At 68.0% G+C, this 41,424-nt stretch carries 46 protein-coding genes; 9 read left to right on the top strand and 37 right to left on the bottom strand.

The genetic code is table 11. The features are described 5' to 3' along the window. Window positions 1-335: citrate/2-methylcitrate synthase (locus QZX62_RS05875; RefSeq protein ID WP_294172889.1), on the top strand; the 335-nt coding region annotated here is incomplete at its 5' end. A 4-nt stretch (window positions 336-339) separates the two neighbouring features. On the opposite strand, the gene QZX62_RS05870 is transcribed toward QZX62_RS05875, so the two are convergent. From QZX62_RS05870 to QZX62_RS05860, 3 genes are all read right to left on the bottom strand, one after another. Next, the gene (locus tag QZX62_RS05870; protein ID WP_294172888.1) at window positions 340-1,638 is read right to left on the bottom strand and encodes a HAMP domain-containing sensor histidine kinase; all 1,299 of its coding nucleotides are present in this window, start codon (window positions 1,636-1,638) and stop codon (window positions 340-342) included. After that, a complete protein-coding gene (locus QZX62_RS05865) occupies window positions 1,631-2,611 on the bottom strand; it encodes a DUF2336 domain-containing protein (protein ID WP_294172887.1) in 981 nt (326 codons plus the stop codon). Before QZX62_RS05865 ends, QZX62_RS05870 begins: the two co-directional genes overlap by 8 nt. Before the next feature lie 100 nt (window positions 2,612-2,711). After that, the gene (locus tag QZX62_RS05860; protein ID WP_294172886.1) at window positions 2,712-3,896 is read right to left on the bottom strand and encodes a hypothetical protein; all 1,185 of its coding nucleotides are present in this window, start codon (window positions 3,894-3,896) and stop codon (window positions 2,712-2,714) included. A 69-nt stretch (window positions 3,897-3,965) separates the two neighbouring features. Here QZX62_RS05860 and QZX62_RS05855 point away from each other — a divergent pair, with 69 nt between their 5' ends. Then, window positions 3,966-6,266: a hypothetical protein gene (locus QZX62_RS05855; RefSeq protein ID WP_294172885.1), complete on the top strand. Its 2,301-nt coding sequence runs from the start codon at window positions 3,966-3,968 to the stop codon at window positions 6,264-6,266. Here the strand turns inward: QZX62_RS05855 and QZX62_RS05850 are convergent. The 26 genes from QZX62_RS05850 to QZX62_RS05725 form a co-directional block, all read right to left on the bottom strand. Beyond that, the gene (locus tag QZX62_RS05850; RefSeq protein ID WP_294172884.1) at window positions 6,263-6,529 is read right to left on the bottom strand and encodes a DUF1467 family protein; all 267 of its coding nucleotides are present in this window, start codon (window positions 6,527-6,529) and stop codon (window positions 6,263-6,265) included. The two genes, QZX62_RS05855 and QZX62_RS05850, sit on opposite strands and share 4 nt — an antisense overlap. Then, window positions 6,526-8,160 (bottom strand): ribonuclease J, encoded by a 1,635-nt coding sequence (locus QZX62_RS05845; protein ID WP_294172883.1) that lies wholly within the window; start codon window positions 8,158-8,160, stop codon window positions 6,526-6,528. The genes QZX62_RS05850 and QZX62_RS05845 overlap by 4 nt, the downstream gene beginning before the upstream one ends. 129 nt (window positions 8,161-8,289) lie before the next feature. Then, window positions 8,290-9,075 (bottom strand): type III pantothenate kinase, encoded by a 786-nt coding sequence (locus QZX62_RS05840; protein WP_294172882.1) that lies wholly within the window; start codon window positions 9,073-9,075, stop codon window positions 8,290-8,292. Beyond that, a complete protein-coding gene (locus QZX62_RS05835) occupies window positions 9,075-9,767 on the bottom strand; it encodes a biotin--[acetyl-CoA-carboxylase] ligase (RefSeq protein WP_294172891.1) in 693 nt (230 codons plus the stop codon). The genes QZX62_RS05840 and QZX62_RS05835 overlap by 1 nt, the downstream gene beginning before the upstream one ends. Before the next feature lie 5 nt (window positions 9,768-9,772). Continuing rightward, window positions 9,773-11,203, bottom strand: a complete 1,431-nt coding sequence (gene nuoN / locus QZX62_RS05830; protein ID WP_294172881.1) for an NADH-quinone oxidoreductase subunit NuoN — start codon at window positions 11,201-11,203, stop codon at window positions 9,773-9,775. Then, window positions 11,203-12,756, bottom strand: a complete 1,554-nt coding sequence (locus QZX62_RS05825; protein ID WP_294172880.1) for an NADH-quinone oxidoreductase subunit M — start codon at window positions 12,754-12,756, stop codon at window positions 11,203-11,205. Before QZX62_RS05825 ends, nuoN begins: the two co-directional genes overlap by 1 nt. After that, on the bottom strand, window positions 12,756-14,807 hold the full coding sequence (gene nuoL, locus QZX62_RS05820) for an NADH-quinone oxidoreductase subunit L (RefSeq protein ID WP_294172878.1): 2,052 nt from the start codon (window positions 14,805-14,807) through the stop codon (window positions 12,756-12,758). Before nuoL ends, QZX62_RS05825 begins: the two co-directional genes overlap by 1 nt. Before the next feature lie 3 nt (window positions 14,808-14,810). Further along, window positions 14,811-15,116 (bottom strand): NADH-quinone oxidoreductase subunit NuoK, encoded by a 306-nt coding sequence (gene nuoK / locus QZX62_RS05815; RefSeq protein ID WP_294172876.1) that lies wholly within the window; start codon window positions 15,114-15,116, stop codon window positions 14,811-14,813. Continuing rightward, window positions 15,113-15,724, bottom strand: a complete 612-nt coding sequence (locus QZX62_RS05810; protein WP_294172875.1) for an NADH-quinone oxidoreductase subunit J — start codon at window positions 15,722-15,724, stop codon at window positions 15,113-15,115. The genes nuoK and QZX62_RS05810 overlap by 4 nt, the downstream gene beginning before the upstream one ends. A 155-nt stretch (window positions 15,725-15,879) precedes the next feature. Further along, window positions 15,880-16,365 carry an NADH-quinone oxidoreductase subunit NuoI gene (gene nuoI, locus QZX62_RS05805; RefSeq protein WP_294172874.1) on the bottom strand — a complete coding sequence of 162 codons (486 nt, stop codon included), beginning with the start codon at window positions 16,363-16,365 and terminating at the stop codon, window positions 15,880-15,882. Between the two features lie 7 nt (window positions 16,366-16,372). Beyond that, the gene (nuoH, locus tag QZX62_RS05800) at window positions 16,373-17,419 is read right to left on the bottom strand and encodes an NADH-quinone oxidoreductase subunit NuoH (RefSeq protein WP_294172873.1); all 1,047 of its coding nucleotides are present in this window, start codon (window positions 17,417-17,419) and stop codon (window positions 16,373-16,375) included. Then, window positions 17,416-19,428, bottom strand: coding sequence for an NADH-quinone oxidoreductase subunit NuoG (gene nuoG / locus QZX62_RS05795; protein WP_294172872.1), 2,013 nt, complete (start codon window positions 19,426-19,428; stop codon window positions 17,416-17,418). Before nuoG ends, nuoH begins: the two co-directional genes overlap by 4 nt. Before the next feature lie 13 nt (window positions 19,429-19,441). Further along, complete coding sequence (locus QZX62_RS05790; protein ID WP_294172870.1) at window positions 19,442-19,792, bottom strand: hypothetical protein; 351 nt, start codon at window positions 19,790-19,792, stop codon at window positions 19,442-19,444. 356 nt (window positions 19,793-20,148) lie between these two features. Next, entirely contained in the window at window positions 20,149-21,459 is a 1,311-nt protein-coding gene (gene nuoF / locus QZX62_RS05785; protein ID WP_294172869.1) for an NADH-quinone oxidoreductase subunit NuoF, read from the bottom strand. Next, window positions 21,459-21,623, bottom strand: a complete 165-nt coding sequence (locus tag QZX62_RS05780) for a hypothetical protein (protein WP_294172868.1) — start codon at window positions 21,621-21,623, stop codon at window positions 21,459-21,461. The genes nuoF and QZX62_RS05780 overlap by 1 nt, the downstream gene beginning before the upstream one ends. After that, window positions 21,623-21,763, bottom strand: coding sequence for a hypothetical protein (locus tag QZX62_RS05775; protein ID WP_294172866.1), 141 nt, complete (start codon window positions 21,761-21,763; stop codon window positions 21,623-21,625). The genes QZX62_RS05780 and QZX62_RS05775 overlap by 1 nt, the downstream gene beginning before the upstream one ends. Then, the gene (locus QZX62_RS05770) at window positions 21,760-22,452 is read right to left on the bottom strand and encodes an NAD(P)H-dependent oxidoreductase subunit E (RefSeq protein WP_294172864.1); all 693 of its coding nucleotides are present in this window, start codon (window positions 22,450-22,452) and stop codon (window positions 21,760-21,762) included. The genes QZX62_RS05775 and QZX62_RS05770 overlap by 4 nt, the downstream gene beginning before the upstream one ends. After that, window positions 22,445-22,612, bottom strand: coding sequence for a hypothetical protein (locus QZX62_RS05765; protein ID WP_294172863.1), 168 nt, complete (start codon window positions 22,610-22,612; stop codon window positions 22,445-22,447). The genes QZX62_RS05770 and QZX62_RS05765 overlap by 8 nt, the downstream gene beginning before the upstream one ends. After that, complete coding sequence (locus QZX62_RS05760; RefSeq protein WP_294172862.1) at window positions 22,609-23,895, bottom strand: NADH-quinone oxidoreductase subunit D; 1,287 nt, start codon at window positions 23,893-23,895, stop codon at window positions 22,609-22,611. The genes QZX62_RS05765 and QZX62_RS05760 overlap by 4 nt, the downstream gene beginning before the upstream one ends. Next, window positions 23,895-24,779 carry an NADH-quinone oxidoreductase subunit C gene (locus tag QZX62_RS05755; protein WP_294172861.1) on the bottom strand — a complete coding sequence of 295 codons (885 nt, stop codon included), beginning with the start codon at window positions 24,777-24,779 and terminating at the stop codon, window positions 23,895-23,897. Before QZX62_RS05755 ends, QZX62_RS05760 begins: the two co-directional genes overlap by 1 nt. A gap of 1 nt (window position 24,780) precedes the next feature. After that, on the bottom strand, window positions 24,781-25,362 hold the full coding sequence (locus QZX62_RS05750; RefSeq protein WP_294172860.1) for an NADH-quinone oxidoreductase subunit B family protein: 582 nt from the start codon (window positions 25,360-25,362) through the stop codon (window positions 24,781-24,783). Next, a complete protein-coding gene (gene ndhC / locus QZX62_RS05745; RefSeq protein WP_294172858.1) occupies window positions 25,353-25,727 on the bottom strand; it encodes an NADH-quinone oxidoreductase subunit A in 375 nt (124 codons plus the stop codon). The genes QZX62_RS05750 and ndhC overlap by 10 nt, the downstream gene beginning before the upstream one ends. A 97-nt stretch (window positions 25,728-25,824) precedes the next feature. Continuing rightward, window positions 25,825-26,640: an inositol monophosphatase family protein gene (locus QZX62_RS05740; RefSeq protein ID WP_294172857.1), complete on the bottom strand. Its 816-nt coding sequence runs from the start codon at window positions 26,638-26,640 to the stop codon at window positions 25,825-25,827. An 82-nt stretch (window positions 26,641-26,722) separates the two neighbouring features. Beyond that, window positions 26,723-27,286: an elongation factor P gene (efp, locus tag QZX62_RS05735; protein WP_294172856.1), complete on the bottom strand. Its 564-nt coding sequence runs from the start codon at window positions 27,284-27,286 to the stop codon at window positions 26,723-26,725. A 131-nt stretch (window positions 27,287-27,417) separates the two neighbouring features. Next, the gene (locus QZX62_RS05730) at window positions 27,418-28,080 is read right to left on the bottom strand and encodes a M23 family metallopeptidase (RefSeq protein ID WP_294172855.1); all 663 of its coding nucleotides are present in this window, start codon (window positions 28,078-28,080) and stop codon (window positions 27,418-27,420) included. Window positions 28,081-28,098: 18 nt separating this feature from the next. Further along, a complete protein-coding gene (locus QZX62_RS05725) occupies window positions 28,099-29,205 on the bottom strand; it encodes a L,D-transpeptidase family protein (protein ID WP_294172854.1) in 1,107 nt (368 codons plus the stop codon). Window positions 29,206-29,243: 38 nt separating this feature from the next. On the opposite strand from QZX62_RS05725, the gene QZX62_RS05720 reads away from it, so the two are divergent. Then, the gene (locus QZX62_RS05720; protein ID WP_294172852.1) at window positions 29,244-30,020 is read left to right on the top strand and encodes a DUF72 domain-containing protein; all 777 of its coding nucleotides are present in this window, start codon (window positions 29,244-29,246) and stop codon (window positions 30,018-30,020) included. A gap of 7 nt (window positions 30,021-30,027) precedes the next feature. Next, window positions 30,028-30,696, top strand: a complete 669-nt coding sequence (locus QZX62_RS05715) for an HAD family hydrolase (RefSeq protein WP_294172850.1) — start codon at window positions 30,028-30,030, stop codon at window positions 30,694-30,696. Here QZX62_RS05715 and QZX62_RS05710 read toward each other — a convergent pair. The 7 genes from QZX62_RS05710 to tkt all read right to left on the bottom strand — a co-directional run bounded on the left by QZX62_RS05710 (window position 30,693) and on the right by tkt (window position 37,537). Then, complete coding sequence (locus QZX62_RS05710) at window positions 30,693-30,992, bottom strand: hypothetical protein (RefSeq protein WP_294172849.1); 300 nt, start codon at window positions 30,990-30,992, stop codon at window positions 30,693-30,695. The two genes, QZX62_RS05715 and QZX62_RS05710, sit on opposite strands and share 4 nt — an antisense overlap. A gap of 58 nt (window positions 30,993-31,050) precedes the next feature. After that, a complete protein-coding gene (thiE, locus tag QZX62_RS05705; RefSeq protein ID WP_294172848.1) occupies window positions 31,051-31,728 on the bottom strand; it encodes a thiamine phosphate synthase in 678 nt (225 codons plus the stop codon). Then, window positions 31,725-32,357, bottom strand: a complete 633-nt coding sequence (locus QZX62_RS05700; protein WP_294172847.1) for a class I SAM-dependent methyltransferase — start codon at window positions 32,355-32,357, stop codon at window positions 31,725-31,727. Before QZX62_RS05700 ends, thiE begins: the two co-directional genes overlap by 4 nt. Beyond that, the gene (locus QZX62_RS05695) at window positions 32,327-33,226 is read right to left on the bottom strand and encodes a fructose bisphosphate aldolase (RefSeq protein WP_294172845.1); all 900 of its coding nucleotides are present in this window, start codon (window positions 33,224-33,226) and stop codon (window positions 32,327-32,329) included. Before QZX62_RS05695 ends, QZX62_RS05700 begins: the two co-directional genes overlap by 31 nt. A gap of 13 nt (window positions 33,227-33,239) precedes the next feature. Then, window positions 33,240-34,445: a phosphoglycerate kinase gene (locus QZX62_RS05690; RefSeq protein ID WP_294172844.1), complete on the bottom strand. Its 1,206-nt coding sequence runs from the start codon at window positions 34,443-34,445 to the stop codon at window positions 33,240-33,242. A gap of 99 nt (window positions 34,446-34,544) precedes the next feature. Further along, entirely contained in the window at window positions 34,545-35,552 is a 1,008-nt protein-coding gene (gene gap, locus QZX62_RS05685) for a type I glyceraldehyde-3-phosphate dehydrogenase (protein ID WP_294172843.1), read from the bottom strand. Then, window positions 35,549-37,537 (bottom strand): transketolase, encoded by a 1,989-nt coding sequence (gene tkt / locus QZX62_RS05680; protein WP_294172842.1) that lies wholly within the window; start codon window positions 37,535-37,537, stop codon window positions 35,549-35,551. The genes gap and tkt overlap by 4 nt, the downstream gene beginning before the upstream one ends. Window positions 37,538-37,662: 125 nt before the next feature. Between tkt and QZX62_RS05675 the strand changes: the two genes are divergently transcribed. The 5 genes from QZX62_RS05675 (at window position 37,663) to QZX62_RS05655 (ending at window position 40,346) form a co-directional block, all read left to right on the top strand. Further along, the gene (locus tag QZX62_RS05675; RefSeq protein WP_294172841.1) at window positions 37,663-37,836 is read left to right on the top strand and encodes a hypothetical protein; all 174 of its coding nucleotides are present in this window, start codon (window positions 37,663-37,665) and stop codon (window positions 37,834-37,836) included. Window positions 37,837-37,838: 2 nt separating this feature from the next. After that, window positions 37,839-38,162: a cell division protein ZapA gene (locus QZX62_RS05670; protein ID WP_294172840.1), complete on the top strand. Its 324-nt coding sequence runs from the start codon at window positions 37,839-37,841 to the stop codon at window positions 38,160-38,162. A 154-nt stretch (window positions 38,163-38,316) separates the two neighbouring features. Then, window positions 38,317-38,904, top strand: coding sequence for a 5-formyltetrahydrofolate cyclo-ligase (locus tag QZX62_RS05665; protein WP_294172838.1), 588 nt, complete (start codon window positions 38,317-38,319; stop codon window positions 38,902-38,904). Continuing rightward, on the top strand, window positions 38,901-39,134 hold the full coding sequence (locus QZX62_RS05660) for a DUF2842 domain-containing protein (RefSeq protein ID WP_294172837.1): 234 nt from the start codon (window positions 38,901-38,903) through the stop codon (window positions 39,132-39,134). Before QZX62_RS05665 ends, QZX62_RS05660 begins: the two co-directional genes overlap by 4 nt. Window positions 39,135-39,170: 36 nt before the next feature. Continuing rightward, window positions 39,171-40,346 carry a cell wall hydrolase gene (locus tag QZX62_RS05655; protein WP_294172835.1) on the top strand — a complete coding sequence of 392 codons (1,176 nt, stop codon included), beginning with the start codon at window positions 39,171-39,173 and terminating at the stop codon, window positions 40,344-40,346. On the opposite strand, the gene QZX62_RS05650 is transcribed toward QZX62_RS05655, so the two are convergent. Beyond that, the gene (locus tag QZX62_RS05650) at window positions 40,262-41,092 is read right to left on the bottom strand and encodes a J domain-containing protein (RefSeq protein WP_294172834.1); all 831 of its coding nucleotides are present in this window, start codon (window positions 41,090-41,092) and stop codon (window positions 40,262-40,264) included. The genes QZX62_RS05655 and QZX62_RS05650 overlap by 85 nt on opposite strands. Window positions 41,093-41,424: the final 332 nt, after the last annotated feature.

Below are 41,424 nucleotides of genomic sequence, written 5' to 3'. Positions count from 1 at the left end.
TGATGAAGCAGACCGCGGACGAGGTGCTGGCCGAGCTCAACATCTCGGACCCGGTGCTCGACACCGCCAAGGAACTGGAGCGGATCGCGCTCAGCGACGACTATTTCATCGAGAAGAAGCTCTACCCCAACGTCGACTTCTATTCAGGAGTGATCCTCAACGCGATTGGCTTCCCGACCGAGATGTTCACCGCCCTGTTCGCCCTGGCCCGAACCGTCGGCTGGGTGGCGCAGTGGAACGAGATGATCTCCGATCCCGAGCAGAAGATCGGGCGGCCGCGGCAGCTCTACGTCGGCGCCACTCAGCGCGACTATGTGCCGGTGGAGCGCCGCTAGGACGTCAGGCTAGCGGCAGTCGGAGGGTGAACCGCGCTCCGGGGACTGGCCCCGGGTCGAGCAGGATGTCCCCACCCATCGACCGCGCCAGCCGGCGTGAGATCGCCAGTCCCAGGCCGGCGCCCCCGACCTTGGACGCAGCCTGCTCGAAGGGCTCGAAGATGCGCTCGCGATCCCGAGGCGCCACGCCCGGGCCCTGGTCGGCGATGCTGATCTCGGCCCCGCCGCCCGTGCCGGCGATGATCCGTACCGTTCCGCCAGGGGGCGAGTGGCGCACCGCATTGCCGATCAGGTTGACCAGGATCTGCGTGACCGCGCGGGCGTCGCCGTGCGCGGCCAGCGCCGTTTCTCCCTCGACCTCCAGCTTCATCCGGGCTTCCGTCGCCTGGGCCTGGACCAGCCCGGCCGCTTCCAAGGCGAGCGCGACCAGGTCGATCCGCTCGGCCCCTTCATCCCCTCCCGGCCGAGCCGCTGCGGTTGTGGAACGCAGCACGTCCAGCAGGTGCCGCGAAGCGGTCATGATGTCGCCGGCATATGTTGCGTAATCGCTGCGGAGCGGACCTTGAGCGCGCTCGGCGATGTGCCGCGCTTCGGCGACGATCCGGTCGAGCGGCAGCTGCAGCAACTCGTTGAGTTCGGGAGCCACGACGGGGGCCGCAACTTGAGTCCGCTCGGCGGCCACGCGCCCGGCGAAGCCGGCGAACTCGCCGGCTGGTCCGAGCCGAACCTCGCCCGACAGGATCAGCGGGGCCCCACCCGCTTTCGGGACCGCGCGCTGACCATCGAAGTCGCTGCGCCCTGCCAAGGCGCCGAGCAGCGGCATGTCGCCGGCCTCGTCCGCTTCGAGCTGGACCAGACGGGTGAGGGGCAGCCCGACCGCCGCTTTCGGCTCGGTGCCGAGCTGCTCCGCAAGATCGGGCGAAAGGCTAAGCAGGCGTAGGTCGGAATCGAGCGAGAAGCGGTAATCGGCGGCGGTCTCTAGGGCCGGCGCGTGTTTGTCCTCGGGCCAGCGCGAACGCTGCGGCGGACGCTCGACCCAGCTTTCGACCGTCAGCCGCACCCCGCCGCCCTCGGGTTCCGCCCGCACCCACAGGTCCAGGTCGGCCTCGGCCGACGCCGCCAGCGCGGGACGGGAGATGGTCACGCCCAGCTTGCGGGCCAGCCGCACGATGAACGCCAGCTGCGGTACGGCGAGCGGCTGCCCGAGCTCCGCGCCGGCCTCCCGCTGCAACTGCAGCAGGCGGGGGTCCGCCGCGGTCAGCCGTCCCTCAGGATCGACGGTTCCGCCGATCGGTTCAGGCACGGCCACGGGCATGTCCCTCCAGTGCCGCGGCGGCTTGCTGATAAGCGGGGGGCAGCCGCAGGCGGTTGCGCGCGGCGCGGGCCTCGGCTTCCCCGATGCGATCGAACCAGTCGAGCTCGGCCACAGGGTCGCCGAGGCCAAGCGGAGCGGCCAGGCGGGCGAGCAGGGCCGCGGCCATGGCGCGGGGCTGTTCGGCCATCCGCAGCAACAGCGCCAGCCGCCCGTCCCGCCCGTCGACGAACAACGTCCAACCACTCTCGCCCGGAATGCCGGCCAGCCTGGCCAGCGCTTCGCACAGCAAGCCAACCTCGCCGGCGCCAGCCATCGCCAACAGCGTCGTCGGGTCGAGCCGCTTGGCTTCCTGCAGGGCGCGCACCAACCGTGCTTCCAAAGCGTCAAGCCGCTGGCCTTCATCGTGGCGGGCGAGCAGGTCCACGGCTGCCGCCACCAGCTCCTCGTCCCGGCCGCCGCAGCGCCGGGCCAAGGCGGCCGCAACGTCGTAGGCCAGCTCAACCGCAATCTCCGCCGGACAGTCGGCAAGCTCAAGCCCGGGGCGCCCGAAGCGGTCGCGCGCGGCGCCGCGGGACAGGGCCACGGCCATTGCCGCCGCCGCCACGTCCGGCGCTTCGTCCCCGACCCAGCCTTGGAGCAGCGAGCTTCCATCGCGGGCGCGGGTGCCGAGCGCCGCCTGCCCGAGCCGCAGCAGATCGGCGCGGCGGAGCAGCAATGCAATCAGCGCCGGCTTAGCGAGCAGCCCGCCCCTGCCAAGCTCCAGGACGAGCTCGGCCGGGTCACACTCGCTTTGCGGGCTGAGCTGCGCCGGCAGGCGGACGCGGATCTCGTCGGCGAGCCGCTCCACCAGCCCGTGGAGCATGGCGTTCATCAGCGCCCGCTCCTGCTCCGTCAGCCGCTGAGCGGGGTCGAGGAGGAAGTCCTGCACGGCGGCGGCCAGGCGCTGTGACTCGCCGCGCACGCGCAGACCATCCGCTGACGCATCCTGCGCATTCTCCGCATCTGGCCTGTTCCGGGGCGCCATAACCATTCCCAATTATCCGATCGAGGTTAATGCCACCTCAATCGCGAGCGCCGCGGTGAGCCCGATTCTGGACCAGGAAGAAACTGCCCGTGGCATAGACGGCAAGCACGGCCAGCGCGGCGGTCCACCATCCACCGAGCGCGAATGGCACCGTCAAGAAAATAGCAGGCCGCAGGCCGAACAGCCAGGTCTCGCCCGGCAGGTCGCGCCCGCCCGCTTCCACCCTGGCCGCTTCGGCAAAGGCAGCGGCCGCCAGCGCCAGCACCGCCGCGCCCCAACCGCTGCCGTGCCGCGCCTCGAACCAGCCGAGCGCCAGCAGCGCCAGGCCGCCTGCCGGCCAGAGCAGGCGCCGGGTGAGCAGCCCGGCCGGCAGGGGCCGCAGCCGCAGGATCGCCAAACGCTCGGCGATCAGGTCCAGCGGACTGGCGAGCAGCAACAGCGCCATCGCCGCCAAGGGCCAGCCGAGCACGAAAGCCACGGCTGCGCCCAGCATCAGGATGAGCGCCGCAGCGATCAGCCATCTGGGACGCGCGGGCGTGCTCATCAGCCGCTCGGTCGCGAACTCCTCCGGGATCGGCAGCAGGTAGCGGCTCGGCCAGTCGCGGCGAATGCGGCGCGATGCCTGGATCAGGTGGCGGTCGAACGCCTGCGGCTCGGCTCCCGAGTGCACCAGGAAGGGCGTCACACCCTCTCCTGCCGGAATGAATAGGGCGCCGGCCTGGATGGTGCGGCGGAGCAGCGTCGATTGCAGGTCCCAATCGCCCAGCATCGCCGCGGTCGAGGACAAGGTATTCGCGTCCACCAGCGCCAGCCCCGCCCAGCGCCGCTCATTGTCGATGCGCTCGAACAGCTCGTGCGCCTGGCCGTCGGCGACCGTCGCGACCGCGCGCTCGTTCGCCCCCACTATTCGTTGCACCAGCGCCATCGCCGGGGCGATCCCGTCAGCCATCTGGAGGATCGGCATGCCCGGCTCGAACCGGGCCGCCGCTTCGATGCCGTCGCTCACCGGGATGGCGGCCACTCCCTCCGCCCTCAGCCGCTCGAAAGCGGCGGCCAGCGCCGGCGGCACCCGCTCTACCAGCACGACGATCGGCGCCGCTCCCGCAGCGGCCGCGCACCGCGCTTGGTACTCCACCAGCGTTCGCCCGGCGAGCGGCGACAAGGCCTTGAGCCCGCCGGCATCATCCTCCTGATAGGCTCCGATCAGCGCTCCGAGCGCCATGGGTTCGTCCCTCCCGGCCGTTTCTCTTGCACGCTTCCGCTCGAGCGCAAAGGTGGTAAACTGCCGCTCATGAACGCCAGACCAGAGCGCGCCGGCCAGGCGCTTCCGCCCCTCGATCTCACCGAGGCCGAGCCGTTTGCGGCGTTCCAGAACCCTCCAGCCGACGACTACGGCAGCTACGAGGAAGCGCTACCCGAGCCCGAGAGCGGGGCCGGCGGGCGCCAGGTGCTGGGATGGGCGCTCATCGCCGCGGCAGCCATCTGGATCGCGTTCGCCGCCTGGTCCACGGGCCAGAGCCTGGGCGGATCGCCGCTGACCGGACCGGTTCTGGCGCAGTGGCTCGCGATCGCCACCGGGCCGCTCGCCCTTCTCGGCCTCCTGTGGATCCTGTTCGGCCGGACCCGGCGGCAGGAGACGGAGCGCTTCACCCGATCGGTGGCGGCGATGCACACGGAAGCGCGCAGCCTGGAAGGTCTGCTGGCCGTGCTGCGCCGCCGTCTCGACGACGAGCAGGCGGCGATGGCCGGCATGTCCGACCGGCTGATGCGGCTGGGCGACGAGGCTGCCCATCGCCTTGGCGGCGTCACCCGCGACCTCGATGCCGGAGCCGAGAAGCTGGCGCGGCATAGCTCGGCCCTGGATCGCGCCGCCGAGAACGCGCGCACCGACCTCGGGGTGCTGCTCGAAGACCTGCCGCGCGCCGAAGCTACCGCCCGGGCGATGAGCGAGGAGCTGCGCGGTTCGGGTCGCGAAGCCAGCGCCCAGGCGTCTTCGCTCGAAGCGCAGCTTGCCGCCGTTACCGCCCGGGCCCGCGAGGCCGACGAAAGCGTCGGCGGCGCCTCCCAGCGGCTGGTCGCGCACCTGACCCAGATCGAGAGCGCCGGCGCGGCTGCTGCCACGCGCGTGTCCGACGTCGCCGGCACCGCCGCGCAGCAGGTGGACGAACTGCTCGACCGCACCGCAGCGGCACTGGGCGAGATCCGCGGCGGAATCGACACCCAGTCGGCGGCGGTTACAGCCCTTGTTGCGCAGAGCGCCGCCGGCCTCGGCCGTACGGGCATCGAGGCGGCGGACGCGCTGCACCAGCGGCTGAGCGCCGCGGGCGGAGCGCTTGACGGCCTTTCGGCCCGGGTGGCTGAACAGGACCGCGCCAGCCTGGCCATGGTGGCCGGGGTGGAACGCAGCCTGGCCGACCTCGACCAGCGCTTTGTCGATCTCGCGGCCGAAGGCGACCTGCGCGCGGGTGCGATCGCCTCCGCCATCGCGCGGGTGCGCGGTGAGCTCGACGAACTGGCGCTGCAGTCGGCCTCCAGCGACGGCTCGCTGGACACGCTGGAGCGGCGGACGGAGGCGCTGCGCGGCGCCGTCACCGGCCTCCACCAGGAGATCGGCGAGCGGCTGAACGGCGCGCTGGACCAGGCGGAAGGCGGGGCCGAACGCCTGCTCGCTGCAGTAAACGCCTCGCGCCCGGAGATTGAATGGATGCGCGATGCCGCGGGCGAGGCGAGCGAGCGGCTGGCCCTCGGCGCCGACGGACTGCAGGCACAGCAGGACCGGCTAGCCTCCTTTCTCGCGATGCTGGACGACGGGGTCGGCGCCGCCGAGCAGCGGCTCGCCGGGCTCAGCCAGGCCCTGGCAGCGGCCGAGAGCGAGGCCGCGCGGTTGCAGGCGGAGACCGGTCCCGCCCTGGTGCGAGCCATGGTCCAGGTCCGCGACGCTTCCGCCCACGCGGCCGAGCGCGCTCGCGAGGCGATCGCCGCGGTTATCCCCGAAAGCGCGGCCCGGCTGTCGCAGCAGACCCGCGACGCGCTGGAGCGGGCCATTCGAGAATCGATCACCGCGCAGCTTCAGGATGTCGAGGTGGTGGCGACGCGCGCGGTCGAGGCCGCCCGCAGCGCTTCCGATCGGCTAACCCGACAAATGCTGACCATCGGCCAAACCGCGGCCGCGCTTGAAACGCACATCCACCAGACGCAGGAAGCCGACCGGGCGGCAGACAGCGAAGCCTTTGCGCGGCGCACGGCCATGCTGATCGACTCGATGCATTCGGCGGCGATCGACGTCGGCAAGATCCTGTCGGACGAAGTCGATGAGCGGGCCTGGGGCGCCTACCTCAAGGGCGACCGCGGGGTGTTCACCCGCCGTGCCGTGCGGCTGATGAACAATGGCGAGAACCGCAGTCTCGTCGCCCATTACGAGCAGGATCGCGAATTCCAGACCGCCGCCAACCGCTTCGTCCACGATTTCGAAGCCATGCTGCGCCGGGTGGTGGCGGAACGGGACGGGGGGGTCATGGCCGTCACCCTGATGTCCAGCGACGTGGGCAAGCTCTACGCGGCGCTGATCCCGGTCGTGGAGAAGCGCCGCTAGCCCCGGTGATAAAAGTCCAGCATCTCCACGGTCAGCCAGCCGTTGACATAGTTGAGATAGTATAGGCCGAACGCCGCCACTGCGAGCACCGTCGAGCGCAGCAGGTGGCGACGGATCTCGAAGCGGTGGGGCGCACTGTCGGCCTGCCCGGCGACCTTCGCTGCGCCGACCTCCTCGTCGGTCTTCACGCCGAATGGCAGCAGGATAAACGCGGCGGCGACCCAGAACAGGAAAAAGACCGCGAGCGCCGACTGCCACCTCATGAGCGCAGGACCATCACCTCGACCAGCGGCTTCTTGCCCGTCCATGCCGTCGCGCAGCGCCGCACCGCCAGGCGCACCGCCTCCCGCAGCTTTTCCTCGTCCATCCGGGGACCGACCGCACGGGCCGCCATGTCGGCCGCATCGCGGATGAAGTCGGCGCGGTCCTCCTCGACGGGCACGCCCAGCGGCCGCACCAGCGGTTCGCCGATCAGCGCGCCGCGCCGATCCAGCGCGATGCTGACGGCGATCACACCGCCGAAAGCCATGCGGCGCCGCTCATTGATGGTGGTGCCGTCCGCCGGCAGGATCACGTCGCCGTCGAGCACCAGCTTGCCCACCCGCTCCTCGCCCAGCTTCCTCGGCTCGCCGGGGCCAAGGCGGATCACCTCGCCATTCTCCTGCACGATGGCGCGTGGAATGCCGTTCGCTTCGCCGAACCGAGCCTGCTCGCGCAGGTGCCGCGGCTCGCCGTGGACCGGGATCAGCACCTCCGGCCTGATCCAATCGTACATCTTCTTGAGCTCCGGCCGCCCCGGGTGGCCCGACACGTGCACATGCGCCTGCCGGTCGGTCACGGTGACCACGCCCAGCTTGCTCAGCTGGTTCATGATCGCACCGACCGCATTCTCGTTGCCTGGAATCTGGCGCGAGGAGAAGATCACGGTGTCGCCGTTGCCGAGCTTCAGCTCATGGTTGCCGGCCGCGATCCGCCCGAGCGCCGCCCGCGGTTCGCCCTGCCCGCCGGTCGCCAGGATCAGCAGCTCGGACCGCGGCAGCCGCATCGCCTCGTCGTAGCGGACGGGCTCCGGGAAGTCGCGCAGGTAGCCGGTCGCCTTGGCCACCTTGATGTTCCGTTCGACCGAGCGGCCCGCCAGCGCGATCCGCCGTCCAGTCGCCTCCGCTACCCGCCCGATGGTATCGAGCCGGCCCGCGTTGGAGGCGAAAGTGGTGACCAACACCCGCCCGGGCGCGTCCGCCACGGTCTTCAGCAGCCCGTCGTATACGTCCGCCTCCGACCCGGAGACCTGTTCGTTGAACGCGTTGGTGGAATCGCACACCAGCGCGAGCACACCTTCGTCGCCGATCGCCGTCAGCCGCTCGGGCGAGGTCGTGTTGCCGAGCACGGGCGTGTCGTCGATCTTCCAGTCGCCGGTGTGGAACACGCGGCCATGCGGCGTCTCGATCAGCAGGGCGTTCGCTTCGGCAATGGAGTGGGCCACGGGCACATAGGTGACGCGAAAAGGCGCGAGGTCGAGTTCGGCGGTCTGTTCGACGATCCGAACCTGCACCTGCCCGGTCAGCCCCTCCTCCTCCAGCTTGCCCGCGACCAGCCCGGCGGTGAAGGCGGTGGCGTAGATCGGCACCTTGAGGTCCGCCGCAAGGTAGGGGATGGCACCGATATGGTCCTCGTGTCCGTGGGTCAGCACCAGGCCGACGAGGTCGCGCCTTCGCCGCTCGATGAAGTCGAGGTCGGGCAGCACCAGGTCGATCCCGGGATAGTCGTGGTCGCCGAAGGTCAGCCCGCAGTCCACCATCAGCCACTTGCCGCGGCAGCCGTAGAGGTTGACGTTCGTTCCGATCTCGCCCGATCCGCCGAGCGCAAGGAAAAGCAGTTCGTCGCCTGGTGTCATCGTTGTCCTTCGTCGTCCCGGCGAAGGCCGGGACCTTTGGCCGCAAGCGCTCCGCCGATTGGTGGAGATCCCGGCCTTCGGGCCCCATCAAAGTACTACTTTGATGGGAGCCCTTCGCCGGGATGACGTTTAAGTGGCCGAAACGCTCCGCCGGTACAGCAGCGCCAGCCCCTGAATGGTGAGGTCGGGCTCCAGCATGTCGAACACGGCCGTATGCCGCTGGAACAGCTCCGCCAAGCCGCCGGTGGCGATCACGGTGGCCGGCCGGCCGATCTCCGCCTTGACCCGCGCCAGCAGCCCTTCCAACATCGCCACATAGCCCCAGTAGATACCCGACAGCATCTGGCCGTGCGTCGTGCGGCCGATCACTGCATTGCCCTTGGGCGCTTCGATCGCGATCCGGGGTAGCTGCGCTGCCGCCCCGACCAGCGCATCAAGGCTGAGGTTGATGCCCGGTGCGATGATCCCGCCCTTGTACGCTCCGTCCGCATCCACCACGTCGAAGGTGGTGGCAGTGCCGAAGTCCACCACGATCAGATCGCCCGGACACTTCCCGTGCGCCGCGATGGCATTGAGCGCGCGGTCGGCGCCCACGTTATGCGGCTCGTCGACGTCCAGGCGGATCGGCCAGGCCGCAGCACCCTGCCCCGCCACCAGCGCTTCCCGCCCGAAATATTTGGTCGAGAGGACCTGCAGGTTGTGAAGCGCGCGCGGCACCACTGTCCCGATGATCACTCCGGTCACGTCCGCCCGGGTGAGGCCTTCCAGCTCCAGTAGCTGGTGCAGCCACACCGCATATTGGTCCGCGGTCCGCCGCGGGTCCGTCGCGATCCGCCAGCGCGCCCGAACGGTATTGTGCTCGTCAAGCAGGGCAAGCACCAAGTTGGTATTGCCCGCATCGATCGCCAGCAGCATCAGGCCGCTCCCAAGGTCACGTCGGCGGCCCGGATGACCCGCACTTCGCCGGATGGCAGTCGCAACCGCAGCGCCCCGTCGGCTTCCAGGCCGTCGAAGGCGCCTTCGACCCGCCCGTCAGCTCCGGCAGCTACGGTAAGTGGCGTGCCGATCTTGTGGGCGCTTTCCAGCCACAAGGCCATCAGCGCCGGGAAGTCGCCGCGCCAGCGTTCCAGCTCGCGGGCGAAGGCGGCGGCAAGGAGCGGTGCGAAGGCTGCCGGGCTGACCAGAGCCACCGACGAAAGCGCTGCCGTTGCCCGATCGGGCAACTCGGGCGCGCTTGCCAGATTGACGCCGAAACCCGCGACCACCCGGTCCCCGGCCCGCTCGAGCAGGACCCCGCCCAGCTTGCCGAGTCCGAGCAGCAGGTCGTTGGGCCACTTCAGGATCAGCCCGGTGGCTGGCGCCGCGGCCTCAACCGCGCGGATCAGCGCCACCCCGCAGGTGAGCGCAAGCGTCGGCGCCGGCGGGTCCGTCGGCCGGAGCTGAACCACCGTGCTGCCGTGGAAGTTGCCGGTGCAGCTCTGCCAAGCTCGACCTTGCCGGCCGCGCCCCTCATCCTGCTGCAGGGCGATCAGCCAATTGCCTTCGCCGGCGGACGGGTCGGCGGCAAGGTCGCTGTTGGTCGAGCCGGTCCGCTCGACGAAGCGCAGCCTGCTCAGAACACGCTCGCCGCGTTGGCGCTGAGCCTTCCCAGCGGACCGATCAGGAGGTAGCCAAGCGGCGACACGATCAGCGCGGCCAGCGCGATCAGCCCCGTCTCGAGCGGCGAGCGCGGCCGCAGGAACGGCGCGGCAGGCTCGTCGAAGTACATGATCTTGACGACCTTGAGGTAGTAGTAGGCACCGATAACCGTCGCTGCCGCCGCGGCCAGCGCCAGCAGCTGCAGGCCCGCGTCGACTGCGGCGTTGAACACCATCAGCTTGGGCCAGAAGCCGAACAGCGGCGGGATGCCGGCCAGGCTGAACATGAAGATGGCGATCGCCGCCGCCAGCGCCGGCCGGGTCTGCGACAGGCCGGACAGGCTGGCCAGGCTCTCGACCGGGCGACCGTCGGCGTCGCGCATCCTGAGCACGCACAGAAAGGCGCCGAGCGTCATCACCACGTAGATGGCGCTATAGAACAGCACCGCCTGCGCCCCCGCTTCGCCGCCTGCCGCCAGGCCAACCAGGGCGAAACCGACGTTGTTGATCGAGGAATAGGCGAGCAGCCGCTTGACGTTGGTCTGCCCGTAGGCCGCGACCGCGCCGAGGATAATGGAGGCCAGCGCCGCGAAGATCACGATCTGCCGCCAGGCGTCCAGCGCGGGCGCCATCGCGTCGAGGCAGATGCGGGTCGCCAGCAGGATCGCCGCCACCTTCTGCCCGGCAGCGAAAAAGGCGGTGACCGGCGTCGGTGCCCCCTCGTAGACGTCCGGCGTCCACATGTGGAACGGCACCGCCGCGATCTTGAAGGCGATGCCGGCCAGCGTGAACACCAGGCCGAAGGTCAGGCCGATGGATGTCGCCTCCTCGCCCGCGAAGGCCACGGCGATGCCGGTGAAGCCGGTGGTGCCGCTGAAGCCGTACAGCAGGCTGATGCCGTAGAGCAGAATGCCCGATGCGAGCCCACCCAGCACGAAGTACTTCAGCCCAGCCTCGGCCGAACGCTCGTCGTGGCGGCGGTAGGAGGCGAGGACGTAGGCGGACAAGCTTTGCAGCTCCAGCCCGACGTAGAGCATCATCAGGTCGGTGGCGCTGACCATGACCGCAGCACCGAGCGCGCTCAAGAGGATCAGGACCGGGTACTCGGCGCCATGCTCATAATCCCGCTCGAACCAGTTGTGCGCCATGACGATGGCGACGGCTGCCGACAGGAAGATGATGACCTTGCCGAAGGCGGCGAAGCCGTCGGCCGCGTACATACCGCCGAACACGCGGCCCGCTTCCTGCGGGGCGCCGACCAGCGCGACGCAGGCCGCTAGCAGCAAGGCGATCGCTACCCAGTGCGTCCATATCGACCCGCGACGGACGAAGGCGGCGACCATCATCAGCGCGATCGCGCCCAGCCCGACGATGGCCTCGGGCAGGATCGGAGCGAGATATAGCATCAGTGTGCGGCCTCCGCCCCGCCGTGCGCGGCCGCGGCATGAGCGGGCGCAGCTGCCGCGGGATTGCCCGGCGTCGGCCGGCTATCACCCGCGGGCGCGGCCCGCTCGATCCGCGCGAGCAGCAGCCCGACGTCCTTGCGCATGGGGGCCATGAAGCTTTCAGGGTAGATGCCCATCCACAGCACCACCGCGGCGATCGGCGCGAGCAGCGCCCACTCGCGCCGGTTCAGGTCCGGCATCGTCCGGGCCTCCTCGGTACGCGCTGCGCCGTAGCTGATCCGCCAGTAGAGATAGAGCATGTAGGCCGCACCCAGGATGATGCCGGTGGTCGCAAAGATCGCGCCCCAGGTGGACACGGCGTAGGTCCCCATCATCGCCAGGAACTCGCCCACGAACCCGCTGGTCCCCGGCAGGCCGACCGCGGCCATGGTGAACAGCAGGAACAGCAGCGCGTAGCCCGGCATGTTGTTGGCCAGCCCGCCGTAGCGCTCGATCTCGCGGGTGTGCATCCGGTCGTAGATCACGCCCACGCACAGGAACAGCGCGCCCGACACCAGCCCGTGGCTGAGCATCACGATCAGCGCGCCCTCGATCCCCTGCCGGTTGAAGGCGAACAGGCCGAAGGTAACGAACGCCATGTGGGCGACGGACGAATAGGCAATCAGCTTCTTCATGTCGCGCTGCACCAGCGCCACCAGGCTGGTATAAACGATCGCGACCGAGCTCAAGATGAAGACCAGCGGCAGGAACTGGTTGGAAGCCTCGGGAAACATCGGCAGCGAGAAGCGGATGAAACCGTAACCGCCCATCTTCAGCAGCACGCCCGCCAGGATCACCGAACCCGCGGTCGGCGCCTGGACGTGCGCGTCGGGCAGCCAGGTGTGAACGGGCCACATCGGCATCTTGACCGCGAAGCTCGCGAAGAAAGCCAGCCACAACCAAGTCTGCAGGCCCGGCGCGAAGTCGTAGGCCATCAGCGCCGGAATGTAGCCCGTGCCAGCCTCGCCGATCATCACCAGCATGGCGATCAGCATCAGCACTGAGCCGAACAGCGTGTAGAGGAAGAATTTGTAGCTCGCCTTGATCCGCTCGGCGCCGCCCCAGATTCCGATGATCAGGTACATCGGGATGAGGCCGCCCTCGAAGAAGATGTAGAACAACAGCAGATCCTGGGCTGCGAAGACGCCGATCATCAGCGCCTCCATCAGCAGAAAGGCCGCCATATATTCGGGCACCCGCCGCTCGATTGCGCGCCAGCTGGCGCCGATGCAGATCGGCATCAGGAACACCGACAGCAGGATCAGCATTAGCGCGATGCCGTCGATGCCGAGCTGCCAATTGAGATAGTCTCCGCCGAGGCGAACCTCTTCCTGAAACTGCCATTGGGGCCCACCCGGCTGGTAATTGGCCCACAGCAGCACGCCCAGCGCCAGGTTCAGCAGCGTCGCCCCGAGCGCCGTCCAGCGCGCACCCTCCGCCCGCACGAACAGACAGGCGAGCGCCGCCAGCAGCGGCACAGCGATCAGGACGGTGAGGATCGGGAAGCCTTCCATCACCGCGTCATCGCCCAGGTAGCCGCGGCGACCAGGCCGAGCAGCATGATGAGCGCATAGGAATTGAGGTAGCCCGACTGCAGCCGCGCGGTCATGCGGTTGCCGACGCCCACCGCAGCCGCCGCGCCGTGCGGGCCGAAGCGGTCGATGATCCGCTCGTCGCCGCCGTGCCAGAACAGCCGCCCAAACCAGATCGCCGGCCGCACTAAAAGCGCGTCATAGATCTCGTCGAAGTACCACTTCCTCATTAGGAAGTTGTGGATGGGGCCGGTCGCCGCAACGACCTGCGCCGGCGCGCCAGGCGAGCGGATGTAGTTGTTCCAGGCGAGGGCGAGGCCGATCAGCATGACGAACGCCGGGGTGAGCTTAACCCACAGCGGCGTCTCGTGCGCGGCATGAACCAGATGCTCGTCGTGCACCAGGCTGCCAGCCCAGAAGCGGGCGCCTTCCTCCGTCCCGAAGAAGGGATAGTAGAAGGCCCAGCCGGCGAACACCGCGCCCAGTCCCAGCAGCGCAAGCGGCACCAGCATGGTCCACGGGCTCTCGTGCGGGTGGTAGCCCGCAGTGCCCGTGGGTGGGGTCGCGGTCGAATGTGCGCTGTCGCCGTGCTCGCCCGCCGGGTCGGCGTGATGGCCGTCGTCATGGGCGTGCACAGCATGCTGGATGTGCTCGGAGGCACCCCAGCGGGCATCGCCGAAGAAGGTCAGGAAGATCAGCCGCCAGCTATAGAAGCTGGTCAGCAGCGCGGTAAAGGCGCCGACCCAAAAGGCGATGTTGCCCGGCACGGTCCCGGCCGCATAGGCGCTCTCCAGGATGGCGTCCTTGGAATAGAAGCCGGCAAAGCCGAACACGCCGTAGATGCCGACTCCGGTGATCGCCAGGGTGCCGATCAGCATCGCCCAGAAGGTCAGCGGGATGTCGCGGCGGAGCGCGCCGTAGTACCGCATATCCTGCTCGTGATGCATCGCGTGAATGACCGAGCCAGCGCCCAGGAACAGCAGCGCCTTGAAGAAGGCGTGGGTGAACAGGTGGAACATCGCCGCGCCGTAGGCGCCGACTCCGGCCGCGAAGAACATGAAGCCCAGCTGCGAGCAGGTCGAGTAAGCGATCACCCGCTTGATGTCGTTCTGGACCAGCGCGACGGTGGCCGCGAACAACGCAGTCGCCAGGCCGACATAGGTGATCACGTTGAGCGCGGTCTCCGACTGCTCGAACATCGGCGACAGGCGGCAGACCATGAACACGCCCGCGGTCACCATGGTCGCGGCGTGGATCAGCGCGGACACGGGCGTCGGTCCCTCCATCGCGTCCGGCAGCCAGGTGTGCAGCCCGAGCTGCGCCGACTTGCCCATCGCGCCGACGAACAGCAGCAGGCAGAGCAGCGTTATGGTATCGACCCGCATGCCGGCGAAGCCGATGGTCGAGCCGGCCATGCCGGGCGCCGCGGCCAGGATCGCCGGGATCGATACGGTGCCGAACACCAGAAAGGTGCCGAAGATGCCCAGGCTGAAGCCGAAGTCGCCGACGCGGTTGACCACAAACGCCTTGATCGCGGCCGCGTTTGCCGACGGCTTGTGGTACCAGAAGCCGATCAGCAGGTAGGACGCGAGGCCCACGCCTTCCCAGCCGAAGAACATCTGGATGAGGCTGTCCGCGGTCACCAGCATTAGCATGGCGAAGGTGAACAGCGACAGGTAAGCGAAGAAGCGCGGCTGGCCCGGGTCCTCCGCCATGTAGCCCCAGCTGTACAGGTGCACCAGGCTGGAGACGGTGGTCACCACCACCAGCATGACCGCGGTCAATGCATCGACCCTGAGCGCCCAGTCGACCTGCAGGTCGCCCGAGCGGATCCAGTCGAGTACCGGCACCACCGTCTCGTGCCCGCTGCCGTTCAGGAACGAGAGGAAGATCGGCCAGCTCAACGCCGCCGAGACGAACAGCGCGCCTGTGGTGACCGCCTTGGCAGCAGTGTTGCCGATCGCGCGTCCGCCCAGCCCCGCGACGATGGCGGCGATCAGCGGCAGGAAGACGATGAGAATTATGCTCTGCATGGATCAGCCGCGCATCTGGTCCGCGGCGTCGATGGCGATGCTGCCGCGCCGGCGGAAGAAGATGACCATGATGGCGAGCCCGATGGCTGCTTCCGCCGCGGCCACCGTCAGCACGAACATGGCGAACACCTGCCCCGCCATGTCGCCGAGGAAGGCGCTGAACGCGACCAGGTTGATGTTCACGCTCAATAGCAGCAACTCGATGCACATCAGCATCAAAATGACGTTGCGCCGGTTGAGAAAGATGCCGAGCACCCCGATCACGAACAGGATGGCGGCGACCGTCAGGAAGTGGGCGAGGCCGATCACAGCGTCACGCCCTCGCCCGACACCGGCCGGGTGTTGCGGGTCGCGTCCTGGGGCCGACGGCTGATCTGGCGATTGGCGTTCTGCCCGCGCACGTCGCCGCGGCTGCGATGGGTCAGCACGATGGCGCCGATCATCGCCACCAGCAGGATCAGGCCGGCAAGCTCGAACGGGATCAGGTAGCGGGTGTAGAGCGCGGTGCCGAGCGCCTCGATATTGGACACCGCATCAACCGCAGGCGCCGCGGCACCCCGCGCCAGCACCGGCCCGGCCTGCTGCGCCCCGACCGCGATGACGATCTCAGCCAGCAGCACCAGCGCGATCATCAGACCGAACGGGAGGTTGCGGGTGAAACCGCTGCGCAAGGACGAAAAGTCGACGTCCAGCATCATGACGACGAACAGGAACAGCACCGCGACCGCGCCCACGTAGACGATCACCAGCAGCATCGCGATGAACTCGGCGCCGGTCAGCAGGATTAGCCCGGCGGCGTTGAAGAAGGCCAGGATCAGCCACAGCACGCTGTGCACCGGATTGCGCGCGAAGATCACCAGCACGGCTGAAGCGATGGTGACGGTCGCGAACAGGTAGAAGGCGAGCAACGCGATCATGAGGGCTCGCTCAAGCCGTCACTCCGGCACAGGCCGGGGTCCAGGCAAGATCCGTCACCTGCGTTCACGACGCAGTTCGGATGCCGGCCTGCGCCGGCATGACGGAGAAGGAAAACGGACAAACTTGGCCCCTGTATCGCGAAGCTGTGCGGCGCTTAACGGTAGGGCGCGTCGGCGGCAAGGTTGGCGGCGATCGCCTGCTCCCACCGATCGCCGTTGGCGAGCAGCTTCGCCTTGTCGTAGAACAGTTCCTCGCGCGTCTCCGTCGAAAACTCGAGGTTGGGCGTTTCCACGATTGCATCCACCGGGCAGGCCTCCTGGCACAGCCCGCAGTAGATGCACTTGGTCATATCGATGTCGTAGCGCGTGGTCCGCCGCGACCCGTCTTCCCGCGGCTCCGCTTCGATGGTGATGCACACTGCCGGGCACACCGCCTCGCACAGCTTGCAGGCGATGCAGCGTTCTTCCCCATTCGGGTAGCGCCGTAAGGCATGCTCCCCGCGGAAGCGAGGCGACATGGGCGTCTTCTCGTAGGGGTAGTTGATCGTCGCCTTGGGCTTGAAGAAATACTTCAGGGTGAGGGCGTGACCCTTCACCAGCTCCCATAAGGTGAACGACTTGATCCAGTGAGCGGCATTCATGGCCGTTTTAGGCTCCATAGCGGGTCAGCATCAGCCACCCGGAAATCAGGACGACGAACGCCAGGGACAAGGGCAGGAAAATCTTCCAGCCCAGCCGCATCAGCTGGTCGTAGCGGTACCGCGGCACCGTCGCGCGGACCCAGCCGAAGATGAAGAAGAAGCCCAGCATCTTGATGAACAACCAGACGATGCCGGGAATGGCGTAGAGCGGCGCCCAATCGAAGGGTGGCAGGTACCCGCCCCAGAAGAAGATGGCGTTGAGCGCGCACATCAGGATGACGTTGCCGTACTCGCCCAGCCAGAACAGCGCAAAGCTCATGGAGCTGTACTCGGTCTGAAAGCCGGCCACGAGTTCGCTTTCCGCTTCCGTCAGGTCGAACGGCGTGCGGAAGGTCTCGGCCATGGACGAAATCAGGAACACCACCGAGATCGGGAACAGCAGCGGGTTGAGGCCGAAGGCGTTCACGAAGCCCAGGATGTGCCCCTTCTGCATCTCGACGATGCCGGTCATGTTGAAGGTGCCGGCGTAGAGCACCATGCAGACCAGCACGAAGCCGATCGACACTTCGTAGCTCACCATCTGCGCCGCGGCGCGGAGCGCGGAGTAGAAGGGGTATTTGGAGTTGGACGACCAACCCGCAATGATCACCCCGTATACGCCGAGCGAGCTCGCCGCGAGGATGTAGAGCAGCCCGACGTTGATGTCGGCCAGGACTACGCCCGGCTGGAACGGCACCACCGCCCAGACGATCAGCGCCACGGTGAAGGTGATGATCGGCGCCAGCAGGAACAGGCCCTTGTTGGCGCTAGTCGGGACGATCGTCTCCTTGAGCGCCACCTTGAGGCCGTCGGCGAAGCTCTGCAGCAGGCCGAACGGCCCGACCACGTTGGGCCCGCGGCGCAGCGCGATCGCCGCCCAGATCTTGCGCTCGGCATAGATGATCATCGCCACCGCCAGCATCAGCGGCAGCGCAATCACCAGGATGCCGATCAGGGTCGCTGTGAACCACGACCATTCGTAGGTGATCCCGAAGGATTGGAACCAGGCGGTCACTCCGCAGCCTCCGCGAACGTTTCGCCGCGCAGCAGCTCGGCCGAGCACCGGTGCATGGTCGGGCTCGCCCGGGTGATGGCATTGGTGAGGTAAAAGTCGCTGATCGGCAGCGTCACCGGTCCGCTAGCGTCGGCGGCAAGCGACGGCGCCGCCCAGGGCAGGTCGATCAGCCCGTCGATGCCTAGCGCCGGCACCTCAGCGATCATCGCGGCGCGCAGCTGGTCGAAGCGGTCGAACGGCAGCGGCTTGCCCAGCAGGTCGCTGACTGCCCGGAAGATCGTCCAGTCCTCGCGCGCGTCGCCCGGCGGGAAGCTCGCCTTCTCGCCGCGCTGCGCCCGGCCCTCCAGGTTGACATAGGTGCCGTGCTTCTCCGGGTATGCGGCGGCGGGCAGCACCAGGTCGGCCTGTCGCGCGCCCTTGTCGCCATGGTGACCGATGTAGACCTTGAACGCGCCTGCGAACCGCTCCGGCGCGACCTCGTCCGCGCCGAGCAGCAGCACGACGTCCGGCCGCGCGGCCTCCACGTCGGCGATGCCGCCCGGCTGCGCGTAGCCGAGCAGCAGGCCCGCCATGCGCGATGCCGCCGTGTGGATCACGTTGAACCCGTTCCAGCCCTCGCGGACGAGGTTCAGGCTCGCCGCCGCCGCCAGCCCAGCGCCGAGCGCTCCCGCCGCCAGCGCGCCCGGTCCCAGGATCAGCGCCGGCCGCTCAGCCGCCGCGAACGCCTCCGCGACGTTGGACGGCAGCTTGCCGAGCAGCGCCAAGTCGTCGCCAATGTTGGTGACCGGGTAGGCGAGGTCGACCAGCGGCCCAATGCTGAACACGGTGGCCCCGCCCCGACGCACCGCCTTGCGGATGCGGGTGTTGACCAGCGGCGCCTCCCAGCGCGGGTTGGTCCCGACTAGCAGGATGACGTCCGCGTCCTCGATGCCAGCGATGGTCGAGTTGAACGCTACCGCGGAAAGCGACGACACATCATAATCGAGCCCCGTCTGCCGGCCTTCCAGCAGCGCCGAACCCTGCCCTTGCAGCAGCTTCTTGGCTGCGAACATCGTCTCCGCGTCGAGCAGGTCGCCCGCGATCGCGGCAACCTTCGGCCCGGCCGCCCGCAGCCGCTCGGCCAGCCCGGCCAGCGCCTCGCCCCAGCTCGCCTCGCGCAGCTTGCCTGCGACCCGCACCCATGGCCGGTCGAGCCGGCCCCGGACCAGCGCGTCGGCATGGTGCCGGGTCTTGTCCGAGCACCATTCCTCATTCACGTCCTCGTTGATCCGCGGCAGGATCCGCATCACCTGCGGCCCGCGCGTGTCGAGGCGAATGTTGGTGCCGACCGCGTCCATCACGTCGATGGCCGGCATCCGGCGCAGCTCCCATGGCCGCGCCTCGAAGCTTTGCGGCGCCTGCAGCAGCGCGCCGACGGGACACAGGTCGGCCAGGTTGCCGCTGAGCTCGCTGGTGACCGCGCGCTCGAGGTAAGCGGTGATCTGCAAGTCCTCGCCGCGGTACAGCAGCCCGAGTTCGGGCGTCCCCGCCACTTCCTCCGCGAACCGCACGCAGCGGGTGCACTGGATGCAGCGCGTCATGGCCGTCTTGATGATCGGCCCCATGTACTTGTCGTCGACCGAGCGCTTGTTCTCGTGGAAGCGGCTCTTCGACCGGCCATAAGCCATCGCCTGGTCCTGCAGGTCGCACTCGCCGCCCTGGTCGCAGATCGGGCAGTCGAGCGGGTGGTTGATGAGCAGGAACTCCATCACCCCCTCGCGCGCCTTCTTGACCAGCGCGCTGTCGGTGCGGATGGTCTGCCCGTCCGCCGCCGGCAGCGCACAGCTCGCCTGCGGCTTGGGCGGCCCCGGCGCCACCTCGACCAGGCACATGCGGCAATTGCCGGCGATGCTCAGCCGCTCATGGTAGCAGAAGCGCGGGATCTCCTTGCCCGCAAGCTCGCAAGCCTGCAGCACGGTCGCGCCCTGCGGGACTTCGATTTCCTGATCGTCAACAGTTACTTTAGGCATTATCAAGAGCCACTCATCGACTTGCGCTGGCCTTCCTGCCGCGCGGCTGTATCTGCTGGCCCAACCGGTAAGCAGCCACCCCCGCCGCGTTGCGGAGGAACATTCCGTTGATCTTTATCGTGCTTCCAGGGGCCAGGCACTGGCCGAGATCGTCACGCAGCCGATCGATGGCCACCCGTTCGTTCTGACTTGCCGGCTGAGACGAGAACAACGCCAATGCCGCGGCGGAGTCGCGGTGAACAACGCACCGCCCAAAGATCTCGGCGGCGTTAAGCTGCGCCGAGCGGGCGGCCTCCGCCTTCGCGTCCCACTGGTACGAGCCGATCATCGCGGGAAGGTCTGGGTAGTCCTTGAGCACCAGCACCTGAGCGACCCCACCCGCAAGGATCTCCGGTGCGAACCCCAAACGCGCTTCCCCGAAACTCGAGTCGGTCATACAGTCATCGTTACCCCGCTGGATGACCTGCCTTGCCGCGGCAGCTTGCTGCGAAGACGCATATGGAGACAGAACCAGCGATCGCGCTTTATCGTACCGGAGATTCGCCACGCAGCGCGAGTAAGCGGCCAATTCCATAGCCGCATCGCGGGAGGCTGCCCCACGATAACGCTCCTTAGCCGGTTTGGTCCGCCACTCCGTGGAGTGCTGCTGCTGAGCGCCAGCCGAGCTTGCCACTCCTAGAGCAAAGACAACCCCCATCGTCGCAATCAATCCAACGCCCCTCATTCAGCTGCCTCCAGCATCTTGCCCCTGTTCCGCTCCACTATGCGGCGTTCAAGTTCCGGACGGAAGTGCTTGATCAAGCCCTGGATCGGCCACGCCGCCGCGTCGCCCAGCGCGCAGATGGTGTGGCCTTCGATCTGCTTGGTGACGTCGTGCAGCCGGTCGATCATCTCGACGGGCGCGTCGCCGTCGCGGAGCCGCTCCATGATGCGCCACATCCAGCCGGTGCCCTCGCGGCACGGGGTGCACTGGCCGCAGCTCTCGTGCTTGTAGAAATAGCTGATGCGGCTGATCGCGCGGACGATGTCGGTGGACTTGTCCATCACGATCACCGCCGCGGTGCCGAGGCCGGAGCCGAGCGCCTTCAGCCCATCGAAGTCCATCGGCGCGTCGGTGATCTCGGCGGCCGGAACCAGCGGGACCGAGGAGCCGCCGGGGATCACCGCCAGCAGGTTGTCCCATCCACCACGGATGCCGCCGCAATGGCGGTCGATCAGCTCGCGGAACGGGATCGACATGCTTTCCTCGACCACGCACGGTCGGTTCACATGGCCGCTGATCTGGAACAGCTTGGTGCCTTCGTTCTTGGGATTGCCGAAGCCAGCGAACCAGGCCGCGCCGCGCCGCAGGATCGTCGGCACGACCGCGATCGATTCCACATTGTTGACGGTGGTCGGACAGCCGTACAGCCCCGCGCCGGCCGGGAACGGCGGCTTCAGCCGCGGGCGGCCCTGCTTGCCTTCCAGGCTTTCCAGCATCGCGGTCTCTTCGCCGCAGATGTAGGCGCCCGCGCCGCGGTGCACGAACAGGTCGAAGTCGTAGCCGGAGCCCGCGGCGTTCTTGCCGAGCAGGCCGGCAGCATAGGCCTCCTTGACCGCCCGCTCCAGCGCCGCCGCTTCCTCGATGAACTCGCCGCGGACGTAGATGTAGCTCGCCCGCGCGCGCATCGCGAAGCCGGCGATCAGAGCGCCTTCGACCAGCTTGTGCGGGTCGTGGCGCAGGATCTCGCGGTCCTTGCAGCTGCCGGGCTCGGACTCATCGGCGTTGATCACCAGGAAATTGGGTTTGCCGGGCTTCGGCTCCTTGGGCATGAAGCCCCACTTCATCCCGGTCGGGAAGCCCGCCCCGCCGCGCCCGCGCAAGCCCGACGCCTTGACCACGTCGATGATCGCGTCCTGGCCGATCGCCATGAGCGCCTTGGTACCATCCCAATCGCCACGCGCCTGCGCAGTCTTCAGGTCGGGGGACTGGAAGCCGTAAAGGTTGGTGAAGATGCGGTCCTTGTCCGCGAGTGGCCCGGTAAAACCCATCAGCGATCACTTCCCGCTCGAATGGAAGCCGTGCCAAGCACCAGCATCAGACCGCCAAGGATGGCGAAAGCGACCCACGCGCCGCCAGTCAGCAGCTGAAACACTGCAAATGCAATCAGGCCGAGACCTAAGATCAGCGCGAAGTTGCGTGTCCGCGAGCTCATCACATCGCACCTTGCGAAAGGAAGTAGATGACAGCGATCACGATGGCCGCCAGCACCGCGAACTTAACCAGGCCGGCGATGAAGCGAAAGGCGAGGAACGCGGCGACCAGGGCAAGGATGATAACGAGAAGATCGCTCATGCGTCGGTCCCCGCATGCGCGGCGTTCCATTGCGGGCGGTAGTCATAGTTGCGCTCGGCCATCTTCTTGAGGCTGGTCGGACCGTCCTCCGGACAGCTGGTCTGCCGGTCGATCTGTGGACCCTTCTTGACCGGCTCACCCTTGGCCAGCGCGTCGATGACCGCGCCCATGCTGTCGGCAGTGAGGTCCTCGTAATTGTCGTCGTTAATCTGGACCATCGGCGCGTTGGCGCAGGCGCCGAGGCACTCGACCTCGGTCAGCGTGAACAAGCCATCGGGCGTCGTATAACCCTTCTTGATGCCCCGGCTTTCGCACGCCGCGAGTACGTCGTCGGAACCGCGCAGCATGCACGGCGTCGTCCCGCACAGCTGGATGTGGTAGCGACCGACCGGGACCAGATTGTACATGGTGTAGAAGCTGGCGACCTCCAGCGCGCGCATCGGCGGCATCGCGCACTCCGCCGCGACGAACTCGATCACCGGGATCGGCAGCCAGCCCTGCGTGCCGGTCTCCTCGCCTACCTGCCGCTGGGCGAGGTCGAGCAGCGGCATCACGGCCGAAGCCTTCCGCCCCTCCGGATAACGCGCAAGGATCTCGGCTGCGCGTGGGGCATGCTTGGCGTCCCAGGCGAAGGCGCCCCAACGCTCGCGCAATTCGGGTACGTCAGGGGCGAAGTGACGTTCAGCCACGGGTCACCCTTCGGTTGCTGTTCCAAACGACCCAGCCGGTCGAAGCGGCAATCACGAAGAGCACGCCAGCTCCGGGCTGGAGCTGGCCGATCCCGAACGCCGTGGCTGCAATGGTGAACGCGACAAGCGCGAAGACGCGGGTGGAATAAGCAGCCTTCACCGGTCACACTCCCCGAACACGATGTCCATCGCGCCCAGCACCGCGGTCGCGTCGGCCAGCATGTGGCCCTTCATCATAAAGTCCATCGCCTGCAGGTGGCTGAACGCGGTCGGGCGAATCTTGCAGCGGTACGGCTTGTTGGTGCCGTCCGCGACCAGGTAGACGCCGAACTCGCCCTTGGGGCTCTCCGTCGCGACATAGACTTCGCCCGCGGGCACGTGGAAGCCTTCGGTGAACAGTTTGAAATGGTGGATCAGCGCTTCCATCGAGGTCTTCATCTCCGCGCGGGTCGGCGGAAACACCTTCTGGTCGGCGGTGGCGGTGGGGCCGGCCGGCATCTCCAGCAGGCACTGGCGGGCGATCTTCCAGCTTTGCCGGACCTCCTCCACGCGGATCATGAAACGGTCGTAGCAATCGCTGTTGGTGCCCACCGGCACCTCGAAGTCCATCTGGTCGTAAACCTCGTAAGGCTGCGACTTGCGGATGTCCCAAGGGATACCCGCCGCGCGGATCATCGGGCCGGAGAAGCCCCAGGCGATCGCGTCCTCGCGCGCGACCTTGGCGATGTCGACGTTGCGCTGCTTGAAGATGCGGTTGTCCGCGACCAAGCTGATCGCGTCCTCGAACAGCTTCAGCCGGTTGTCGAGGAACTCACCGATGTCGCTCAGCACCTTGGGCGGGATGTCCTGCCGGACGCCGCCCGGACGGAAATAGTTGGCGTGCATCCGCGCGCCCGATACCCGCTCGTAGAGCTGCATCAGGTCCTCGCGGATCTCGAACATCCACAAGTTGGGCGTCATCGCGCCCACGTCCATCACATGGCTGCCGAGGTTCAGCATGTGATTCATGATGCGGGTCAGTTCCGCCATCAGCACGCGGATGTACTGGGCGCGCGGCGGGATCTCGAGGCCCATCAGCTTCTCGATCGCCAGCACGAAGCTGTGCTCCATGCACATGGGCGAGCAATAATCGAGCCGGTCGAAGTAGGGGATCGACTGGATGTAGGTCTTGTACTCGATGAACTTCTCTGTGCCGCGGTGGAGCAGGCCGACGTGCGGGTCGACCCGCTCGACGATCTCGCCGTCCAGCTCCATGATCAGCCGCAGCACGCCGTGCGCCGCCGGATGCTGGGGTCCGAAGTTGATGGTGTAGTTACGGATGGTCTCGTCGCCGGCGTTCCGGTCGCCGGCTTCGGGAAGCACGCTGACTTCGACGCGGCGAGTCTGGCGGAAGTCATCCGCAACCTCGCCCGAGGGGAGGGTCACCAGGTTGTCGCTGCTCATTATTGCGCCTCCCCGCTGTCGCGGGTCACGTTGGGGCTATCGGGCGTGGGCTCGGGCAGGTCGGTCTTCACGCCGCCGACCTGCGCCTGCTTGGCCTCGTTGGGCTTGCGCGCCTCGGCCTGCGCCTCTTGCACGCCCGCGGTTTTCCGGTCCTCATGGTCGGAAGTGTAGGGCTTGTTGTTCTCGCGCTTGCCCGCGCCTGCTGCGCTCTCGACCTTGGGCGAGGCGCCCGTCGCCGGTGCTGGCGAATAGCCGCCGGGAGCTTCGGGCTCGGCCTTCTCGTCGCCCGGCAGCCGGTACTCGGGCCCGTTCCACGTCGATAAGAAGTCGAACGCGCGGAAGTCCTGGGGCAGGTCGACCGGCTCGTACACCACCCGCTTCTCGGCTTCCGAATAGCGCATCTCGACATAGCCCGTCAGCGGGAAGTCCTTACGCAACGGGTGCCCCTCGAAGCCATAATCGGTGAGGATGCGCCGCAGGTCGCGGTTGCCGGCGAAGGTCACGCCATAGAGATCGAACACTTCCCGCTCCAACCAGCCCGCCACCGGCCACAAGGTGGTCACCGTCGGCACCGGGGTCCGCTCGTCGGTCGTCACCTTGATCCGAATGCGGCGATTCCGGGTCAGCGACAGCAGATGGTAGTTGACCTCGAACCGCTCAGGCCGGTTTGGATAATCGACCCCCGCGATTTCCATCAGCTGCTGATACTCCAGCCCCGGCGTGTCGCGCAGCAAGCGGCAGACCTCCGCCACGCCTTCGCGGCGGACGGTAAGGGTGATCTCGCCGACATGGTCCTTGGTTGCGACCAGTAAGTCGCCGAGCGCCGCCTGCGCGGCCTCAACCACGCCGTCGTTCGACAAGGTGCGGGGGGCGGAACTCGCCATGCTAGCGTTCAATCGTTCCTTCGCGGCGGATCTTCCGCTGCAGCTGCAGGATGCCATACAGCAGCGCCTCCGCGGTCGGCGGGCAGCCCGGCACGTAGATGTCCACGGGCACGATCCGGTCGCAGCCGCGGACAACCGAATAGCTGTAGTGATAGTAGCCGCCGCCATTGGCGCACGAGCCCATGGAGATGACGTAGCGCGGCTCGGCCATCTGGTCGTACACGCGGCGCAGCGCCGGAGCCATCTTGTTGCACAGCGTGCCCGCGACGATCATCACGTCCGACTGGCGCGGGGACGCACGCGGAGCGACGCCGAACCGCTCAAGATCGTAGCGCGGCATGTTGACGTGGATCATCTCCACCGCGCAGCAGGCCAGGCCGAAGGTCATCCACCACAAGGAGCCGGTTCTCGCCCAGGTGAACAGGTCCTCGGTAGCGGCAACCACGAAGCCCTTGCTGTCGAGGTCGGCGCGCATCTGTTCGAGCGCTTGGTGCTGCGGCGATCCCGGGACCAGCCCGGCGGCGCGCGCAATCTCCTCCTCGCTCGGGTGCGGGTTGGCGGCCGGGTCGAGCATCACTCCCATTCCAGCGCTCCCTTCTTCCAGGCGTAGGCAAGGCCGAGCGCCAGCTCCGCCAGGAACACCATCATCGCGCCCCAGCCGACCCAGCCCGTCTCGTCCAGCGTCACCGCCCAGGGGAACAGGAAGGCCGCTTCCAGGTCGAACACGATGAACAGGATAGCGACCAGGTAGAAGCGCACATCGAACTGGCTGCGGCTGTCTTCGAACGCCGGAAAGCCGCACTCATATTCGGTCAGCTTCTCGGGATAGGGCTTGGCCGCACCGGTGAAGCGTGCCGCCACCATCGGCAGGAACACGAACGCCGCCGACAGGCCCAGGGCCACGGCCAGGAACAGCAGGATAGGCAGGTAACTCGCGGCGGCGGCCACAGGGGAGACTCCCGGGGGTAAAGCTTGGCCGCGCTCTAGAACAGGCGCGGAACGGACACAACCGGGAGGTAGGTGTTTGCGCCTCGTCTTACGAGGGTCAGCGCAGGGCTCCGGCCAACAATTTGTGCAGGCGGCTATGCAGCTCGCTGTTGGCTGCCAGGAACTCGCGCCGCTCGATCATCCGGTCTTGCCCGCGGTAGTCCGATACGAAGCCGCCGGCCTCCTTGACCAGCAACAGCCCCGCCGCGCCGTCCCAAGGATCAAGGTCGTCCTCCCAATAGCCGTCGAGCCGGCCCGCCGCGACCCAGGCGAGGTCCAGCGCGGCCGAGCCGAACCGCCGGATGCCCGCGACCTCGGGACCGATCGCGCCGTAGATCTTGGTCCAGCGCGGGCCGTCCGACAGGCCAAGGTGAGGAACACCGGTGCCGATCACCGCCTCGTCGAGGTAGCGCCGCGCCGACACCCGCAGCCGCCGGTCCTGGAGCCAGGCGCCCCGCCCCTTCTCGGCCCAGAAGGTTTCGTCGGTCAGCGGCTGGTAGATGAGGCCGTGGCTGATCTCCGGCCGCCCGCCCGCCCCGCGTGGATCCTCCACCGCGATGGCGATGGCGAAGTGCGGGATGCCATGGAGGAAATTGGTGGTGCCGTCGAGCGGATCGACGATCCAGCGCGGCTTGTCCGGATCGCCCTCGATGGTGCCGCCTTCCTCCAGCAGCATGCCCCAGTCCGGCCGGGCGTTGCGCAGCTCCTCGACAATGGTCTGCTCGGCGCGCTTGTCGGCCATGGACACGAAGTCGCCAGGTCCCTTCTTGGACACCTGCAACTGCTCTACCTCGCCGAAGTCGCGCCGGAGCCGCGGTGCCGCCTTGCGCACGGCGCGGGTCATGACGGTGATCAATCCTGAATGGCTTACCACGGCTTATTCCTGCGCTCACACTGAGCCTGTCGAAGCGCGAGCACCCACCCTTCGACAGGCTCAGGGTGAGCGCGGACGTCGGTCAATCCGCCCGGCGGACGTATTCCTGGTTGTAAACGTCGACCACGATCCGCGTTCCGCTCGAGATGTGCGGCGGCACCATCACGCGGACGCCGTTGTCGAGCACCGCGGGCTTGTAGCTCGACGAAGCCGTCTGACCCTTCACCACCGCATCCGCCTCGACAATTGTGGCTTCGATCTGGTCGGGCAGCTGAACGGAGATCGGCCGTTCGTCGTAGAGCTCCATGACCACGTCCATCCCGTCCTGCAGAAAGGCCGCGGGCTCCCCGATCAGGTCCTTGGGCAGGGTCACCTGCTCGTAGCTGTCTTTGTCCATGAAGACGAGGTCGGCGCCGTCGGCATACAGGTACTGGAAATCCTTGGTGTCGAGCCGGACGCGCTCGACGGTCTCGGCCGAGCGGAAGCGGACGTTGGTCTTGCGCCCGTCGATCAGGTTCTTCATCTCGACCTGCATGTAGGCACCGCCCTTGCCCGGCTGGGTGTGCTGGATCTTCACCGCGCGCCATATGCCGCCTTCATATTCGATGATGTTGCCGGGACGAATGTCCACGCCGCTGATCTTCATATATGTGCCCGCCTAGAAAACCCGCTCAGGCTGAGCCTGTCGAAGCCCTGTCCTTCTTGGTGCATGGCGAAGGAAAGGCAGCCCTTCAACAAGCTCAGGGCATACGGGAGGGTTGGAAACGCGCGCCGCCCCTAGCGCGAAGCCGTGCGACCGGCAAGCAGCGGGTAGGGATTGACCGGGTCGCCCTGGTACCACTTCTCGCCCGAATTCATCTGGTTGACGGCGAAGTGGAGGTGCGGGCCCGACGGATTGGCGTTGCCGCTGATGCCGACAGTGCCGATCGGCGTGCCCCGCGCGAGCCGCTGCCCTTCGCGCAGGCCCGGCGCGTAGGCGTCGAGGTGGGCGTAATAATAGTTCCACTTGCCGTCGAGCGAACGCACGTAGGCGGTGATCCCGCCGCCGCCGCGGCTATAGAACAGCTTCTCGACCACCCCGGGAGCGACCGACACGACCGGGCGGCCGCGCGGCGCCATGATGTCGATGGCATTGTGCACCCGGGCCCCGCCGGCGCGGGACTGGGTGTAGGTGTCGAGCAGGTCCGCCACCCGTACGCCGTCGACCGGCACTGCCAGCCCGGTCGGGCCGATCGCCACCGAGCGCAACTGCAGCGCCGACGGCGAGCGCGGCGCCCGGCTCGCCGGGTCATAGCCGAGCCGCTGCGCCGCATCGGACAGCCTGCCCACCGTCGCGGAGGCTGGAACCTCGCGGGTGGCGTTGTTCCACACCAGCCAGCCGCCGCCGCCGAGGATGCCCAGGACGACCAGGTTGCCGAAGATGCTAAGCTTGCTCGCCAACCCCGCCCTCGTTCGCCCCTACGCCTGAAAGATCGCGGTGAACCCGGGCTTCAGCATCCGCGACAAGCGCACAACATCCCAGTTTGCCAGCCGAATGCAACCGCTCGACTCCGCCCGGCCGATGGTCGACGGCTCGTTCGTGCCGTGAATGCCGTAATGCTCCTTGGTGAGGTCGAGCCAGGCGACCCCGACGGGCCCGTTGGGCCCTGGGGGCAAATCATGTTCCTGATCGCTCTTGGCGTTGATCAGGATGTCCGGCTGATATTTGAACGGCGGCAGGAAGGAATAGTTGGTGGCCCTCCAGCGCCCGAGCGGCAGCGGGTACTGCTTGGATCCCATGGTTACCGGAAACTGCGCCACCAATCGGCCCTCGTCCACGTCGACCGAATTGCCCTCCGGCACCTCGCCCGCGTAGACCCGCATCACGCCTTCGGATTTGTCCACCACCACGAAGCTCGCCTGCGGCTGCTGCGCGTTGACGTTGTAAAGGTTGAGCAGCTGGCCCTGCTTGGCGTCCGCCGTATCGCCGTAGTCGCGCGACCCCGGCAGGACGTTGGGCAGCCGCAGCACCTGGCCCGCGCCGATCAGCTTGTCCGGCCCGTTCAGCGCGACGATCGTCCGCGGCGTCGTATGGAAGCGCTCGGCCAGCTTCTCCAGCATGTTGCGGTAGTGCAACCCGTTCAGCCGCTCCTGCGCCGCCGGATCTTCCGGGAACGGGTAGACGAACGGACCGGACACGTCCTCGGCGGTTAGCTGAAGCATCCGCGTCGATGGCCGCCGGTCCTGCAGCAGCGCAGCCTTGGTGCGGCCGTCGAGCTCACCCGTGACCGGCAGGCCGCGCGCCTGCTGAAAACCGCGCAGCGCCTGCTGGTAGACCATGCCCTTCTTGCCGTCGATCACGCCGGTCGGAAAACCGGCCAGGTCGAGCAGCACCTGCGCGTGGAACACGGTTCCGTCGACCTCCGAACCCGGGGTTCCCGGCGGCACCCATGGCTTCTCGGCCCGCTGGGGGGCCTCGTTCGCGGGTGCGGCCTGGTTCTGGGCCAACGCCTGGGAAGTGACCGCGGCGGCGGTGGCGAACAGGGTCAGGCCGATCGCAAGCGGGGGAACACGCAACTGGGACACGCAACTCTCCGTCACAAATAGAAGTTGGGTGCGTAACGATGGACGCACGACTTCTTTCCATTGCCCGGTCCGGGAACGACATCCGCGTCGGCTGCTCGGGTTGGGTTTACAAGCACTGGCGCGGCCTCTTCTATCCGGACGGGCTGCCGCAGAAGCGATGGTTCGCGCACTACGCCGCCCACTTCGACACCGTGGAGATCAATGCCAGCTTTTATCGCCTGCCGCTGCCTAGCACCTTTGAGGGCTGGCGCGAAAAGGCGCCGCCTGGCTTCCGCTATGCGGTCAAGGTCAACCGCTTCATCACCCACAACAAGAAGCTGCTGGATTGCGCGAGACCGGTCGACGAGTTCATTGCGCTCGCCCGGCCGCTTGGGCGACACCTTGGGCCCCTGCTCTACCAGCTTCCGCCCAGCCTGCACCGCAACGACGAGCGGCTCGCTCGCTTCATCGAGCGCCTGCCCTCCGACCTCGAGCATGTCGTCGAGTTCCGCCACGCGAGCTGGTACGCCGACGAGGTGCTCGCCCTGCTGGACCGGCACGGCATCGGCTTCGTCACCCACGACCTCACCGGCTTCCCCAGCCCGCGCTGGGCGAGCGGCCGCACCGCCTACGTCCGCTTTCACGGCACCGGCGGCAAATATTGGGGCCGCTATTCGGAAGAGCAAATGGCCGAGTGGGCGCGCTGGCTGCACGACCAGGCCAGCGCCGGGCGCAGCGCCTACGCCTACTTCAACAACGACATCCACGGCCACGCGCTGGAGGACGCCCGCACCCTGAAGCGCGCCGTGGCAACCCTGACCGACCCCGCTCGTTAGCCCGCCCATGCTCAAAGCCATCTTGTTCGACATCGACGGCACGCTCGTCGACAGCAACGACCTGCACATCGCCGCTTGGGACGAGGTGTTCCGTTCGGCCGGCCACCAATTCCATCGTCGGGCCCTCCACGACCAGGTCGGCAAGGGCGGCGACAACTACGTTCCCTCGCTGCTGCCCGACATCTCCGACCAGGAAGCGGAGCGGCTCGCCGACGAGCACGGCCGCATCTACAAGCAACGCTATATCGCGCAGGCACGGCCCTTCCCCGATGCCCGCGACCTGCTGCTGCGCTGCCGGGAAGCCGGGTACAAAATCGTCCTTGCCTCTTCAGCCTCAGGCGAGGAACTGGACCATTATCTCAAGCTCCTCGACGCGGCCCAGCTGGTCGACGCGCACACCAGCGCGGACGACGTCGGTCCCTCCAAACCGTGCCCCGACATCTTTGTGTCCGCACTGCAGAAGGCCGGTGCCGAGCCGGACGAAGCGCTGGTGGTGGGCGACACGCCCTACGACATCGAAGCCGCGAATGGAGCCGGCACCAAGACGATCGCCGTGCGCTCCGGCAAGTTCCCGGACGAAGCGTTAGCGGGCGCCATCGCCATCTTCGACGACGTCGCCCAGTTGCTCGCCCGCTTCAACGCCAGCCCGCTTAGCCGAGTCGAAGAGGCAGTTTAATTCTCTTGCGTGGCCGAATTAGGGTTGGGCGCCGGCTGCTCTTCGCCGAGCTGTTCGCCGCCATGATAATCGATGCGGGTCTGCCCGCCATGGCCGCCGAACTTGTCCGGACCGTCGGGGTTGTCGCCCTTGCCCGTGTGCGGGTTCTGGTAAGCGCCGCCGCCGGACTCGCCCGTGTTGGGCGAGCCGCCGGCCGTGTCGTCGTCCCGCCGCGAGGCCAGCTCGCCCTTGTCGTCAGGCATCGCTGGACGCGTGCCGCCGCCGTCCGCCTGCATCGGCACCTTGCCATCCGCCATTGTCTCTCTCCTGCTTGATTCTACAGGGCAAACCCCCGTGCTGGCGGCGGCGTTCCCCCTAGCGCTTCATCACTTCGGCAAAGCGGGCGACGGGCACGGCGGGATCGTCGGCGCCCCACATCGCCTGGCAGACCGCCAGGAAATCGGCGCCCGCCTCCACCAGCGGGCGGGCGTTGTCCGGCGTGATCCCGCCGATCGCAACGCTGGGGATGGTGAACAGGGTCGACCACCAGCCGAGGATGGACGAGTCCGGACGGTAGTCGCTCGGCTTGGTCGTCGTCGGGTGGAAGGCGCCGAACGCCACATAGTCAGCGCCTGCTTCCCCCGCCGCCATCGCCAGATGTCGGCTGTCGTGACAGGTCACCCCGATCTGCGCGGCGGACCCGAGCAGCGCCCGGGCGTCCTCCACCCGGCCGTCCTTCTGCCCCAGATGCACGCCGTCCGCGCCGATCCGCTTGGCCAGGCTCATGTCGTCGTTGACGATGAACGCGACATCCGCGTCGGCGCAGATCCGCTGCAGCGGCTCGGCCAGCCGCGCCAGGGCATGCTGGTCCACGTCCTTGACCCGCAGCTGGAACGCCGCGACCGGTCCGCCTCCCAGCGCCGTCCGAAGCCGGTCGGGAAAGCCGCCGCCGACCTCCCGCGGGGAGATCAGGTAAAGCTGGCAGTCGCCCCGCGCTTCAGGCTCGAAGCGGTCGGCAAAGCCTTCCACGCCCAGGTTCTCTTCGTCGTTCATCCCGCGCCCTTACGAAAACGCAGACCGACAAAGAAGTCCGGCTTGCGGCCGCTGCCCTGCCGCCGCTCCTCGAGCGCCAGCCCTGACGCGGCAGCCGCAGCGACGACGTCGGCCTCGCTCCACAGCTGGAAACCGTGACGGTGGCCGGCCCAGCGGCGGAGTGCTTCGGGCGGTTCGAACACCAGCACCAGCCGTCCTCCCGCCCGCAGCACCCGGCCGAACTCCGCCAGCACCGGCTCGAGCCGCAACCAAAAATGGAGCACCGACACCGACACGACCGCATCGAAGCTGCGGTCCGCGAATGGCAGCGCTGCGGCTTCTGCCCGAACCAGCTCCGCGCCGGCGATCTGTCGCGGCACGGCGGCCGAAACGTCCACCCCCACCAGCCTCGCCGGACGCAGCCGCGCCAAACGCCTGAGCAACCCGCCACCGCCGTAGCCGACCTCCAGCGATCGTTCGCCCGGCTGGGGCGCCAGCAGCTTTAACGCCAGCGCGTTGAGCCGCCGGCCGATGCGGTTGAGCCAGGGCGCGATCACCAGCCGCCCGATCAGCCCGGAAGGCTCCGCGAACTGACGGGCAAGGTATCGCGCGAAGAGGCTCAGGCCGCGACCTTCTCCGTCGACGCGCAATGAATTTCGTCGATCGCCTGCCCGAGCGAGCGGTCGAACTCGCTGTCGTCCATCTGCTGGCGCAGGTCGGACAGAAGCGCGCGGCTGAAGCTGGCGATCATGCCCGGGTTCTTGGCGAGCTCGGCGCACGCTTCCGAGCGGCCGAACCCGCCCGACAGCGCCACCACCCGCAGCACGCGCGGATGGTCGACCAGCTGCTGGAACAGTCCCGGCTCGGCCGGGATCGACAGCTTCAGCATGACCTCGCTGCCCTCGGGCAGGCGGTCGAGGTGACGCAGGATCTCGTCGCGCAGGATGCGATCGGCGGCCGCGCGCTCGGGGCTCTTGATGTTCACCTCGGGCTCGATGATCGGCACCAGCCCGTGCCGCAGCACCTGGGTCGCGACCTCGAACTGCTGGCCGACCACGGCCGCGATCCCCGCCTCGTTGGCGAGGTTGATGACCGAGCGCTCCTTGGTCCCGAACACGCCCAGCCCCTTGGCGCGGGTCAGCAAGGCGTCGAGCTCCGGCATCGGCCTCATCAGCTGCACGCCATCGCGCTCGTCTTCCAGCCCCTTGTCGATCTTGATGAACGGCACGACGCCGCGCTCGATCAGCGCCTGCGGGGTCGGCTTGCCCTCGACTTCGCCGTCCATGGTCCGCTCGAACAGAATCGCGCCGATCACCTTGTCGCCGCTGAAGCTCGGGCTGGTGATGATGCGGCTCCGCATCTGGTGGATGAGGCCGAACATTTCCTCGTCGTTGCTCCACGCGCCCTCTTCAACGCCATAGCCGGCGAGCGCCTTGGGCGTGGACCCGCCCGACTGGTCGAGCGCCGTGATGAAGCCTTGTCCGCCCGCGATCTTCTCGCGCATCTGCTGTTCGTTCATCTGTGTCAGTCCCCTAGTTCTGCATCAGCGCGGCAACGCCAGGAAGCGTCCGCCCTTCCATCCATTCCAGAAACGCCCCGCCGGCGGTCGAGACGAAGCTGAAGTCGTCGGCGACGCCCGCGTGGTTGAGCGCGGCGACCGTATCGCCGCCGCCCGCGACCGACACCAGGCTGCCGTCCTGCGTCAGCGCCGCCGCCGTCTTCGCCAGCGCTATCGTTGCCGCGTCGAACGGCGGCGTCTCGAACGCGCCCAGCGGTCCGTTCCAGACTAGCGTTCGGCAGGTCTTGAGCGCATCGCCCAGTGCCTCCACCGCCGCCGGGCCAACGTCCAGGATCATCTCGTCTGCCGCGACCTCGTGGACGTTGCAAGTCCGCAGGCTCGGCGGGTTGGCGGCGAATTCCTTGGCCACGACCACGTCGTAGGGCAGGTGCACCGTGCAGCCCGCCTGATCCGCCCGGCCGAGGATCGCCTCGGCCTCGCCGGTCAGGTCATGCTCGCACAGCGACTTGCCGACGTTCACCCCGCGCGCCGCGAGGAAGGTGTTGGCCATGCCGCCGCCGATGATTAGGTGATCGACTTTGCCGACCAGATTCCCGAGCACCGCCAGCTTGGACGAGACCTTGGCCCCGCCCACCACTGCAGCCACCGGCCGCTCGGGGTTCCCGAGCGCCTTTGCGAGCGCCGTAAGCTCGGCTTCCATCGCCCGTCCGGCGAAGCTCGGCAACAGGTGCGCCACGCCCTCCGTCGAGGAATGCGCCCGGTGCGCGGCGGAGAAGGCGTCGTTCACGTAATAGTCGCCCAGCGCCGCCATGGCCTGGCTCAGCTCGGGGTCGTTCCGCTCCTCGCCATCGTGGAAGCGGGTGTTCTCCAGCACGCCGATCGCTCCGGGCGTCATGGTCGCAATCGCCCGTTCGGCCTGCGGCCCGGCGCAATCCTCGATGAAGCGCACGGAGCGCCCGGTCAGGTCGGTCAGCGGTTTCACCAGCAGCGCGGTCGACATGTCTGGACGGTTCTGCCCCTTGGGCCGCCCGAAGTGGCTCAGCAGCAGCACGATCGCCCGCCGGTCCGCCAGCTCCAGCACCGTCGGCAGCGCGGCCCGCAGCCGCGTGGCGTCTGAAACCGCCCCCTCCTGCATCGGCACGTTCAGGTCCACGCGGATGAGAACACGTTTGCCAGTGAGGTCGACGGGAAGGTCGTCGAGGGTCTTGAACTCAGGCATGCAACACCGTCATCCCGGCGCAGGCCGAGGCCCCAGTGATTGAACTCGCACTTTCGCCGCACGAGATCCCGGCCTTCGCCAGGATGACCCGAAGGCTCATCAACCCAACTTCGCCATCACGCAGGCGGTATCGACCATGCGGTTGGAGAAGCCCCATTCATTGTCGTACCAGCTGACCACCCGGACCAGCTTGCCTTCCAGCACCGCGGTCTCGAGGCTGTCCACCGTCGAGCTCGCCGGATTGTGGTTGAGGTCGATGGAAACCAGCGGCTCCTCCGAATAGGCCAGGATGCCCTTCAAGGGCCCGCTCTCCGCCGCCGCCCGCAGCGCGCCGTTGACCTCGTCCAGCGAAGTGTCGCGCTTGGGGGTGAAGGTCAGGTCGACCAGGCTGACGTTGGGCGTCGGCACGCGCACCGCCGAGCCGTCGAGCTTGCCCTTGAGCTCGGGCAGCACCTCGCCCACCGCCCGGGCCGCGCCGGTGGTGGTGGGAATGATCGACATGCCGGCGGCTCGCGCCCGGCGCAGGTCGGTGTGAATCTGGTCCAGGATCTTCTGGTCGTTGGTGTAGGCGTGGATGGTGGTCATCAGCCCGCGCTCGATCCCGATGGTATCGTTCATCACCTTGGCGACCGGCGCCAGGCAGTTGGTGGTGCAGCTCGCGTTGGAAACGATGGTGTGCTCGGCCGTCAGCTTGTCGTGGTTGACGCCGTAGACCACCGTCAGGTCCACGCCCTTGGCCGGAGCCGAGATCAGCACCCGCCTGGCGCCTGCGTCGATGTGCTTCTGCCCGCCTTCCTTGCTGGTGAAGAAGCCGGTGCATTCCAGCGCCAGCTCGACACCCCCCGCGCGGTGCGGCAGCTTGGCGGGATCGCGCTCGGCGGTGACTGCGATGCGGGTGCCGTTGATGACCAGGTCGTTGCCTTCGGCGCTCACCTCACCCGGGAACATGCCGTGCACGCTGTCGCGCTTGAATAGCCAGGCGTTGCTCTTGGCGTCCGCCAGGTCGTTGATCGCGACCAGCTCCAGCCCGCAGTCGGGCCGCTCCAGGATCGCGCGCGCGACCAGCCGGCCGATGCGGCCGAACCCGTTGATGGCAACTTTGGTCATCTCATCTCCCTTTGTTCGAGATGGCGGAGCACGCGATCCGCGATCGCTTCCGCCGTGAGCCCGAAATGGGCGTAAAGGTCAGGGGCCGGCGCCGACGCACCGAACCCGTCCAGCCCGATGCGCAACCCGTGCAAGCCCGTGTAGCGCTCCCAACCGAGCGTGGTTCCCGCCTCGATCGACACGCGCAGGATCTTGGCGTTGGACACGTCGGGCAGGATGCTCTCGCGGTACTCTTCGGGTTGCGCATCGAAGACGGTTGTCGACGGCATCGACACCACGTCCGCGCCGATTCCCTCCGCTTCCAGCCGCTCGGCCGCGGCTAGCGCGATCTCCACCTCGGAGCCGGTCGCCAACAGGATCACCTTCCGCTCGGCACCCGCCCCCTTCAGCCGATAGGCGCCGTGGGCACACAGATTGCCCTCCGCCGCCTCCGTCCGCACCGCCGGCAGGTTCTGCCGCGACAGCGCGAGAAGCGACGGCCCATCGTCCTGCAGCGCCAACGCCCAGCACTCGGCCGTCTCCACCGCGTCTGCCGGCCGGTACACGTGGAGCCCCGGCATGCAGCGCAGCGATTGCAGATGTTCGATCGGCTGGTGGGTCGGCCCGTCCTCGCCCAGCCCGATCGAGTCATGCGTCATCACGTACACGACCCGCGCCCGCTGCAAGGCGGACAGCCGGATTGCCGGTCGGCAATAATCGGAGAAGACCAGGAACGTGCCGCCGTACGGCACCACGCCGCCGTGCAGCGCCATGCCGTTCATCGCCGCCGCCATGCCGAACTCGCGAATGCCGTAATAGATGTAGCGCCCGCTGTAGTCCTCGGCAGTCAGCGGCTGCAGCGCCTTGGTCTTGGTGTTGTTCGATCCCGTGAGGTCCGCCGATCCGCCGATCGTCGACGACACGGCGGTGTTGATCACCTCCAGTGCCATCTCAGACGCCTTGCGGGTGGCGACCTTTGGCGGGCTCTCGATCAGGGCGTCGAGGTAGGGCTTGAGCCAGCGGTCGTCGACCTTGCCGTTCATCCGTGCAAGGAACTCGTCGCGCTTGCCACTCTTCCCCAGCCGCGCTTCCCACGCCTGCCGCTCGGCCGCGCCGCGCCCGCCTGCAGTCCGCCAGGCGCTCAGCACATCGTCGGGAACCGTGAACTCCTGCGGTGCCAGCCCCAGCTCCTTGCGCGCGGCCTCCACTTCGTCCTTGCCCAGCGCCGCGCCGTGGGTCGCCGCCGTTCCCTGCTTGTTGGGCGCGCCGTAGCCGATAATCGTCTTGACCCGAATGAGGCTCGGGCGCGGGTCGGCCTTCGCCTTGTCGATCGCCACCGCGACCTTGCCCGCATCCATGCCGTCGCACTCGACCGTGTGCCAGCCCATGGCGGCATGCCGGGCCATCACGTCTTCGTTGCGGCTGAGGTCGGTGGACCCGTCGATGGTGATCTGGTTGTCGTCCCACAGCACGATCAGCCGGCCGAGCTTCAGGTTGCCGGCCAGGCCCGCCGCCTCGTGGTTGACGCCTTCCATCAGGCAGCCGTCACCCGCGATCACATACGTGCGGTGGTCGACCATCTCGTCGCCGTAGACCGCGTTGAGGTGCCGCTCGGCGAGCGCCATGCCCACCGCCATCGCCAGCCCCTGCCCGAGCGGCCCGGTGGTGCACTCCACGCCCGGCAGCTCGAAGTTCTCCGGGTGCCCGGCACAAGGCGATCCGAGCTGCCGGAAGCGCCTAATATCGTCCATCGTCGGCCGCTCGTAGCCGGTAAGGTACAGTAGGGCGTAGATCAGCATGGACCCGTGGCCCGCCGACAGTACGAAGCGGTCACGATCGGGCCATCGGGGATCCGCCGGATCGAACTTCAGCGCCCGCGTGAACAGCGCGGTGGCGGCATCGGCCATCCCCATCGGCATGCCGGGATGGCCGCTGTTGGCGGTCTCCACCGCATCCATGGCCAGCGCGCGAACGGCGTTGGCAAGGCGGCGTTGGGTCGGCTGCATCGGGGCTCCGCGTGAACGATCGACCGCGCAAGGATTCGCTTCGGACCGATGGGTTGGACCCTTTGGGCGGTGAGCGGTTGGGCGTCAACCTTGCCGCCCCCGGCCGGAGAGCTTAGCTCCGTCCCATGACGGAACAAGCATTGGAGGCGGCGCTGACCCGCGCCGAACGGGCGCTCGCGCGCTGCGAGCGGGCGGCCGACATGGCGACCCGCCGCGACGGACGCGAGCAGGTGCTGCGGGACAAGGTGCGCGAAGCGATCGCGGAACTCGACCATCTCATCCAGAAGGCGGAGGCCTAAGCATGGCGGAGGTCGAGATCGGCGTTGCCGGCCGCAACTACCGTGTCGCCTGCCGCGACGGCGAGGAGGACCATCTCCGCGCCGCAGCGTTGATCGTGGATGCCAAAAGCCGCGAGGCGCTGGCCGGCATGGGCGCGCTCAGCGAGGCGCGGCAGCTGCTGTTCGCGTCCCTGCTCATCGCCGACCAGCTGCTCGAGAGACCCGGCGACCAGACGGCGCCGTCAACGATGCCGCCGGACCCGCAGACCGCCCGCCGGGTGGATGCGCTGGCCGAACGGCTCGAGCGGCTCGCATCCGGGCTTGAGAGTGCGGCCGCGGCGTCCTAGATTGGTGCCTGACGGGTACTGCCAGGCACGCGCTCTTCGACATCCCTGAGGCTATTCCCGATCCAAGGGAGCCGTCTCTGCCCGGATTCTGGTCCGGATCACATGGTTCCCACCTGATGCTTATGGCGTCAGAGGATTTCTGAGCAACGACCTTATGGCGGTCCCGTCACCCTCTCCCACCCGCAAGGACGAACTCCGCGCCGAGCTGCGCGCGCGGCGCCGCGACTACGCGGCCAGCCTCGCGCCCGACACGCGCAAGGCGCTTGAGCAGTCCCTGGCGGAGTCGCTCGAGCCGCTGTTGTTCGCGGCGTCCACCGTTGCCGCCTACTTCCCGATGAAGGACGAGGTGAGCGCCCTGCCCGCGCTGGAGCGGGCGGCCGGCATGGGTAAGACGGCCGCCCTGCCCTTCTTCGCCGACCGCGACAGCCGGATGACCTTTCGGGCCGGCGAGGCCGTCGATCCCGGTCCCTGGGGCATCCTGCAGCCGCCGCCGCACGCGCCGGTGGTCTCCCCCGACCTGCTCCTGATCCCGCTGCTCGCCCTCGACCGCTCGGGCAATCGCATCGGCATGGGCAAGGGCCACTACGACCGCACGCTCCCCGGCCTCCGCCAAGCGGGCGCCAGGCTGGTGGGCGTGGGCTGGCCGTTTCAGCTGCTCGACGAGCCGCTTCAGCCCGATCCATGGGATGTTCCGCTCGACGGGTTCGCCTCGCCGGACGGGGTGGTGGAGTTCAACCGGTGAGGGAAGAGGAACCGCGCCCCCGGCCGACCGCCGCCATCTTCATGATCCTGGGCATCATCATCGTCTGGTCCGTGCTGGTCGCCAGCCTGTCCGGGATTGTGACGGCTTGGCCATGGCCGGTTCAGGCGCTCTTCTATACCATTGCGGGTATCGTCTGGATCTTCCCGCTTAAACCCATTCTGCGTTGGAGCGAGACGGGGCGGTGGCGGGACGATCCGCCCCAGACTTGATTTTCCCAGGTGAGTTGGTTAACTAATACACACTTCATGACCAGCCTTGCACTAACCTTCAAGCCTTTTCCGGTCGAACAGGCGCTTGCCTGGCTGCGCGCCCATCGACGCGAGGTCGGCGGCAGCGCGTTGATGGCTGCGGCCGTGCTGGGCGGCTTTGGCGTGATTGCCGGTCCGGCCGAGTCGATCCCGCGGGTGCCGACGGCCGAGGAGCGGGTGCTCGCCGCGACGCCCCCGCCCAAGGTCGAGCCGCTGGTCGTCCAGGCGATCGCGCCTACCCGCGCCATGCAGATCAACGCCGCGGTCCCGATCGACACAGGCCCGAACCCGGCCGCACGGCCGTTCAAGGCGCCTCCAGTCAAAAGCGTCGCCTACGCCCGTGCGCTCGAGTGCCTGACGCAGGCCATTTACTATGAGGCCGCGCGCGAGCCGACCGACGGTCAGCGGGCGGTCGCGCAGGTGGTGCTCAACCGCGTCCGCCACCCGGTCTACCCGGCCAGCGTCTGCGGCGTGGTCTACCAGGGGTCGGAGCGCGACACCGGCTGCCAGTTCACCTTCACCTGCGATGGCTCGCTGGCCCAGGCGCCCATGCGCTCCTACTATCTGCGCGCGCGAGAGGTCGCTCACCAGGCGTTGCAGGGCTATGTCCACGCGCCGGTCGGCAACGCCACCCATTACCACACCGACTATGTCGTCCCCTATTGGGCATCGACGTTGAGGAAGTCGGCGGTGATCGGCACCCATATCTTCTATCACTGGCTCGGCGGCTGGGGCATGCCGGCCGCGTTCGGGCAGCGCTACACCCAGCGCGAAGGTAATCCCAGCGCGCTGCGCTTGGCGAGCCTCGCAGCCGAAGCGCGCGACCGCGCGACGCCCGACGTCGAGCCGGAAGAGATCATCGTTACCGCCAAGCAACAGCTGCCGGAGGATCTGGCCAAGCTGGTCGACGCCGAACTGGGGCCCAATGGCGAGGCTCGCGTGACCATGCGCCTGCCCGGCCAAGACCCGGTGGGCCCGGACGGCAAGGCATTGCCTCCTCCCGCCGCCGCCCGAACGGCGAACACGCCGGACTTGAAATGGGGCCTGACCGGCGTCGATCCTAAGGCCACCGAGCAGAAGCCCCTGGGTCAGCCGGCCTTGTCGGTTGCGCCCAAACCAGTCGCGCCCGAGCCGGCAGCACCTGTCGCTCCGGCTCCCGCTGGCGCTCCCTGATCCACGCGCAGCGGCTGCAGGAGCAGTCGCTCGGCCAAGCGCCGCACGCTGCTCACCCGGTCTTCGGCCAGCACGGGGTCGGCTGATACTCGCATCGCCGCGCCAATGTGCCGCGCCGCCATGTCCTCGGCCCGAAAGCGCGCGTTCGGCGTTCGTCCCCCCAGCATCCCGCTGGCCGCGTCGAAAGCAATGCAATGGTCCAGCAGCGCCAGGCTGGCGTAAGCCTTGAGGTCATCCTCGCAGCTCCTGCTGAAACTCACCGCCGCGCCCTCCAGCCGTCCTCCATGGAGGCGCTGCGCGGCTGCCACGGCCGCCGCGATCGCGTCCTCGTCCGGCAGGCGGCGCAGGTCGGGCGCGTCAGCCAGCGGTTCGGCCGCACCGGCTCGGACGGGCGGCGCCGCTACTGGCTGGTCCCGTCGCTCCACCGGCAGGACCGGCATCGGCGCGAAGTACAGCCCGGCAGCCGCCACCGCCCCCATCAGCAATCCCGCCAGCCGACCGCGCCGCCGCTTTTGCGGTGCCCGCTCGATTGGCGGAGTCGGCACCGCTGCCATCGCCCGTTCGTCCCGAACAGCGGTCTTGAGCGCGGCATAGGCGGTATTCAGATCGGCCGCGGCGGCAGGGTCGCCGCCGGGCAGGTCGGGGTGCTGCTGCTTCATTAATCGGCGGTACGCCTCGTCCACCGCGGCCCGGTCGGCGCCGGGCTTCAGGCCAAGGATGGTATAAGGCGAACGTCGCGCACGCACGTTCGGGCTCTACTCGCCCGGCACCCATCGTGCAAAATCGTGGGAGATGGCGGGAGTGACGGGGCTCGAACCCGCGATCTCCGGCGCGACAGGGCAGGACTAGACCTGTTTCACCTAACTACACGCGCTTACGTCTCCCCAAGAAATCCCTGTTCCCTGCGGATCATGGCTTTAGCGGCCCTCTCTCAATTCGATCCGGAACTAACGGCCAGCGGAGCTAGCACTTAGCCGCTGAACTCGCGTGCCGCATCCCGCTACTGGCTGCGAGCGTTCTGAAGGTAGGACGTCGCGACAAGCGCGCCGTCCAAATCGGCGAAGATCTGCACCTCCAT

The organism is uncultured Sphingomonas sp., assembly GCF_902806265.1.
Classification (GTDB): domain Bacteria; phylum Pseudomonadota; class Alphaproteobacteria; order Sphingomonadales; family Sphingomonadaceae; genus Sphingomicrobium.
Note: the sequence above shows the minus strand (reverse complement) of the source record. Positions and strands in the feature narration are given on the sequence as shown.

Bases quoted from the DNA above. Each gene is read 5' to 3' on its own strand.
- QZX62_RS05860 (WP_294172886.1), bottom strand. From the start codon at position 3,896: ATGGCGCTCGGAGCGCTGATCGGAGCCTATCAGGAGGATGATGCCGGC.
- QZX62_RS05855 (WP_294172885.1), top strand. From the start codon at position 3,966: ATGAACGCCAGACCAGAGCGCGCCGGCCAGGCGCTTCCGCCCCTCGAT.
- QZX62_RS05850 (WP_294172884.1), bottom strand. From the start codon at position 6,529: ATGAGGTGGCAGTCGGCGCTCGCGGTCTTTTTCCTGTTCTGGGTCGCC.
- QZX62_RS05845 (WP_294172883.1), bottom strand. From the start codon at position 8,160: ATGACACCAGGCGACGAACTGCTTTTCCTTGCGCTCGGCGGATCGGGC.
- QZX62_RS05840 (WP_294172882.1), bottom strand. From the start codon at position 9,075: ATGCTGCTGGCGATCGATGCGGGCAATACCAACTTGGTGCTTGCCCTG.
- nuoN (WP_294172881.1), bottom strand. From the start codon at position 11,203: ATGCTATATCTCGCTCCGATCCTGCCCGAGGCCATCGTCGGGCTGGGC.
- QZX62_RS05825 (WP_294172880.1), bottom strand. From the start codon at position 12,756: ATGGAAGGCTTCCCGATCCTCACCGTCCTGATCGCTGTGCCGCTGCTG.
- nuoL (WP_294172878.1), bottom strand. From the start codon at position 14,807: ATGCAGAGCATAATTCTCATCGTCTTCCTGCCGCTGATCGCCGCCATC.
- QZX62_RS05810 (WP_294172875.1), bottom strand. From the start codon at position 15,724: ATGATCGCGTTGCTCGCCTTCTACCTGTTCGCGACCGTCACCATCGCT.
- nuoI (WP_294172874.1), bottom strand. From the start codon at position 16,365: ATGAATGCCGCTCACTGGATCAAGTCGTTCACCTTATGGGAGCTGGTG.
- nuoG (WP_294172872.1), bottom strand. From the start codon at position 19,428: ATGCCTAAAGTAACTGTTGACGATCAGGAAATCGAAGTCCCGCAGGGC.
- nuoF (WP_294172869.1), bottom strand. From the start codon at position 21,459: ATGGGTTTTACCGGGCCACTCGCGGACAAGGACCGCATCTTCACCAAC.
- QZX62_RS05780 (WP_294172868.1), bottom strand. From the start codon at position 21,623: ATGAGCTCGCGGACACGCAACTTCGCGCTGATCTTAGGTCTCGGCCTG.
- QZX62_RS05775 (WP_294172866.1), bottom strand. From the start codon at position 21,763: ATGAGCGATCTTCTCGTTATCATCCTTGCCCTGGTCGCCGCGTTCCTC.
- QZX62_RS05760 (WP_294172862.1), bottom strand. From the start codon at position 23,895: ATGAGCAGCGACAACCTGGTGACCCTCCCCTCGGGCGAGGTTGCGGAT.
- QZX62_RS05755 (WP_294172861.1), bottom strand. From the start codon at position 24,779: ATGGCGAGTTCCGCCCCCCGCACCTTGTCGAACGACGGCGTGGTTGAG.
- QZX62_RS05750 (WP_294172860.1), bottom strand. From the start codon at position 25,362: ATGGGAGTGATGCTCGACCCGGCCGCCAACCCGCACCCGAGCGAGGAG.
- efp (WP_294172856.1), bottom strand. From the start codon at position 27,286: ATGAAGATCAGCGGCGTGGACATTCGTCCCGGCAACATCATCGAATAT.
- QZX62_RS05720 (WP_294172852.1), top strand. From the start codon at position 29,244: ATGGACGCACGACTTCTTTCCATTGCCCGGTCCGGGAACGACATCCGC.
- QZX62_RS05715 (WP_294172850.1), top strand. From the start codon at position 30,028: ATGCTCAAAGCCATCTTGTTCGACATCGACGGCACGCTCGTCGACAGC.
- QZX62_RS05710 (WP_294172849.1), bottom strand. From the start codon at position 30,992: ATGGCGGATGGCAAGGTGCCGATGCAGGCGGACGGCGGCGGCACGCGT.
- thiE (WP_294172848.1), bottom strand. From the start codon at position 31,728: ATGAACGACGAAGAGAACCTGGGCGTGGAAGGCTTTGCCGACCGCTTC.
- QZX62_RS05695 (WP_294172845.1), bottom strand. From the start codon at position 33,226: ATGAACGAACAGCAGATGCGCGAGAAGATCGCGGGCGGACAAGGCTTC.
- QZX62_RS05690 (WP_294172844.1), bottom strand. From the start codon at position 34,445: ATGCCTGAGTTCAAGACCCTCGACGACCTTCCCGTCGACCTCACTGGC.
- gap (WP_294172843.1), bottom strand. From the start codon at position 35,552: ATGACCAAAGTTGCCATCAACGGGTTCGGCCGCATCGGCCGGCTGGTC.
- tkt (WP_294172842.1), bottom strand. From the start codon at position 37,537: ATGCAGCCGACCCAACGCCGCCTTGCCAACGCCGTTCGCGCGCTGGCC.
- QZX62_RS05675 (WP_294172841.1), top strand. From the start codon at position 37,663: ATGACGGAACAAGCATTGGAGGCGGCGCTGACCCGCGCCGAACGGGCG.
- QZX62_RS05670 (WP_294172840.1), top strand. From the start codon at position 37,839: ATGGCGGAGGTCGAGATCGGCGTTGCCGGCCGCAACTACCGTGTCGCC.
- QZX62_RS05665 (WP_294172838.1), top strand. From the start codon at position 38,317: ATGGCGGTCCCGTCACCCTCTCCCACCCGCAAGGACGAACTCCGCGCC.
- QZX62_RS05655 (WP_294172835.1), top strand. From the start codon at position 39,171: ATGACCAGCCTTGCACTAACCTTCAAGCCTTTTCCGGTCGAACAGGCG.